The following is a 56,410-nucleotide window of genomic DNA, read 5'->3' as shown; positions in this document are numbered from 1 at the left end:
GGCTGGACAACATCATCGCGGGCACCCGGGCCGGCACCTGGGAATGGAACGTGCAGACAGGCGAAACCCGGTTCAATGAGCGCTGGGCCGGTATCGTGGGCTACAGGCTCAGCGAACTGGAACCCGTGTCCATCGAAACCTGGGGCAGGCTCTCCCACCCCGACGACCTGGCACGTTCGAACGAGGCGCTGCAAGCGCATTTCAACCAACAGGCCGACTTCTACGACTGCGAAGTGCGGATGCGCCACAAGGACGGGCACTGGATCTGGGTGCACGACCGCGGCAGGGTACGGGAATGGACTGCCGACGGCAAACCGCTGTGGATGTTCGGCACCCACATGGACATCACCGGACGCAAGCAGGCCGAAGCCATCCACGCCGAACTGCTGACGCGGCTGCAGGAACTGTCCAGGCACGCGCCTGGCGTTCTGTACCAGTACCGCCTGCGGCCGGACGGCACATCGCATTTCCCCTACTCCAGCGAACGCATGCGGGACATCTACGGCTGCAGCCCCGAGGACGCCGCGCAGGACGCGGCACCGGTCTTCTCGGTCATCCACCCGGAAGACGCGCTGCGTGTCGCAGACGGCATCCGCACATCCGCAGCCACGCTAGAACCCTGGCACGACACCTACCGCATCAACCACCCCACGCGCGGCGAGCGCTGGCTGGAAGGCAACGCCACGCCGCAACGCGGCGAAGATGGCTGCATCACCTGGCACGGCTACATCCGCGATGTGACCGAGAGCCAGAAGGACAGGGAACGCCTGCAACTGGCGGCCAGCGTCTTCGATGCCAGCCAGGAAGCCATCATGATCACCAACGCAGACCGCGTCATCGTGGACGTCAACGCTGCGTTCAGCCAGGTCACGGGGTACGGCAAAAACGAAGCCCTGGGCCAGAAACCCCGTAGGTTCAGCTCGGGTCAGCATCCCCTGGCGTTTTTCGACGCGATCGACGCGCAGCTGGAACAGGAAGGCCGCTGGCAAGGGGAGCTGTGGAACCGCCACAAGAACGGACAGGTCTACGCCACGCTGATGTCCATCGCCGCGGTGCGTGACAGCACTGGCCACATCAGCCATTGCGTTTCCATCTTCACCGACATCAGCGGCATCAAGGCGCACCAGAGCGAGCTCGACCGGCTGGCCAACCACGACGTGCTGACCGGCATTCCGAACCGGCGCCTGCTGGAAGACCGGCTGGAGCAAGCCTTGGCCCACGCCCAGCGCCACCAGAGCACGCTGGCGGTGTGCATGCTGGACCTGGACGGATTCAAGCCCGTGAACGACACGCACGGCCACCAGGCGGGCGACCGCCTGCTGATCGAACTGGCGCGCCGGCTGACTGCGGTCCTGCGGGCAGACGAAACGGTGGCGCGCCTGGGAGGCGACGAATTCGTGCTGCTCTTCCGCGACGCCGACCCCACCGCCGCCATCGAACGCGTCTTGCAGGTGGTGCGTGAGCCCGTGAGTCTGGGCGAAGGCGTGGTCGTCCAGGTGTCTGGCAGCCTGGGCATCAGCCACTTCCGCCCCGGCATCAAAGACGGTGACCAGCTGTTGCGCGAGGCAGACCAGGCGATGTATCAGGCCAAGAGCGGCGGCCGCAACCGCTATGCGGTGTTCACCCCGTCACCCAGCCCCGCCCAAGAACTATTCGCGGGATGACCAGTGGCCAGGCCTGGTGGCGGGGCGTTCCTGCGGTATTCGTCCGGCGTCACGCCTACGCGGCGGCGGAACATGGCAATGAATGACGACGCCGATGCGTAGCCCAGGTCCTGCGCGATGCTTTCCACCGTCTCCCCCGCCTGAAGCCGGGGCATGGCCTTGACGACCCGCAGACGCTGGCGCCACTCGGCCAGCGTCATGCCCAGCCCGCTCTGGCAGCGCCGCAGCAGCGTGCGCTCCGTGGTGTGCGCGTACACAGCCCATTGCGCCACGGACCGTTCGTCACCCGGGTCCGCGTCCAGTGCCTGCAACACCGGCAGAAGCAGCGGATCGTCGGCCGTGGGCAGGTAGCTGCCCGTGCCTTCGGCGGCGGCCAACCGGTCCAGCACCACCTGCAGGAGCCGCTCCTGCGCCGGCGTCCTGGACGGCGGCGGCGGGTGCAAACGCAACTCGTCGAGCAGCGCCCGCAGCAACGGGTCCACCGTCAGGGCACAAACCGTTTCGGGCAGCCCCTGCACGTGCTCAGGTGCAACGTACAGGGAGCAGTGGCAAGCCTCCTGCCGGTTCAGCCCCCGGTGCTCCACGTTGGGTGGCAACCACAGGCCGTACTGGGGCGGCACCAGGTAGTAGCGGTCCTGCACCTCGACTTCCATGACGCCGCTGAACGCGTACACAAACTCCCCCCAGCTGTGGCGGTGCCGGGGGTAGGTGCCGTCGGCCGGCACCTGCGCCACCCGGAAATAGAGCGGGCCGGGCAGCGTGTCGGTGAACGGTGAGGTGTGCAGGTGGCGTGCAACGGAACGGGTGCGGCGCATTTTGGCGGGCGGGCGTCATGGTCTGTCTGTTTTTCATTATGTATTGAACATCCGTCAGCCAGACAATACCCCTCCGACCCACGAACCCTGCTTCCCACCTTGGACACCAGACAACCCCTCGACGGCCGGGCCATCGGCCTCATGACCATCCTCTGCCTCACCTGGAGCATGCAGCAGATCGCCCTCAAGGCCACGGCGCAGGACTTTTCCCCGGTGCTGCAGATTGCGCTGCGTTCCGGCGTGGCCGCTGCGCTGGTGGCGCTGCTGATGTGGTGGCGGGGCGAACGCCTGCAGGTGGCGGGTGTGTGGAAACCCGGCCTGGTGGTGGGCGCGCTGTTCGCGTTTGAATACCTGCTGGTGGGCGAAGGGTTGCGCTTCACCTCGGCCGCGCACATGGTGGTGTTCCTCTACACCGCGCCCATCTTTGCCGCGCTCGGCCTGCACTGGAAGCTGCCCGCCGAGCGGCTCGCGCCGCTGCAATGGCTGGGCATCCTGCTGGCGTTCTCGGGCATTGCCATCGCCTTCCTGCTGCGCCAATCCGGCAATGACGAGGACTGGTCACGCATCCTGTGGGGTGATCTGCTGGGCCTGCTCGGCGGCATGGCCTGGGGCGCCACCACCGTGGTCATACGCACCACGCGGGTGGCCGCGCTGCCCGCGAGCCAGGCGCTGCTTTACCAGCTGGCCTGCGCCTTCGCCTTCCTGCTGCCCGCCGCCTGGCTGATGGGGCAGACCACCTTCCACCCCACGCCTCTGGTGCTGGGCAGTCTGGCCTTCCAGGCCGTGATCGTGTCGTTCGCGAGCTTTCTGGTGTGGTTCTGGCTGCTGCGCCAATACCTGGCATCGCGCCTGGGGGTGTTTTCATTCCTCACGCCGCTGTTTGGGGTGTTGCTGGGCGCCTGGCTGCTGGGCGAGCCGGTGGAGCCCAGCTTCCTGGCGGGCGCGGCCATGGTGCTGGCGGGGGTCGTGCTGGTCAGCGGGCACGGCTGGCTGGTGCAGCTGTGGACACGGCGCCGCGCAGGCACGGCCACCACCGGCCCCGGCGCGCAAGGCTGACGCCCCAGAGCGCGCAGGCGTCAGTTCAAAGCTGGAAACCATAGTCGATCGTCAGCGGCGCGTGGTCGCTGAAGCGCTGTGCCTTGAACACCTGGGCCGACCTTGCGTGCTCTGCCAGGCCCGGCGTGGCCAGGTGGTAGTCGATGCGCCACCCCACGTTCTTGGCCCAGGCCTGGCCCCTGTTGCTCCACCAGGTGTAAGCGGCCTCGGTCTCGTCGGGGTGCAGGCGGCGGTACACGTCCACCAACCCGCCTTCGTTCAGCAGCCTGGTCATCCAGGCGCGCTCCTCGGGCAGAAAGCCGCTGTTCTTCAGGTTGCCCTTCCAGTTCTTCAGGTCCTTCTCGTGGTGAGCGATGTTCACGTCCCCGCACAGAATCACCTCCCGCCCGGCGCGCAAGGCCGTCAGCCAGGGGTAGATCAGGTCCAGGAAACGGTACTTGGCCTCCTGGCGCTCTTCGCTGGACGAACCGCTCGGAAAGTAGCAGCTGACGATGCTGAGCTTGCGCGATGGCGTGTCGAAGCGCAGCTCCACGTAACGGCCCTCGTCGTCGAATTCGGTGTTGCCGATACCGATGACCACGTCGCTGGGCTCGTGTCGGCTGTACACAGCCACGCCCGAATAGCCCTTCTTCTGCGCGTAGTGGAAATGACCGCGCATGCCCGCCAGCGACTCGAAGCGCCCCGCCACGTCGGGCGCCTGGGCCTTGAGCTCCTGTACGCAAATACAATCGGGCGCAGTGGCCGCAACCCACTCTTCCAGCCCCTTGGAGGCTGCGGAGCGGATGCCGTTGAGGTTGAGGCTGGTCAGTTTGAACAAGGAATTCCCCATGGTAGATGAAGCGAACACGCCAGGCGCACAGGACGCGCTGGCACAGGCATTTGTGCAATTCTCCGTGGAATCGGGTGTGTTGCGCTTTGGCGAGTTCAAAACCAAGGCGGGCAGGCTTTCGCCGTATTTCTTCAACGCTGGCCTGTTCGACGACGGCGGCAAGCTTGGCCGCCTGGCAGAGTTCTACGCCAAGCGCATCCTGGCCAGCGGCATCGAGTTCGACATGATCTTCGGCCCCGCGTACAAAGGCATCCCGCTGGCGGCGGCAGTGGCCATCGAACTGGCACGCCTGGGCCGCAACCTGCCCTTCGCCTACAACCGCAAGGAAGCCAAGGACCATGGCGAAGGCGGCACGCTCGTGGGTGCACCGCTCAAGGGCCGCGTGCTCATCATCGACGACGTCATGAGCGCGGGCACCGCAGCCCGTGAATCCATCGCGCTCATCAAGGCGGCGGGTGCCACACCGCACGCCGTGGCCATCGCGCTGGACCGGCAGGAAATGGCCACGGAAGCCGGCCCCGACGGACAAGTCCGCGATGTGCCCTACAGCGCCGTGCAGTACGTGAGCGAACAACTGGGTCTGCAGGTCTGTGCAATTGCCAAGCTGGCGGATTTGCTGCAATACTTGGAACAACAAAGAGGCGGGGGCATGGCGCAACACAGCGACCGGGTGCGCGCCTACCGCGACCGTTATGGTGTGAACTGACTTCCCTCGCATGGACCTCACTGCCCACTCTGCCCTCGCCAACCGTTCTGCCCAGCCGGCCGAGCGTTCCGGTGCCATAGGCCTCTTCAGCCTGCGCTTCGGCCTGGGCACCCTGGGTGCGCTCTGGTCCATCGGAGCCTGGGCGCAGACGGGTATCTACACCTGTGTGGACGCCAAGGGGCGGCGCATCACGTCCGACCGGCCCATTGCCGAGTGCATGGACCGCGAGCAGCGCGAGCTCTACCCCAGCGGCGGCGTCAAACGGGTCATCCCGCCCGTGCCCACGGCGGCAGAGCGCTCGCAGGTAGAGGCGGCCCAACGGGCACAAGCCGACCGTGAGAACCGTGCCGCGGAAGAAAAGCGCAAGGAGCGGTTGCTGGCCTCGCGCTTTCCCAACCAGGCGGCCCACGACAAGGCTCGCGCCGAAGCCCTGAATCAGCTCGATGCCCAGCTGGCGCTGGCCCAGCAGCACATGGCCACGCTGGAGCAGCAGCGCCGGGCCATCGATGACGAGCTGGAGTTCTACAAGCGAGACCCTGCCAAGGCCCCGCCTCAGCTGCGGCGCCGTCTGGATGAGAATGCCCAGCAGCGCAGCAGCCAGACCATGCAGCTGGCGGATCTGGAGCGCGAAAAGTCGCGCATCAATGCGCGCTACGACGACGAGCTGGCACAGCTGCGCCGGCTCTGGGGCGAAGCCGGCCAGTGAACCGCACAGGCGGCACCCAGGCCGCCCGCGCATCTTTCAGCCCAGCTTCTTCTTCAGCAGCTCGTTGACCTGCCCCGGGTTGGCCTTGCCCTTGCTGGCCTTCATCACCTGGCCGACCAGGGCGTTGAACGCCTTGTCCTTGCCTGCGCGGTATTCGGCCACGTTCTTCTCGTTGGCGGCCAACACCTCGTCGATGATGGCTTCCAGCGCGCCGCTGTCGTTCATCTGTTTCAGGCCCTTGGCCTCGATCAAGGCATCCACCTGGGCCTGCGGCTCACCAGCCGACGCCTCACCGCCCCACAGTGCGTCCATCACTTGCTTGCCCGCGTTGTTGCTGATGGTGCCATCGGCAATGCGTGCGATCAGCGCGGCCAGCTGCAACGCGCTCACGGGCGCCTCGGCAATGTCGCGCTCCTCGGCATTCAGACGGCGGGACACCTCGCCCATGATCCAGTTGCTCGCCAGCTTGGGCTGCCCGCAAGCCTTGGCGGCGGCCTCGAAGTAGGCGGCCATGGCCGGGCTCTGCGTCAGCGTGGTGGCGTCGTACTCGGGCAGGCCGTAGCTGGCCACGAAGCGATCGGCCATGGCGCGCGGCAGCTCGGTCATGCTGGCGCGCACGCGCTCCACCCACTCGCGCTCAATCACCAGCGGCGGCAGGTCCGGGTCGGGGAAGTAGCGGTAATCGGCCGCATCCTCCTTGGTGCGCATGGCACGCGTTTCGCCCGTGTCGGGGTCGAACAGCACCGTGGCCTGCTCGATCTCGTAGCCATCCTCAATACGCTCGATCTGCCAGCGCACCTCGAAGTCGATGGCCTGCTGCATGAACTTGAAGCTGTTGAGGTTCTTGATCTCGCGGCGTGTGCCCAGCGGCTGGCCCGGCTTGCGCACCGACACGTTGGCATCACAGCGGAAGGAGCCTTCCTGCATGTTGCCGTCGCAGATGCCGATCCAGGTCACGATCTTGTGCAGCTCCTTGGCGTAGGCCACGGCCTCGGCGCTCGAGCGGATGTCGGGCTCGGTCACGATCTCCAGCAGCGGTGTGCCCGCGCGGTTGAGGTCGATACCGCTCATGCCGTGGTAGTCCTCGTGAAGGGACTTGCCAGCGTCTTCCTCCAGGTGGGCGCGCACCAGGCGCACGGTCTTTTTCTCGTCACCCAGGTAGAAGCTCACCTCGCCGCCCTGCACCACCGGTATCTCGTACTGGCTGATCTGGTAGCCCTTTGGCAGGTCGGGGTAGAAGTAGTTCTTGCGCGCGAAGATGCTGCGCTCGGCCACGTGCGAGCCTACGGCCAGCCCGAACTGGATGGCGCGCTCCACCGCGCCCTTGTTCATCACCGGCAGCGTGCCGGGCAGGGCCAGGTCCACCGCGCAGGCCTGGGTGTTGGGCTCGGCGCCAAAGGCCACCGATGCACGGCTGAAGATCTTGCTGTTCGTGGAGAGCTGGGCATGGGTCTCGAAGCCAATGACGACTTCGTAACCCTGCACCAGCAGGGAAGCTTGTGCTTTGCTCATGTTTTATCTGCCCCTTCAGAACCCGGCCGGAGCGCGGGTGTGCCAGTCGGTGGCGCGCTGGAAATGGTGAGCCACGCCCAGCAGGCGCGCCTCCTGGAAGTAGTTGCCGATGAGCTGCAGGCCCACCGGCATGTTGCCCGCACCAAAGCCCACCGGCACGCTCATGCCGGGCAGACCCGACAGCGACGCGGGCAGCGTGAAGATGTCAGCCAGGTAGGCGGCCACCGGATCGTCGGACTTCTCGCCGATCTTCCAAGCCACCGTGGGCGCCACCGGCCCGGCAATCACGTCGCACTGCTGGAAGGCAGCCTGGAAGTCCTGAGCGATCAGGCGGCGGATCTGCTGCGCCTTGATGTAGTAGGCGTCGTAGTAGCCGTGGCTCAGCACATAGGTGCCGATCATGATGCGGCGCTGCACCTCCGCACCAAAAGCCTCGCTGCGCGACTTCTTGTACATGTCGAGCAGGTCGGCGTATTCCTTGGCGCGGTGGCCGAACTTCACGCCGTCAAAGCGGCTGAGGTTGGAGCTGGCCTCGGCCGGGGCGATGATGTAGTAGGCGGGAATGGACAGCTCGGTACGCGGCAGCGTTATGTCCACAAGCGTGGCGCCCAGCTTCTCGTATTCGGCCAGGGCGGCGCGGATGGGCGCCACCACGTCTGCGGCGCAGCCTTCACCGAAGAATTCACGCGGCAGGCCGATGCGCAAGCCCTTGAGCGGCTGGCTGGCGGTGGCCGCGCTCAGTCCGGCCAGCGGCTGGTCCAGCCCGGCGGTGTAGTCCTCGGCGGGGTGGTCCAGGCTGGTGGAGTCGCGGTCCAGGTCGGGGCCCGCCATGGCGCTGAGCAACACGGCGCAGTCGCGCGCGCTGCGGGCCATGGGGCCGGCCTGGTCCAGGCTGGAGGCGTAGGCCACCAGCCCAAAGCGCGAGCAGCGGCCGTAGGTGGGCTTGATGCCGGTGATGCCGGTGAAGCTGGCGGGCTGGCGGATGGAGCCGCCCGTGTCAGTACCGGTGGCCGCCGGGGCCAGGCGCGCCGCCACGGCCACGGCCGAGCCACCGGACGAACCGCCAGGCACACGCGCCGCGTCCCAGGGATTGTGCGCCGGGCCGTAGGCCGAGTTGTCGTTACCCGAGCCCATGGCGAACTCGTCGCAGTTGAGCTTGCCCAGCGTCACGACGCCAGCTGCAGCCAGGCGCGACACCACCGTCGCGTCGAACGGGCTGCGGTAGCCCTCCAGCATCTTGCTGCCGGCGGTGGTGGGGAAGTCCTTGGTGACGAAGATGTCCTTGTGCGCCAGCGGCACGCCCAGCAGCGGGGTGCGCTCGCCAGCAGCCAGGCGTGCATCGGCCGCCTTCGCCTGTGCCAGGCTGGCCTCCTCGTTGAAGGCCAGGTAGGCACCCAGGCTGGCATGCTGGCGGGCGCGGTCGAGCAGGTGGCGGGTCACCTCCACGCTAGAAACTTCGCGTGCGGCCAGCTTGGCGGCCAGGGTGGTCAGATCCAGTTGGTGCAGTTCACTCATGTCTTGTTCGCTCGCCTCACTCGATGACCTTGGGCACCAGGAACAGCCCGTCTTCCACGGCGGGGGCACTGGCTTGGTTGGCCTCGCGCTGGTTGGGCTCGCTCACCACGTCGTCGCGCAGGCGCAGCGCCACGTGGTCGATCACGGCGGTCGGGTGGGCCAACGGCTCCACGCCGGTGGTGTCCACCGCCTTCATGCGTTCGACGATGTCGAAGAAGCCGTTCAGCTTGGCCTGCATGCCCAGGGCATGGGCTTCGTCCAGCTCCAGCCGCGCCAGGTGGGCAATGCGGCCGATGTCTTGCAAAGTGAGGGACATGGGGTTGAGAGTTTGGTGTCACGCGGCTTTGCAACCGCGTGTAAAAACTGAGAAAAAACCGCCTGCCAGCAGCAAGTTACCGCAAGTTATGCACAGGCCTTGCGGTATTATCCCGTGTTTGACGCGGCAGTATCGTGCGGGCTCGCCGCCGTGCCCCCCGATTTTGCCCTGTCGCCAGGAACACCCCCCGTTTTTTCAGCTGACCCACACATTCCCGGCTCTGCCCGCGCGTCTGGCCAAGCGGGCCACAGGCAGGCCGCACAGGATTTTCAAACATGTTCGAATCGTTTCGTCGGCATTTCTCCACCGACCTGGCCATTGACCTGGGCACTGCCAACACCCTGATCTACGTTCGCGGCAAGGGCATCGTCCTGGACGAACCCTCCGTCGTCTCCATCCGCCACGAAGGCGGCCCTCAGGGCAAGAAGACCATCCAGGCCGTGGGCCACGAGGCCAAGGCCATGCTGGGCAAGGTGCCCGGCAACATTGAGGCCATCCGCCCCATGAAGGACGGCGTGATCGCCGACTTCACGGTCACCGAACAGATGCTCAAGCAGTTCATCAAGATGGTGCACCCGCGCTCCATGCTCAAGCCGAGCCCGCGCATCATCATCTGCGTGCCCTGCGGCTCCACCCAGGTGGAGCGCCGCGCCATCCGCGAATCGGCGCTGGGCGCTGGCGCGTCTGAGGTCTACCTGATCGAGGAACCCATGGCAGCGGCCATCGGCGCCGGGCTGCCGGTGTCGGAAGCCTCCGGCTCCATGGTGGTTGACATTGGCGGCGGCACCACCGAAGTGGGCGTCATCTCCCTGGGCGGCATGGTCTACAAAGGCTCGGTGCGCGTGGGCGGCGACAAGTTCGACGAAGCCATCATCAGCTACATCCGCCGCAACTACGGCATGCTGATCGGCGAACCCACCGCCGAAGCCATCAAGAAGCAGATCGGCTCTGCCTTCCCTGGCTCCGAAGTCAAGGAAATGGAAGTCAAGGGCCGCAACCTGTCAGAGGGCGTGCCGCGCAGCTTCACCATCTCCAGCAACGAGGTGCTGGAAGCCCTGACCGACCCGATCAACAACATCGTTGGCGCCGTCAAGACCGCGCTGGAGCAGACCCCGCCCGAACTGGGCGCGGACATTGCCGAACGCGGCATGATGCTGACCGGCGGCGGCGCGCTGCTGCGCGACCTGGACCGCCTGCTGGCCGAGGAGACCGGTCTGCCTGTGCTGGTGGCCGAGGAACCCCTGACCTGCGTGGTGCGCGGCTGCGGCATGGCGCTGGAACGCATGGACCGCCTGGGCGGCAGCATCTTCACCAACGAGTGACCCCGGGGCGTTGCCGGCCATGCCGCTGGGAACCGTAGACCGCACACCCCCGCCCTTCTTCAAGCAGGGCCCGTCGGCCCTGTCCAAACTGATGGTGCTCAGCGCCGTGGCGGTGCTGCTCATGGTGGTGGACGTGCGCATGCACTGGGCCGCCCCGGTGCGTTCGGCGGTCTCTGTCGCGCTGTACCCATTGCAATGGCTGGCCTTGCAGCCGGTTCGCCTGGCAGGCTTGACCGGCGAGCACTTCAGCAGCCTGGCCGCCGCACAGAAAGACGCCGAGGAAGCCCGCGCTGAACTCACCCGCCAGGCGCAGCGTGCCGCGCTGGTGGAACACCTTGCCCAGGAGAACCGCGAACTGCGAACGCTGCTGAGCATGGGAGAGCGCTTGCCAGTGGGCGCGCGGGGCGCCGAGGTGCTGTACGAGACGGCCGACCCTTATTCACACAAGGTCGTCATCAACCGCGGGAGCGTGCAAGGCGTGCTGCTCGGGTCTGCGGTGATGGACGGCTACGGTGTGCTGGGACAGGTGACCCGCGTGTACCCCATGGCCTCCGAGGTGACGCTGCTGATAGACCGGCAGCAGGTGATCCCCGTGGTGAACACGCGCACTGGTCAGCGCAGCCTGGCGTACGGGCTGTCGCAAGCCGGCGGCGGCCAACTGGAGCTGCGCTTCGTGCGGGCCAGCACCGACACGGAAGCGGGTGACATCCTCACCACCAGCGGTATCGACGGCGTCTACCCGCCGGGCCTGCCCGTGGCCCGGGTCACGGAAGTCTCCAGCCGGGGCCAGGCAGGTTTTGCCCGCATTCTGTGCGAACCCATGGCCAAGATGGACCACTCGCTTCACGTGCTGGTGGTCGACCCCCAGGAGAAAAAACCACTGGACGCCCTGACCGACAAGGAGCAGAAGCGATGATCATGCGTCCGGGCCAGGCCTTGCTGTTGCCAGCCAGCCCGTGGTTCATCTGGAGCACCCTTTTCGGGGCGCTGTTCCTGAACATGCTGGTGCACATCGGCCTGGCGGGCCGCGCGGCCTGGATACCGGATTTCCTGGCCCTGTGCCTGGTGTTCTGGAGCATCCACCAGCCTTTGCGGGTGGGCGTGGGCGCGGGCTTCGCCTTCGGCCTGCTGCTCGATGTGCACCAGGGCTCCCTGCTCGGGCAGCATGCCCTGGCCTACACGGTGCTGACCTACCTGGCCATCGTCATCCACCGCCGCATCCTTTGGTTTGACCTGCGCACCCAGGCCGTGCACACACTGCCACTGTTCATCGTGGCGCACGTCATCCAGCTGATGACGCGGCTGCTGGCCGGACACGGCTGGCCGGGCTGGCCGCTCATGCTGGCCCCGTTGCTGGAGTCGCTGCTGTGGCCGCTGGTGACGATTGTGCTGCTCGCACCGCAGCGGCGCGCCCACGACCTCGACGAAAACCGGCCCATCTGAACCGCGCATGACCGAGCTCAAGGACATCGAGCACCAGTTGGGCCTGTTCCGGACCCGTGTGCTGGTGGCCGCCGCAGCGGTGCTGGTTGCGTTCGGACTGATCACGCTGCGCCTCGTGCACCTGCAGATACAGCGGCACGACGAACTCGCCACCCAGGCCGAGACCAACCGCACGGCGGTCATCCCCATCGTGCCCAGCCGGGGCCAGATCATCGACCGCAACGGCCTGGTTCTGGCCGACAACCTGTCCGTCTACACCCTGGAAATCACCCCTTCCAGGGTGATCGATCTGGAACAGACCATCGAGTCGCTTTCCCAGCTCATAGAGGTTCCCGCACGGGACGTACGCCGGTTCAAGCGTCTGGTGGCGGAATCCAAGCGTTTCGACTCCCTGCCCCTGCGCACGCGCCTCAGCGACGAGGAGGTGGCCAGGGTCGCCGCCCAGCTTCACAGGTTTCCCGGGGTCGAGATACAGGCACGCCTGCTCAGGCACTACCCCCTGGGGGAAACCGGCAGCCACGTCATAGGCTATATCGGGCGGATCAACCAGCGAGAGAAGGAATCGATGCTGGACTGGCCCGACGAGGACCAGGCCAACTACCGCGGCACCGAGCACATCGGCAAACTCGGTGTGGAGCAAAGCTACGAAGGTCTGCTCCACGGCACCACGGGTTTCGAGCGGGTCGAAACGTCTGCTGGCGGGCACGCGGTGCGCACGCTCACGAGCACACCGCCCGTCAACGGCCACCAGGTGCGGCTGTCGCTCGACATCCGGCTGCAGCATCTCGTCGAAACGCTTTACGGCGATCGCCGGGGCGCGCTGGTGGCCATCGACCCGCGCAGTGGAGAGATCCTGGCGCTGGTCAGCATGCCCACCTTCGACCCCAACCTGTTCGTCGAGGGGATCGACACCGAGAACTGGAAGGCGCTCAACGAGTCGATCGACAAACCCTTGCTCAACCGCGCACTGAGAGGCACCTACCCTCCTGGCTCGACCTACAAGCCATTCATGGCGCTGGCAGCCCTGGAAAGCGGCAAGCGCAAGGCCGAAACGGTGATCAACGACCCCGGCTTCTGGATGTTCGGCAACCACCGCTTCCGCAGCCATGGCGACCATGGCCTGGGCGCCGTGGACCTGCGGCGCAGCATCGTCATGTCGAGCAACGTCTACTACTACACCCTCGCCAACGAGATGGGGGTCGACGCCATCCACGATTTCATGCAGCCGCTGGGGTTCGGCCAGATCACGGGCATCGACCTGCGTGGTGAAGTGCGGGGCGTTCTGCCAAGCCAGGCCTGGAAACGCAACACCTACAGCAAGCCGGAACAGAAGCGCTGGCATGCTGGCGAGACCATTTCACTGGGCATCGGCCAAGGCTACAACAGCTTCACCATGCTGCAGCTGGCCAACGCCATGGCCACCCTGGCCAACGGTGGCACCCGTCACACCCCCCACGTGACTATCGCTTCGCAGGACTCCGTGTCACGCACCGTGACCCCCACTGTGCGTGACACGGGCACCCCGCTGGGCTACAACAAGACCCACGTTCAGCAGGTACTGTCAGCAATGGAGGCAGTGACCACGGAGGGCACATCCACCCGCGTGTTCGCGGGCGCCGCCTACCGCAGCGGCGGCAAGACGGGCACGGCCCAGGCGGTGACCATCGGCCAGAAGGACCGCTACGACGCGCGGCGGCTGGAGGAACACCAGCGCGACCACTCGCTCTACGTGGCCTTCGCCCCCGTGGAAGACCCGCAGGTTGCACTCGCAGTGGTTGTCGAAAATGCAGGCTTCGGTGCAGCGCATGCGGCCCCCATCGCACGCCGGGTGTTCGACTACCTCCTGCTCGGCCTCTACCCCAGCGAGGAAGACATCCAGGCCACGCGGCAGGGCAAGACCTCGGCCCCCATCGGGGTGCCAAGGCCGGTCAGCGAAGTCAACTGGCCCCCAGCGCAGCGCTGACTACCCGCGCCCGCCGTGTCAGGGCGTGGCGGCGTAGGCGTCCCAGCCCGTCTTGAGGATCAGCGCGGTGACCACCAGCAGGAACATGCCGCGCACGAAGCCCGCCCCGTGCTTCAAGGCCATGCGGGTACCCAGCACGCTGCCGATCACGTTGGCCACCGCCATACCGATGGCAAGGTGCCACCACACGTGCCCCTTCCATGCAAAGAGAAGCAGCGCGGCAAAGTTCGACGTGACATTCAACAGCTTGGCCGACGCACTTGCGTGCAGGAAGTCGTACCCCAGCCACCTGACAAACAGGAAGACGAAGAAGCTACCCGTTCCCGGGCCGAAGAAACCGTCGTAGAAACCGATCGTCAAGCCAAGGACGCAGGCGGCAAGGGTTTCGGCCCGGCCCGCGAAACGTGGCCGGTGCTCACGCCCCAGATCCTTGCGGGCCAAGGTGTAAAGCAGCACCACCACCAGCACGCCAGGCAGGATGCGGCGCAGGAATTCCGGCGACACCACCGTCACCAGCCAGGCGCCAGCCATCGAACCGCCGAAACACACCGCGGCCGCAGGCAGCAGAGCCTTCCAGCTCAACTCCACCCGCCGCGCGTACTGCACCGTGGCCGCCGCGGTCCCCCAGATCGAAGCGCTTTTGTTCGATCCCAGCAATGTGGCCGGGTGCGCCTGGGGAAACGTGGCGAACAATGCAGGCAGCAGAATCAGCCCGCCCCCGCCCACGATCGAGTCGACAAACCCTGCCAACCCCGAGGCCAGCGTGACAATGAACCATTCCATGGGCCGCGATTGTGCCTGCTCGCGGCAAGCCCGGCCCGCCCCATGAAAAAAAGCCCGCGAGCCGAAGCTTCGCGGGCCGAACCAGGCTGCCAGCCTGGTGTGTGTGACGTTGACGGATCAGCGGTTGTAAGCGGTCTCGCCGTGGGAGCTGATGTCCAGACCTTCGCGCTCGGCTTCTTCGGTGACACGCAGGCCGACCACCATATCCACGATCTTGTAGGCGACAAACGCAACCACTGCAGACCAGACGATGGTGATCACGACACCTTCGGCCTGAACGAACAGCTGGCTGGCGATGGAGAAGTCCTCGGCGCCCGTGCCACCCAGGCCGGGGGCAGCGAACACACCGGTCAGCAGGGCACCCACGATACCGCCGACGCCGTGCACACCGAACACGTCGAGCGAGTCATCGGCGCCCAGCATTTTCTTCAGGCCGGTCACGCCCCACAGACACAGGAAGCCTGCGACCAGACCGATCACGATGGCGCCCATCGGGCCGACGGAACCGCAGGCCGGGGTGATGGCAACCAGACCAGCCACGGCACCGGACGCGGCACCCAGCATGGAGGCCTTGCCCTTGCCCAGGGCTTCGCCCATGGACCAGGCCAGCACGGCAGCGGCGGTGGCCAGCAGCGTGTTGACGAAGGCCAGCGCGGCACCGGCGTTGGATTCGAGGTTGGAGCCGGCGTTGAAGCCGAACCAGCCCACCCACAGCAGGGAAGCACCCACCATGGTCAGCGTCAGGCTGTGAGGCGCCATGGCCTCCTTGCCGTAGCCGATGCGCTTGCCCACCATGTAGGCACCCACCAGGCCAGCCATGGCGGCGTTGATGTGCACCACGGTGCCGCCAGCGAAGTCCAGCGCGCCCTTGTCGAGCAGGTAGCCACCGGCGCCCCACACCATGTGAGCGATGGGCAGGTAGCTGAACGTGAACCAGATCACGCTGAAGAGCAGCACGGCGCTGAACTTGATACGCTCGGCGAAAGAGCCGACGATCAGGGCGCAGGTGATGCCAGCGAACGTTGCCTGGAAGGCCACGAAGATCACCTCGGGAATCTTCACGCCTTCGGTGAAGGTGTCCGCCAGCGACTCCGTGTTGATGCCCGCCAGGAACACTTTGTCCAGGTTGCCGATGATCAGCCCCTCGCCGCCGAACGCCAGGCTGTAGCCGTACACGGCCCACAGCACGGAGATCAGCGAAAAGACCACCATGACCTGCATCAGCACGGACAGCATGTTCTTGCTGCGCACCAGGCCTCCGTAGAACAGCGCCAGGCCAGGCACGACCATCATGATCACGAGCAGGGTGGAAACCATCATCCAGGCCACGTCGCCTTTGTCGACGGTCGGGGCCGGAGCCGCTTCGGCTGCGGCAGGTGCGGCTGCCTCGGGGGCAGCAGGCGCAGCGGCTTCTGCAGCTGCGGGAGCAGCGGCCGCCTGTTCGGTGGCGGGAGCCGCAGCATCGGTCGCCTGCGCCATGGCAGAGAAACCGCCCAGAGTGAGTCCCAGCCCCAGACAGAGGCTCAATAGAAGTTTTTTCATATGCTTGCTCTTTGTTGTGGGTGAGGGTTGATCACAGGGCTTCGGCGCCCGTTTCGCCAGTGCGGATGCGCACCACCTGCTCCAGCGGGAACACGAAAATCTTGCCGTCTCCGATCTTGCCGGTGCGTGCGGCGCCTTCGATGGCTTCGATGACGCGCTCGACCAGTTCGTCGGAAACGGCGGCTTCAATCTTCACTTTGGGCAGAAAGTCCACCACGTACTCCGCGCCGCGGTACAGCTCGGTATGGCCCTTCTGACGCCCGAAGCCCTTGACTTCGGTCACGGTGATGCCTTGCACGCCCATGACGGAGAGCGCCTCGCGCACCTCGTCGAGCTTGAACGGTTTGATGATGGCGGTTACCAGCTTCATGGTGTGTCTCTCTAAAGGATTGAACAACGGCAATGGTCTAACAAGAAACATGCCAGGCTGCCCCCTCTCGCCAAGAGACGCCCCACCTCCGGCCTGGCGGCAGACGCGGCGCGGTAAGATGAAAAGAACAAAACGCGATATTGCACCAATAAGGTGCATTTAGTCGAGGCGCACAGAAAAAGTGCGCCCGCCAGAAGAAAACAGGGAGTAGATGGACATGAGCTTGTCATTGGTGCAAAGCCGCACACTCGTGGGGCTGGATGCGCGACCGGTGTGCGTGGAAGTTCACCTGGCGAACGGGCTGCCCAGCTTCACGCTCGTGGGTTTGGCCGACACCGAAGTCAAGGAGGCGCGGGAACGGGTGAGGTCGGCCATCCAGAATGCCGGCCTTGAATTCCCCAGCAACAAGCGCATCACCGTGAACCTGGCGCCAGCCGACCTGCCCAAGGAATCCGGCCGGTTCGACCTGCCCATTGCACTGGGCATCCTGGCGGCCAGCGGACAGATAGACGGCTCCCGGCTGGCGGGGTACGAATTTGCCGGCGAACTGTCCCTGGGCGGGGAATTGCGTCCCATCCGGGGCGCGCTGGCCATGGGCCTGGCCCTTTGCGCACCCGGCGCCCCCGCAGGCGCACGCCTTGTCCTGCCCCCGGGCAGTGCAGAAGAGGCGGCCCTTGCGCGTGATGCAAGGGTTTACAGGGCCCGCCATCTGCTCGACGTGGCACGGCAGTTCGCCACGGCAGAGACGCCGCCAGGCGGCGACATGGAAGACGGCTGGCAGGCCGTCGAGGCCTGTGCACCCCGATCCCACGCGTTGGAGCCTGACCTGTCGGACGTGAAGGGGCAGGCCGCCGCACGGCGAGCGCTGGAGATCGCTGCCGCGGGCCAGCACAGCCTGTTGCTGGTGGGTCCTCCGGGCTCGGGCAAGTCCATGCTTGCACAGCGCCTGGCGGGGCTGCTGCCGCCCATGAACGACCACGAAGCCCTGGAGAGCGCAGCCGTTGCCTCGCTCGCTGGCCGCTTCCGTCTCGACAGGTGGGGACAGCGCCCCACCAGCGCCCCTCACCACAGCGCGAGTGCCGTGGCACTCGTTGGCGGCGGCTCACCGCCCAAACCCGGCGAAATCTCGCTCGCCCACCACGGCGTGCTGTTCCTTGACGAGCTGCCCGAATTCCCACGCAGCGCACTGGAGGCGCTTCGCGAACCGCTGGAAACGGGCCAGATACGGATATCCCGTGCCGGACGTCAGACGGACTTCCCCGCCCGCTTCCAGCTGGTGGCAGCCATGAACCCATGCCCCTGCGGCTACCTGGGGGCACCCCACAAGAGCTGCCGCTGCACGCCCGACCAGGTCAGCCGCTACCAGGGCAAGCTCAGCGGTCCGCTGCTCGACCGCATCGACCTGCACGTGGAAGTGCCCATCCTTGCCGCCGACACGCTGATGGCAGCCCCCCGGGGCGAACCCAGCCAGCAGGTCCGGGGTCGCGTGGCCGCGGCGCGTGAACGGGCACACCGCCGCCAAGGGCACCCGAACCAGTTGCTGCAAGGCGACGCCCTGGACCGGCACATCTCGCTGGAACCGGCCGCAAACCAGCTGCTGCAAACGGCGGCCACCCGCCTGGGCTGGTCTGGCCGGGCCACCCACCGGGCGATGCGGGTGGCGCGGACCATCGCCGATCTGGCAGGGAGCGAAACGGTGCTCGCCGCCCACATGGCAGAGGCAATGCAGTACCGGCGCTCGCATCTCTGAACAGAATGGCCTGTTTTGCGCGGCATCGTTGGCAGAAGTAGCAAGTTTGTGCACAATCCCCAGGCATCCCACTCCACATTCAACGCCTACCCGCTCATGCTCGCCGCCCCCCTGTCCGCCGCCTCCAACGTTTCCCCCTGGCCGTCCCCCCCTTACGCCAGTTACCAGGATGCCGGCACCGGGGACCTGCCCTGCGAGGTGGAAGGCAGCAACGGGCAGACCAGGGATTGCGTGCTGGTGGGGCTGAACCTGCCGGAACGCACCGCCTACGTGCAGGTGCCGCCCTCCAAGGTGAGCATGCCCCTGCGCTTTTCGATGTTCCGCCGGATTCGCATCAAGACGGCACTGACACCCACCGGCGTGGCGGCCACGCCGTCCATCGACGCCCATGCCTTCCAGCAACTGCTCGATTACCGGACTCGCATCCTCTACCGCCTGACTTTCAGCGACGGGCAGACCGAGGAAGGCGAGACCATCGGACACGTGGAGATGGAGCAGGGACTGTTCCTGTTCCGGCCCCTGAACGAGCACGACAGCGTCGAACGGGTGTTCATCCCCCGGGAAAACTACCGTGACGTGCAGCTGGGTGCGGCGATCGGGCAGGTGCTGGTCGAGCAGCAGGTGGTGACGCACGACCAGGTGGAAATGGCGGCCAGGGAGCAGGAAACACTGCGCAGCCGCAAGCTGGGCGACTACCTGGTGATCAAGGAAATCGTCAAGCCTGAACAGCTTCTCGTGGCACTGGAGCAGCAGTCCAAGATGCCGATGGTCCGTATCGGTGAGGCACTGACCGCGCTGGGTCTGGTCTCGGAACAGCAGCTCAAGGAAGCGCTGGAACGGCAGAAGACCGAGCGCACCGTCCCGCTGGGGGAACTCCTCGTCAAGAGTGGCCAACTCTCGCGGCAGGACCTGCGGACCGCGCTGGCACGCAAGATGGGCTACCCGGTGGTGGACCTGTCCAAGTTCCCGATGGACCAGGAGGCCTTGCGGCGCGTGCCGGTAACGCTGGCGCGCCGCCTCAAGGTGCTCCCGCTGCTCTGGAGCCAGGGCACCCTGATCGTCGCGGCCGAAGACCCTTCGCGCCGGGCGCTGATCGAGGAACTCGAATTCACGCTGCAGTGCAAAGTCGTCGCAGCGCTGGCCAGCGGTTCGCTGGACAACAACCAGATCAACGAGGCCTACGCCCGGCACGGCCTGGAAGGTGCCAGGAGCCCGTCGGCGCAGACGGGCCAGACCGACTACACGGCGTCCAGCTCCGACAAGCTGCTGGAAACGCTGGAACAGAGTGTCGAGCAGGACGACGAAGGCAGCGACGACGGTCCGCAGATCGAGCAGTCGGACAACTCTCTGGTGCGGCTCATCAACCAGCTGATCGTGGAAGCCTTCAACCAGGGGGCGTCCGACATCCACATCGAGACATTCGCCAGCAAACGCAAGGTGCGCATCCGCCTGCGCAAGGACGGCCGGCTCGTGCCCTACATGGAGCTGCCGCACACGTACCGCTCGGCGCTGGTGGCCCGCATCAAGATCATGTGCGACCTCGACATCTCGGAGCGCCGCAAGCCGCAGGACGGCAAGATCGACTTCTCGCGCTACTCGTCACAGCACAAGCTGGAGTTGCGCGTAGCCACCATCCCTACCAACGGGGGGGCCGAGGACGTGGTGCTGCGTCTGCTGTCGTCGGCCAAGCCCGTGCCCATCGACCAGCTCAGCCTGTCGGCCGCGAACCTGGCCGACCTGCGAGGCGTGATCGAGCGCCCCTACGGTATGGTGCTGTGCGTAGGCCCCACCGGTTCGGGCAAGACCACCACCCTGCACGCGCTGTTGCAGCACATCAACACGCCCGACCGCAAGATCTGGACGGCCGAGGACCCGGTGGAAATCACCAACCCCGACCTGCGCCAGGTGCAGGTCAACCCCAAGATCGACTGGACCTTCGCCAAGGCGCTGCGCGCCTTCCTGCGTGCCGACCCCGACGTGATCATGGTTGGCGAGATCCGCGACGAGGAAACGGCCCAGACGGCCATCGAGGCCTCCCTCACGGGGCACCTGGTGCTGTCCACCCTGCACACCAACAGCGCGCCGGAAACCGTGGTGCGCCTGCTGGACATGGGCATGGACCCCTTCAACTTCGCCGATTCGCTGCTGGCCGTGCTGGCACAACGCCTTGTGCGGCGCCTGTGCAAGGAATGCCGCACCAGCGAACCCGCCAGCGAAGAGTTCATCGACGAGCTGATTGCCGACTACAGCCATGCATTCCCTGCCGAGCTTCGCCCGGCGGCAGACCAGGTGCGCGCCGAGTGGCTGGCGCAGCACGGTGTGAACGGCAGGCTGATGCGCTACCACGCGCCAGGCTGCCCGAGCTGCGACCAGACGGGTTACAAGGGCCGCGTGGGTCTGCACGAACTGATGACGGTGGACGCAGCGCTGCGCAAGCTCATCCAACTCAAGGCCCCCGCCGCGGAGTTGCTGCGCACCGCCATGGAAACGCACGACTTCCGCACACTGCGTCAGGACGGCATTCCCAAGGTGCTGGCCGGCCTGACCAGCATTGACGAAGTGCGCGCCAACTGCAACAGCTGAGCATTCGCCTGAGCGTCAGTAGCGCGGCGAATAGCCCTGCTGCATGAAAGGCGGGCGGCGGCCTTTCAACGCCTCCAGCATGATGAGCTCGGCGTCCGTGTGGTTGATGACGGGTGCGGCCTGCATCAGCGGGGCGCCTGCGTAAGAACCGATCAGGTAAGGCCGGTCGTGGTATGTGGTGGCCAAGTCGAATGACCGGGAACGGTCAGCCGTTGGGACCACTTCTGCCCGGCCGTAACACAGGCAAAAGTATGTCTGTTGAGGCGCTGCCTCGATATAGCAGCCTGTGCCACGGATGCCGATGATGGCCGACTGCGTTTCCAGCCGCCTAGCCCCGGGGCCGAACACGGAAAGAATCTTGCCCTGCACGATCTGCAGCAGACCGGGGTTGCCCTGTGGTTCGTGGCGCACCTCGGTGTGGGCACGCAGAAGGTAGGCGTCGTTGCCCAGCACGTACACGGCCTCGCCGTCAGCCCCGGTGGTGATCACGTCACCTGGCAGTACCAGACGCCCCTCCTGAGCGGGTTCGCCGTTGACACGCACGTCGCCACGCACGCGCCGCAGGCCCGGCGGTTGCGGCCGTGTGCCCGCAGCCAAGAGCCATCCGCTGGGCCAGCCTCCCAGCAACAGAAGTTGAAGGAATCCGCGTCTTGGCTTCATGCACAGCATTGTGCGCGCAACCAAAGCGGTTGTGAACCTCCCTCTGGCGACTCAGAGGTTGGGGGCCAGCAGACGCTCCAATTCGGCCTCGCCCATGCCGCGCCGCCGGGCCATGTCGGCCAACTGGTCGTGGCCGATCTTGCCGACGTTGAAGTAGCTGCTCTCGGGGTGGGCGATGTAGAAACCGCTCACGCTGGCCGCCGGGGTCATGGCCAGGCTTTCGGTCAGGCCCATGCCAATCTCGTCGCAGTGCAGCAGGGCGAACATGTCGCGCTTCACCGAATGGTCTGGGCAGGCGGGGTAGCCCGGCGCCGGGCGGATGCCCTGGTACTTCTCGGCAATCAGCTCTTCGTTGCTCAGGCCTTCGTGCGGGGCGTAGCCCCACAAGTCGGTACGCACACGCTGGTGCAGGCATTCGGCAAAGGCCTCGGCCAGGCGGTCGGCCAGGGCTTTGAGCATGATGGCGTTGTAGTCGTCCTGCGCGGCCTCGAAGGCAGCGGCGCGCTTGTCGGCACCAATGCCTGCCGTCACCGCGAACATGCCCACGTGGTCTGCCACGCCCGAGGTCTTGGGCGCCACGAAGTCGGCCAGGCAGCGGCTGGGGCGCATCACGCCGTCAATCTCCTGCTTCTCGGTCTGCTGGCGCATGCCGTGCCAGGTCAGCGCCACCTCCGTGCGGGATTCGTCGGCATACAGCTCGATGTCATCGTCGTTCACCGTGTTGGCCGGGTACAGGCCCACCACGGCGTTGGCCGTGAGCCAGCGCCCTTCCACAATCTTCTTCAGCATGGCCTGGGCGTCGGCAAAAACGCGCTTGGCCTGCTCGCCCACCACCTCGTCATCCAGGATGGCAGGGTAAGGGCCGGCCAGGTCCCAGGTCTGGAAGAAGGGGCCCCAGTCGATGTACTTCTCCAGCTCGGCCAGGTCGAAGTTCTTGAACACGCGCCGCCCGGTGAATTTGGGCGCCACGGGGGCATACGCGCTCCAGTCCAGTGGGGTCTTGTTGGCACGCGCCTTGGCCAGGGGCCACAGGGGCACCTGCTTCTTGTTGGCATGCTGGGTGCGCACCTTGTCGTAGTCGGTGCGCAGCTCGGTCAGGTAGCTGTCCTTGCCGTCGCCCAGCAGGCTCTGCGCCACACCCACGCTGCGTGAGGCGTCGGGCACGTACACCACGGGGCCGCTGTAGTTGGGCGCAATCTTCACCGCCGTGTGCACGCGGCTGCAGGTGGCGCCGCCAATCAGCAAGGGAATGCCGCGCTCGCGGAAGTGCGGGTCCTTCTCCATTTCCCCCGCCACGTACTGCATCTCTTCCAGGCTCGGGGTGATCAGGCCGCTCAGGCCCACGATGTCCGCACCCACCTCCTTGGCCTTGGCCAGGATTTCGTGGCAGGGCACCATCACGCCCATGTTGACCACGTCGAAGTTGTTGCACTGCAAGACCACGGTCACGATGTTCTTGCCGATGTCGTGCACGTCGCCCTTGACGGTGGCAATGACGATCTTGCCCTTGGACTTGACGTCGCCCCCGGCGGCCTGGAGCTGGCGCTTTTCCTCTTCGATGTAGGGCACCAGGTGGGCCACGGCCTGCTTCATCACGCGCGCGCTCTTGACGACCTGCGGCAGGAACATCTTGCCCTGGCCGAACAGGTCGCCCACCACGTTCATGCCGTCCATCAGCGGGCCTTCGATGACGTGCAGCGGCCGTCCGCCGTCGGCACGCAGGGCCTGCCACATTTCCTCGGTGTCTTCGGTGATATGTTCGTTGATGCCGTGCACCAGGGCGTGCGTCAAACGCTCGCGCACCGGCAGGGCGCGCCAAGCGTTGCGCGTGCTGTCGTCCTTGGCCGCACCCTTCACGCTCTCGGCGATCTCCAGCAGGCGCTCGGTCGCGTCCGGGCGGCGGTTGAGCACCACGTCTTCCACACGCTCGCGCAGCTCGGCGTCCAGGTCGTCGTACACGCCAATCATGCCGGCGTTGACGATGCCCATGTCCATGCCCGCCTGGATGGCGTGGTACAGGAACACGGTGTGGATGGCCTCGCGAACGGGTTCGTTGCCGCGGAAGCTGAACGACACGTTGGACACACCGCCCGACACCTTGGCCCCGGGCAGGTTCTGCTTGATCCAGCGCGTGGCGTTGATGAAGTCCACCGCGTAGTTGTTGTGCTCTTCGATGCCCGTGGCAATGGCGAAGATGTTGGGGTCGAAGATGATGTCCTCGGGCGGGAAGCCGACCTCGTCCACCAGGATGCGGTAGGCCCGCTCACAGATCTCGACCTTGCGCTCGTAGGTATCGGCCTGGCCCTTCTCGTCAAAAGCCATGACAACCGTGGCCGCGCCGTAGCGCTTGATCAGCCTGGCCTGGCGCTTGAACTCGTCCACACCCTCCTTCATGCTGATGGAGTTGACGATGCCCTTGCCCTGGATGCACTTGAGGCCCGCCTCGATGACCGCCCACTTGGACGAGTCGATCATCACCGGCACACGGGCAATGTCGGGCTCGCCAGCCATGAGGTTGAGGAAGCGCACCATGGCGGCCTGGCTGTCCAGCATGGCCTCGTCCATGTTCACGTCCACGACCTGGGCGCCGTTTTCCACCTGCTGGCGCGCCACGGCCAGCGCCTCTTCGTACTGGCCGTTGAGGATCATGCGCGCGAACGCCTTGGAGCCGGTGACGTTGGTGCGCTCACCGATGTTCACGAACAGGCTGCTTTCGTCGATGAGCAGCGGCTCCAGGCCGGACAGCAGCATGGGCGGCACGGAAGCACGGGCCGCGCTGGCGGCCTGGGATGCGAAATTCACGTTGGCGGGGGGATGGGGGTTGGACACGGCACTCACCTGCAAGGGCACATTCAGGTGAGCGCGGTTGTGTTCGGGGAAGTCCAAGCCTGACGGACGCCCGTTGCCCTGCAACCGGCGCGCCGCTGCAGCGCTCCTTGGAATTTTGCTATTTTACTTGCGTGCGGCCGCAAGGAAAGCATCCAACAGCGGCGAGCAGTCCAGCATCTCCTCGCCCCCCAGGTGATGGAACTCCGGGTGCCATTGCACGCCGCACACAAAGCCGCGCCCAGTCCAGCGGATCGCCTCCACCACACCGTCGGGCGCCGTGGCCTCCACCACCACGTCCTTGCCCAGCCGGTTGACCGCCTGGTGGTGGATGGACGCCACACGCCGCCCACTGGGCGCGTCGCGGAACCACTCGGCCAGCTTGCCCCCGGGCGTGAACACCACCTCGTGCGCGTTGCGGTCGTAGTCGGGCGACTCGTGCCCGGCAGACTCGGGACACTGGGTGGGAATGTCCTGATACAGGCTGCCGCCCAGCGCCACATTGATCAGCTGCATGCCCCGGCAGATGCCCAGGATGGGCTTGCGCGCCTCCATGAACTCGTGCACCAGCTCCAGCTCGTAGGCGTCACGCACGGCGTCGCCGCTCCACTCTGGCTTGAGCGGCTCCTCACCGTAGGCCTTGGGGCTGACGTCGGCCCCACCTTGCAGGATCAGGCCATCCAGGTACTCGGCATAGTCGCTGACGCGGATGCTGCTTCGCATCAGCGGCCCGTCCTGCAACACCGAAGGCACCATGAGCACCAGCGTGTCGCGCGAGGCAGCCCACTGCGCCACGGACTGCTCCAGCACCTGCAGGGTCTTGCCCTTTAGGCCAACGCCCCCCGCCTCGGGGTGGAAGATGCGGGCCGACAGCCCGATGTGCACTGGACGCTTGCGATACATCTGCCTAACTCCTATGTCCTTTGGCAACCATGCCTCAATCCCTGGCTGGAGAACACTCCCGGACCTGCCTTACCTGCCCAGCCGCATCCACCGTTTCGATACGGACAGGAAAACCCCACAGCAGCGCGATGTGCTGCAAAACCGAATCTGCGCTGTCGGCCAGGGGGTGCCGGTCGCGCTCCTGGTGCCGCAGCGTGAGCGTGCGATCACCCCGCGTATCGACGTTCCACACCTGTATGTCAGGTTCGCGCCCGCCCAGATCGTACTGCTGGGAAAGCAAAGTGCGCAGCCGGCGGTAACCACGCTCGTCGTGGATGGCCTCGATGCGCACGCGCGGCTGGTGGTCGTCGTCCACGGCGGCAAACAAACGGAACTCCCGCATCAGCCTTGGCGACAGGTACTGTGCGATGAAACTCTCGTCCTTGAAGTTCCTCATCGCAAAATCGAAACTCTCCAGCCAGTTGCTGCCCGCCAGGTCGGGAAACCACTCGCGGTCCTCGTCGGTAGGCGTGTCGCAGATGCGCCGGATGTCCCGCCACATCGCGAAACCCAGGGCGTAGGGGTTGAGCCCGTCGTAGTGCGGGTGGTGGAAGGGCCGCTGCGCCACCACGTTGGTGTGCATGTGCAGCACCTCCAGCATGAAGCCGTCGCCCACCAGCCCCTGCTCGTACAGGCCATGCAGCAGGTGGTGGTGCCACCAGGTGGCCCAGCCCTCGTTCATCACCTGCGTCTGGCGCTGCGGGTAGAAGTACTGCGCCACCTTGCGCACGATGCGCACCACCTCGCGTTGCCAGGGCTCCAGCAACGGGGCGTTCTTTTCGATGAAGTAGAGCACGTTTTCCTCGGGCTCTTCAGGAAAGCGGCGGGGTTGCGCCACGGCCTCCTTGCCAGGCGCCTGCGGCAGGGTGCGCCACAGTTCGTTGACCTGCTGCTGCAGGTACACCTCGCGCTCGCGCTGCCGCTGGCGCTCCTTCTCCAGCGAGAGCTTGGCAGGATGCCGGTAACGGTCCACGCCCACGTTCATCAAGGCATGGCAGGCGTCCAGCAGGGGCTCCACCGCCGCCACCCCATGGCGCTCTTCGCACTCGGCAATGAAGTTGCGGGCAAACACCAGGTAATCGATGATGGCGTCAGCCGACGTCCAGGTGCGAAACAGGTGGTTGCCCTTGAAGAAGGCGTTGTGCCCGTAGGCGGCATGCGCGATCACCAGCGCCTGCATGGTCAGGGTGTTTTCCTCCATCAGGTAGGCGATGCAGGGGTTGGAGTTGATGACGATCTCGTACGCCAGCCCCATCTGCCCGCGCTGGTACTGCTTGGCCTGCGCCAGGTAATGCTTGCCGAAGGACCAGTGGTGGTAGAGCACCGGCATGCCGATGGAAGCGTAGGCATCGAGCATCTGCTCGGCGGTGATGATCTCGATCTGGTGTGGGTACAGGTCCAGCTTGTGCTGGTGTGCCAGCCGCTCCAGTGCGGTGTCGTACTGCCGCAGGGCATCGAATGTCCACTCCGACCCCTGCGGCAATGGCGCGAGCTTCTTGCCGCGGCTCATGCCAGCCTCTTCTTGAACAGGCTGCGAAACACCGGGAAGATGTCCGACGGCTCGATGATGCGCTGCATGGCGAAACGCTCCTTGTGCTCCGGCAGCAGCTTGGCGTATTCCTCCCACAGGTTGCGCGGCACGGCGTCATTGATCTCGATGTACGCGTAGTACTGGCACAGCGGCAGGAGCGACTCGTCCAGCAGTTCGCGGCACAGCGGGGAGTCGGCGTTCCAGTTGTCGCCGTCCGACGCCTGGGCCACGTACACGTTCCATGCCTGGCTGCCATAACGCTCGCGCACGATCTTGAGCGTCAGCGCCAGCGCGCTGGAAACCACCGTTCCGCCCGATTCGCGGGAATGAAAGAACTCGTCCTCGTCCACCTCCGCCGCCTGAGTGTGGTGGCGCACAAACACAAGATCGATCCGTTCGTAGGTGCGGCGCAGGAACAGGTAGAGCAGCATGAAAAAGCGCTTGGCCACCTGCTTGCGCTCCTCATCCATCGAGCCCGACACGTCCATCAGGCAGAACATCACCGCCTGCGTGGAGGGTTGCGGCACGCGCACGCGGTGGGTGTAGCGCAAGTCGAACTCGTCAATGAAGGGAATGGCCTCCAGGCGCGCGCGCAGGTGCGCCATTTCCTCCTGCAGTTCGCGTGCACGCGAGTCGCCCTCTCCGCGCTCGGCCACCACCTGCTCCCACTCCTGCTGCAGGGCTTCCAGGCGCTGGCGCAGCGGCGTGCCGTGCGCTATGCGCCGCCCCGCCGCCCCGCGCATGCTGCGGCGGATGCTGATGTTGGCAGGCGTCCCGGTCTGGGTGTAACCCGCGCGGCGGCTCTGGTATTCCTTGATCTGCGCGAGCTGCGTTTTCACCAGGTTGGGCAGCGCCAGGTCGTCAAAAAAAATATCGAGGAACTCCTCACGGGTGAGGGTGAAGACGAAGTCATCCAGGCTCTCGCCTTCGTTGCTTGCCTGGCCGCTGCCTCCACCGGACGAACCGCTGGGACGCTCCACCTCGTCACCCACGACGAAACGGTCGTTGCCCGCGTTGACGCGGCGCCACACCCCGGGCCGCCCCTGGCGGAACTGCGGCTCTGAGATGTCCTTGCCAGTGATGTGCACCTCCTCGCCGGCATCGATGTCGCGCACATTGCGCCGCCCTATCGCCTTGCGCACAGCGTCGCGTATCTGCCCCTTGAAGCGGCGCAGGAAACGCTGGCGGTTCACGGTGCTCTTGTTGCGAGCATCGGTACGCCGATCGACGATGTGCACCAACTGGCTCATCAGCCTGCTCCCCCGAAAGTTGTATGCCACCTGGCCCCGGCACATGCCCGCGGCCAGGCGCCCCGAGCCACGTTCAGGACGACTTGCGCACCCGCAAATACCATTCGGCCAGCAGGCGCACCTGGCTTTCGGTGTAGCCCTTGGCAACCATGCGGTTGACGAAGTCCTGGTGTTTCTTCTGCTCGTCGGCACTGGCCTTGGCGTTGAAGGAAATGACAGGCAGCAAGTCCTCGGTGGTGGAGAACATCTTCTTCTCGATCACCGAACGCAGTTTCTCGTAGCTGGTCCAGGCGGGGTTTCGGCCATCGTGCTTGGCCCTGGCGCGCAACACGAAGTTCACCACTTCGTTGCGGAAGTCCTTCGGGTTGGAAATGCCTGCCGGCTTCTCGATCTTTTCCAGCTCGTCGTTGAGCGCCTGGCGGTCCAGCATCTCGCCGGTGTTGGGATCGCGAAACTCCTGGTCCTGGATCCAGAAGTCGGCGTAGGTGACGTAGCGGTCGAACACGTTCTGGCCGTACTCGGAATAGCTCTCCAGGTAGGCGGTCTGGATCTCCTTGCCAATGAATTCGGCATAGCGCGGCGCCAAGTATTCCTTCAGGAAGCGGCGATAGCTCTCCTCGACCTCGGGAGGGAACTGCGCCTGCTCGATCTGTTGCTCCAGCACGTACATCAGGTGCACGGGGTTGGCCGCCACCTCGCGGTGGTCGAAGTTGAACACTTTGGACAGTATCTTGAACGCGAAGCGGGTGGACAGGCCGGTCATACCCTCGTCCACCCCGGCAAAGTCGCGGTACTCCTGCAGGCTCTTGGCCTTGGGGTCGGTGTCCTTCAGGTTTTCGCCGTCGTACACACGCATCTTCGAGTGGATCGAAGAGTTCTCGGGCTCCTTCAGGCGCGACAGCACTGCGAACTCGGCCATCATGCGCAACGTGTCTGGCGCACACGGCGCGTTGGCCAGCGATGAATTGCGGATGAGCTTGTCGTAGATGCGCACCTCGTCCGACACGCGCAGGCAGTACGGCACCTTGACGATGTAGATGCGGTCGATGAAGGCTTCGTTGTTGCGGTTGTTCTTGAAGGTCTGCCACTCTGCCTCGTTCGAGTGGGCCAGGATGGTGCCGTCGAAGGGAATGGCACCAAAACCCTCGGTACCCTTGTAGTTGCCCTCCTGCGTGGCGGTCAGCAACGGGTGCAGCACCTTGATGGGTGCCTTGAACATTTCCACGAACTCCATCAGCCCGCGGTTGGACAGGCACAGACCGCCGGAATAGCTGTAGGCATCAGGGTCGTTCTGTGAATAGGCCTCCAGCTTGCGGATGTCGATCTTGCCCACCAGGGAGGAAATGTCCTGGTTGTTCTCGTCGCCGGGCTCGGTCTTGGACACCGCGATCTGCCGCAGCACCGATGGGTAGAGCTTCACCACGCGGAACCGCGTGATGTCCCCGTTGAATTCGTGCAGGCGCTTGACCGCCCAGGGGCTCATCACCGCCTGCAGGTAGCGCGGCGCAATACCGTAGTCCTGCTCCAGCAAGCGGGCGTCCTCGTCGGGGTTGAACAGGCCCAACGGCGACTCGTGCACCGGCGAGCCCTTGACCGCGTAGAACGGCACCTTCTCCAGCAGGTACTTGAGCTTCTCGGCAAGCGAAGACTTGCCGCCACCCACCGGCCCCAAAAGGTAGAGGATCTGCTTCTTCTCCTCCAGCCCCTGCGCGGCATGGCGGAAATAGGAAACAATGTTTTCAATCGTTTCCTCCATGCCGTAAAAGTCGCGGAAGGCCGGGTAGATCTTGATGACCTTGTTGGCAAACAGCCGCGACAGACGAGGGTCGGTGCGGGTATCGATCACCTCCGGCTCGCCGATGGCCAGCAACATGCGCTCAGCCACGCTGGCGTAGGCCTTGGGATCGCGTCGGCACAGGTCGAGGTAGTCCTGCAGGGACATCTCCTCTTCCTGCGTGGCCTCGTACCGGCTCTGGTAGTGAGCGAAGATGGACATGGCACACCTTCCTTTCCACGGTTGACGCTGAGCACATGTTCGCACCAACGGCCTCAACAATCAATGCCGCGCAGTGGTGACAAACCCTGTACTGCGAAATCGTTCCCTCCAAACAAAAACCCCGGGATCGCGGGGATTCCGGGGTTCGATGAAAAGCGGGGGAATCCCGCTCATCGGAGTCAGACGTTGAACAAAAAGTTCATCACGTCACCGTCCTTCACCACGTATTCCTTGCCCTCTGCGCGCATCTTTCCGGCGTCCTTGGCGCCCTGCTCACCCTTGTAGGCGATGAAGTCGTCGAACGCGATTGTCTGCGCGCGAATGAAGCCACGCTCGAAGTCACCATGGATGACACCGGCCGCCTGCGGCGCCGTGTCACCGATGTGGATGGTCCAGGCGCGCACTTCCTTCACGCCAGCGGTGAAGTAGGTCTGCAGGCCCAGCAGCTTGAAGCCGGCACGGATCAGACGGTTCAAGCCCGGCTCGTCCTGGCCCAGCTCCTTGAGGAACTCCAGGCGGTCGGCATCGTCCATCTCGGCCAGTTCAGCCTCGATCTTGGCGCAGATGGCCACGACCGGCGCGTTCTGGCTGTCGGCGTATTCCTTCAGGCGGTCGAGCAGCGGGTTGTTCTCGAAACCGTCCTCGGCCACGTTGCCCACGAACATCGCGGGCTTGGCGGTGATCAGGCACAGCGGCTTGAGCAGCACCTTCTCCTGGTCGTTCAGTTCCAGCGTGCGCACGGGCTTGCCTTCGTCCAGCACGGCCTGCACCTTGGTCAAGAGCTGCACCAGCGCAGCCGCTTCCTTGTCGTTGCCGCTCTTGGCGGCCTTCGTGTAGCGCTGCAGACTCTTTTCCACGGTGCCCATGTCGGCCAGGCAAAGCTCGGTCTGGATCACTTCGATGTCAGCGATCGGGTCCACCTTGCCCGCGACGTGGATCACGTTGTCGTCCTGGAAGCAGCGCACCACGTTGACGATGGCGTCCGTCTCGCGAATGTGTGCCAGGAACTGGTTGCCCAGACCCTCGCCCTTGGATGCACCCGCCACCAGACCCGCGATGTCGACGAACTCGACGATGGCCGGAACGATGCGCTCGGGCTTGATGATCTCCGCCAGCTGCTGCAGGCGCGGATCGGGCACCTCCACCACGCCCACATTGGGCTCGATGGTGCAGAAGGGGTAGTTCTCGGCCGCAATGCCCGCCTTGGTCAGGGCGTTGAACAGGGTGGATTTGCCGACGTTGGGCAGGCCGACGATGCCGCACTTCAGAGACATGAAACTTCCTTTGGAATCAACCCCTTACGCACCATCGAGCCCAATGTGGGCGTGGTGGAGGTGCCCGACCCACGCCTGCAGCAGCTGGCGGAGATCACGAAAGCCGGGCGCACAACTGCCGGGAAATCCGGGAGTTTTGTCCTCGTTTTGCCTAGGGGAAACTAGTGCTGATTGTACTGATCACCAAATCTATGGTGCACGGAAGGTCTGCATCTACGAGCCGTGGCGCTACGTCAAGTCGGTGATCCGTCGATTTGTGCTGCAGACTCACGCCTCAGGCCCTCTGCAAATGCCAAAAATGCACCATCGGTTCCCATATGGCGGGTCCCTCCATCCGGCATGGTGATCTGAAACCTGCCGCCCTCACCACGCAATGTGACATAGCCCATTGCGTTCAAAATCGCCACCATGTCATCTACATTGACAACCAATCTCTCAGTTGAACCAAGGTGACTTTTCGCCCATCTCGTCAGCATAGTGTGATGAAGCAAGGCAACATCAGATTTTTTTGCTAACTCTTGCGCGGACTTGGTAAACGTTGCATTTGACACCACTGCAGCAAGATGTGCCGTGTAAAAAAGCCTTGCGCCTACGACCTCCTGAACCGCAGCATTTCCAACTGGTTGGCTGTAGTACTTGCACTGCACAACCAACCGTCGGCCACTGGATTCGCACACAACATCAGCCCCCTGATCACCGCTCCCTGAAGTCGTACGCGCCTGCCAGCCAGCGCTCATAAGCAGCGCCTTGCAATGTTCTTCAAACTCAATCGGTGTCATCCAGCATTGCCCCTTCAGCCTCTGAAGAATTCTTGCCAAACAGAGCTTCAAGAATAGCCGAAAAATGCAAAAGGCCATCGTAGGATGGATCTACTAATGGCAAGTCTGTCAACTCCACTTTGCCCCGAATAACGCCATTTCTTCTGGAGATTATTTCTTGGTTTTGCCTAGGGAAAACTGATGCCGATTGCACTAATCACCGAATCTCTGCTGCTCAAAAGCTCCGCTCGCGACGGACGCATCCTGCGTGACCGTATGTTGTCCGGCTTCTGCGTCCGCATGAATGCCAGAACCCGCACCTTCCGGGTAGCCACCAGCGTATCAGGCAAACAATTTCGATTGACGCTTGGACATTGGCCACTCATGAGCGTTGATGAGGCCCGAAGTCTGGCAATGGAAGTTCTGCGTGAATGTCGGGCTGGCCGTTTTCCCGCCCGGGAGGTCAAGAACGCTCTACCGACCGTCGCTGAAGCGCTGCTGGCGTACTGCGAAGCCAAGGGCATCAAAGCCTCCAGCGGCAAGCGTTACGACTCGCTGATGCGCACACATTTCGGGGACTGGCTAGACAGGTCAGTGGCAGACCTGCAAGGAGGGGCTTTCCCGAACCATTGCCGCGATTTCGTGCAAAGCAAGGGGGCTGCCCTGGTCGAGGTGTCCCGGGGGCTCTGGGGCTCGCTGATCAAGTACATCAACGCGGTACATGGGTTGGAGTTGGTAAGCCCATTCGCCAAGCTGGCGGCTGCGGGCCTGATGCCTGACCGTGCCCAACCACGCGCACGGGTGTTACAGGATTGCGACTTAGCTGCGTGGAGGGCGGCGGTGGACAAGCTGGGTGAGCGCCAGCGCGACTTTCTGCTGCTGACCTTCTACACGGGCTTGCGGCGCAACGAGTGCCGGGAACTGCAGCGCCAGCAGATCGATTTCGACAAGGGCGTGTTGAGCATCCCCATGACCAAAAACGGCAAGCCCCACAGCTTGCCCATTACCCCGTTGATGGCCGAGATTCTGGAGCGGCGCTGTGCTGGGCTGGAAGCCGGGGAGGAGCTTTTTCGGGGTGTCAGTGCTGAGCACGTTCACAGCATGGTGATGCGTCAGGGTGGACCTCGCTTCATGTTGCACGACCTACGCAAGCTGGTGGCCACCACCGGGGAGCGGCTGGGGCTTGGTGATGCGGTGCTAAGGCGCATCCTGAACCACACCCCGCCCAAGTCTGATGTCCTGCACCGGCACTATGTCAGCCTGGGCTTGGCAGACATCCGGGAGCCGCTGGGGTTGATTCAAGCGGAATTGGGTCGGCTGATCGCCTGAACGTACATACGCTGCGAACTGAGCAGTGTTTTTGAAAACACCAAGGACAACTGTCATGCCCTTTTCTTATAGGTAGCCCACCTACTCCATAGCATCTGCGGCTTCGGCCAGCACGCGATTCATGAGTGTTTGGTAGGGCACACCTGTTTCATCTGCCTGCTGACGAAACGCCCGCAGTACACGGTTATGAACCCGGATGGTGGTCGGCGTCGTGCCACTGACTGTCGCCTTCAGGCGTTTGATGGTGGCCGGGTCCAGCTTGTCCTCGAAGACTTCGGGGTGGGTCTCCTTCAAGAGCGACCAGTCCTCGTCGATTTCCATGGGCTCCAGCTTCACATCCGGGACCGTCAAAGACACTGGGGCATCCATGCGCGACAACAGCACCTCCATCAGGCGTCTCGCAAGTTCATCGCGGGTTTTACGGGCGCCCTTGCTCATACCGTCACCTCTTCAGATTGGCTACCCTGATCAGCCTGATGCAAGGCCGGCAACAGCGCAACACGCCGGAGTTCCTCTGTGACGGTGCTGGACCGCCTATTCAGCTCTATACGCCTCTGGGTGGCCTCCAGCCTGGCGATCGCCATGGACAGCTTGTGGTGCTGTTCTTCGTACCAGTTCATGGGCTAACTCCTTCTTCTTGTTCTTCTTTTTTCTTCGGCTTCGGGGAGGAAGGGCGTACTTCTGCTAAGCCCTGTCGAAACAAGGTTCGCAGCCCTCCTGCCGCCTGAAGCCACCTATTGCTTCGGTACAGGTTCCTCGCTTGACGGCCACACTTGTGTTGGAAAACAAGACATCAAGCGTCCGGGCTGTCTTGCATTCCTCATCGGCGAGGCAGTGGCGCGCCGGGCTCTCCCGGGCAACTTCACCTCTTGTCCTGTGCCGACCTCTTCTAGACTAGGGGCCCAGCCCCGTCACCCAACCCCGAACATTCATTACCGCTACAGGTTGGATCGAGCCAGTGTGTGTCATGCACTGGCACATGCGACGTGTCGTGATTGTCTCAAGCATCTGCCAGACTAGGTATAAGAACTGCCCAACTTCAACGAAAAAACAATGAACACATTGTAGAAACTCGACCTGGGTGGTGCCGCCCTATAAGGAACAACTTCAAGCTGGCAGGAAAAACGGCGCCGAGGGCCACCACCGGACTCGGATCGGCATAGGGGGTACAAGGTCCGGGGTACAGCACCTTCGCAACCCGCATCCAAAACATTCACCCCGCCGTCTACGGCGTTGGTGCCCACACATCCTCGCCGATACAACACCCTCCTTCACGCCACCCGGGCCGCCCCGTAGGCTTGGATACACACAGGACGTTCGTCCTTTCATGTATCCACCCGGAGGTCTCCCACATGGCTCAGCAGTTCATCGCTTACTACCGCGTCAGCACCCAACGACAGGGAGCCTCCGGGCTCGGGTTGGAAGCCCAGCGCTCTGCCGTGATGCGGCACCTCACCGGAGGCGACAAAACGGTCGTAGAGGAGTTTTTGGAGGTCGAGACTGGCAAGGGTAGCAACGCCCTCGAAAAACGTCCCCAGCTGCGTCTGGCGCTAGAGCGTTGCCGCAAGACTGGGGCGACCCTGCTGATCGCCAAGCTGGATCGTCTAGCCCGCAATGTGCACTTTGTCTCAGGGTTGATCGAGACTGGGGTGGACTTCGTTGCGGCTGACATGCCGCACGCGAACAAGGTGATGATCCAGATGCACGCCGTAATGAGCGAGTGGGAGCGGGATCAGATCAGCGAGAGAACCCGTGCAGCCTTGGCGGCTGCGAAAGCCCGGGGCGTGGTTTTAGGGGTTACTGGACCGTCTAACCTGCGCAGGCACCTTGAGGAGCGTCAGGAGGCTGCTCGGGTGTTCCGGGAGCGGTTGAAGCCGGTGCTGGAGGGGTTCAAGGCCCAAGGTTTGAGCCGGCGAGCGATGGTTGAAAGGCTGAACGAACTGGGGATCGCTGCGCCGCGTGGTGGGGCGTGGTCGTTGGGTCAGGTGCAGAGAGTACTAACACCACCTTCCGACCACCTAAAGAGAGTGCGGATTACGAAAAGTGCAAGGACTGAATCGACTCCGGAACTGGTCTAGGGATGCGTGATGCTTTGATGCATCACGCATCATCAACATGACGTCCCACATCAGCGGGAAACCACCAAGCCTAGAGAAGCCTGCCCCAAGGATGTACACATTGTGGTTGTTATGCAGATCACGGGAGTGATCCATGGTTGCCCCCTTGAACGGATAAAAAACTAGATGTTTTGCTCGATTCCTATCTCAGCCTTACCTGATTACTCGACAGCCTTTGCTTTGCTGCGGAGATATTCACGGGTCTCTGGATCGGTCGCGTAAACAAAGCAGCCCTTGAGCCCCCTGGTCATCAGAGTTCTATAGGTGTTTTTGATGATCCGATCCGCCAGGGCTCTCGTTTCTTCTGGGTCGCTCTTGAGGCGTGTCTTGTAACCCCGGATTGACTGGTCCATAGACGACCTTGCCTCTGGAACAGTGACCACTTCCCCGTTGCGAACGATTAGGTCAGGGCCGATGATCACCCCGACATACTCAACCTCCAGCCCTTGGCAGGTATGGATACAACCGACTTGATCGATTGATCCCGGGGTCACGATCCAGACACTGCTGTTTTTAGCCAGATTCCACTGACGCTGGTAATCGTCACCGATCACGATGTCGAGCTGGCTGGTGTCGGTCTTGCTATTCCAAGGCCAGCAATATCCTGCGACCACTCTGGCCTTGTTGTTCTCGTTCTTGGCCTCAATAGCCGCGTGCAGTGCAGCTGGCGTGTCGAAAACCTGAAAGTCGTATTGCTTGGTATCGAGCAGGTCGTTGGCCGTTGGGTGTATGCCCAATACATTGTCGAGCCAGCTGATGTACCCGTCAGACCCACTGCACCGGAACTGGGAGACCAGCTCGTACTCCTCGACTTCGGCACCTTTGGCCTCGGCCCAGCGCTTGATCTGCTCTTTCGACCCAATATCCTTGAAAGTAACCCGCTGGTCTTCGTCTATGAAAAAGACCGTGCACTTGGACGCTTCAATGAGCTCCTTGACTTGGTTCTCACCCTGGTTGCCGTAGACCCCACTCTTCTCAGTCAGGCGGTGGGCCTCATCAACCAGCAAGAGGTCAAAGGTATTCGGCTCCATCTTGTGAAAACTGTCCGGCCCAACAAAGAGGCTGTCAAACCGGGTCCGCAGCGTTGAGCGAACCAACTGGTTCTTGTACACATGGCGTGGCGAAGAGTTCTTGGATACGTACTTGATGGCCAACCCAAAGTTGAGCAGTTTGACCAGCAAGTTGATCGCAATGAGGGATTTACCCGTGCCTGGACCTCCTTCGACGATCAGCACCTTGTGCTTGCCCGGGGCAGAAGCCTTTGCTGCGTCCTTGATGGCTTCGTACACCAGCTTCTGGTCATCAATCAGCACAAAGTCTTTGTTGGTCTTTAGGAGCTTGTTGGGCGCCTCGATCAACTCTTTTGATGCCCCGATCTTGCTGGTGATCAGTTCATTCAAGACCACTGCTCCGTCCCCAGTCTTGAGGTGCGACTGAATGAACAACCGGAACTGCGCCAACTCCCCCTTCAAGAAAACCGGAGCCCTGTCCAGATACACCTGATAGCGCTGATCACGGATCTCTGGCTGCGCTGGGTTGTAGTTGTGGACGTATGCCGCAGGCACAACACGAATCTCCCCAGAGGCAACCGCGTCATTGAAGCCCTCAAAGAGGTTGGCATAAGACCATGCCTGATACGAAGGATGGGGAACATCTTGTATGCCACCCCCAAGCACCGTACTGACAATCGCGTCTCGATCAGTGAGTTCCACCGAGCTCCATTGCTTGAGCTCGATAAGGATGACTGTCTTGCGACCTTCGCCGTCATAGCCAGAAAGGCAAAAATCAACGCGAGAGGTGGCTTGCGGAGCAAACAGCTCAATACCCACGCCTACGGACTCATCAACCTCAGAGCGTCGCAGCACCCGGGCCATCTCCCCGAGAGACCCTTGCCATGAGGCCATCTCTGACTTTCCTACTTTCTTGCCGGTGATGGCCTGAAAGCGCTCATGGATCAACTCGGCGATGTCAAAGCTATCGACTGTCCTCAGGAAGTCAGCGACGGCTGCCTTGTAGACCAGGATGTGGGTAGGCTTGTCGGCCAACATCACAGCACGTCGTATTTCTTGCTGGAGCCAAAAGCACGCGACACAGGGTACTTTTCGGCATTCAGTTTGAGCTTCTCGCTTGCTGCCTTGTCGAGATCGACCCTCAGGACATCGGCCAAGCGCACCAGATAGAGGAGTACGTCAGCCAGCTCTTGCTCTACCTTGTGTGCTGTCGCCGGGTCTTTTCCAGCCTTCTTGGACTCCTCCTCCGTCATCCATTGGAAGATTTCGGTCAGCTCTCCTGCCTCCCCGGTGAGGGCCATCACCAGGTTCTTGGGTGAGTGGAATTGAGCCCAGTTGCGCTCGGTGGCGAACTTCTCAAGCTCCCGGGCAAGCCGACGTGTGTCGATCATTGCCGGTGCGCCTCCTTGTGCACTTTGATCTGACATGAACTTTGTCCCCTTTATCTGAAATTCATTATGCCAATCACGCTGATGAATCAGGCTCCCAGGCCATTGCAGGGGAGAGCTGGTTAGCTTGGTAGACACGGTTCAGGAATGCAATTCTTTGGCCGGTCTGCATTCCTGTCTGCTGCATCAGTGTTTCTCGCAGCGGGTGGTGGCTCCCAATCAGGTACTCGTTGCGCTGGTGCAGGCGCTCCAGCAGCCGGATCGATGGGATGCGGTCGAATTTGCCCTTCGGGCCACGGTTACAGACTGGGCATGAAAGCACGAGATTCCAGACCCCATCCAAGTTGATGCCTAGGTTGACCTGCTTCAGTCGATGCGGAAAGAAGTGATCCACATCCACATTCATGCGCTCCCCGGTCAGTTGCAGCTCTGAGTGGCAGTAGAAGCAACGCCCCTTCTGGTAGCCATTGAGGGCATTGCGGCTGCTCGTCACGCTCCGGCGGCGTTGCCCCGCATCCAGGGCAAACATCTCACCCAGCGCATCGTCATGCTGAACCGCCAGCAAGTTGGTTGAGACGCCCAGGTTCCACGCAGTCTCAACCAGCCGCCACCTCGCATCCACTTCTTGGCCCAGATTGTCGGCTTGGAGCCCAGCCATCATGTGGCTGAACTCTTCGGTGATGCGTATTCCCCGGTTGGGCTTGCGCTCGTCTATGAAAAAAGCGTGATGAACAGGACTGGAGCCGACCACATGAAAGGCATCGATCACGTTGACGAACCCATAAGCCACGGTCGCATCGATCAACCTGGTCAGGTTCTTGTCTTGGTTGAATGCCTGACAAGCCTGGATGAATTTCCCATTGGTCGTAGTGATCTGCTTCGGGGCGTCCCGGAGATGCTCGGCAATTGACTGGGCAAAAGCAGGGGCCAAGTCCTCCAGCTTGATCAGCTCCCCCGATTTGGGCTGAAGTGTCAGCAGGGCGGTAGCCAGCGCAAACTTATAGCTGGCAGTGTTTCTTCCGTAGAGCACCACACCACGCCAGCAATCCTCGACGGTCGGACTGGGCGGGATGAACAGCTCTCCGGTCATGACTGATCAGGCTTCAGCTGCCCGCATAAGCACTGATGCCCATTCCACTTCGTCACGGCCCAGGCTGTCGGCATTGGTCCAGTGATCAACCAAGACAAAGCCGACAGCTTCAAACTGCTCCTGGAGACGGCCAGCAGAGTCAGGGATGAACAGACGCCCTGCAGCGTCACGATGTGCTTCCTCGCTCACATCGTGACGCTTGCTGGGGACAGAGTAGAGCAGGCTCCCTCCGGGCTTCAAGCAAGACTTGATGAACGCCACCGCAGCGGCTTGCTGCTCCAGCCCAATATGCATCAGCACCGCTGAGCACAGAACGCCATCGAAACCACCTCCAAACGGCACACCAGCGTCCGGGATAGCCCCACATTCAATCCGTCCCTTGAGCTCGGGGTGCAAAGCCTGCGCCAATTCGACGAGCTCCGGGGTGGCGTCTAACCCGTACACCTCGCAGCCCATTGTGTGGAGGTAGGCCAAATCTCGGCCAGAACCACACCCCAGATCGAGCACCCGGAAGTTGCGAGGGAACGCTTGCTCGAAATGTTGTGCCAGCCCATTCACGATGGATTCATAGCGATTGGCAACCTGCTCTGCGTTCTTGGCGTAGTAATCGAGTGTCAGCGCATCCATGAGTCACTGTTTTTTCATTGTCTCGACAAGCTGCTCAATGCTCAACGCCGGTTTCTTTCGATGCAACATCGCATGGCAGTTCGGACAAACCGGGCGTAGATCGGTCACGGGGTTCAGCTCATATTGCTCCCCGATCTCACCCAGGGGCTTGAGGTGGTGCACATGGATGAATCCCTCACCAAGCTCGCCATACCGTTCGCCGAAGTCGAATGAGCAGACGCTGCACTTCACCCCCCATTTTGCGATGCACTTGCGCCGGGCATTCGGGTCGCGCTCGTACACGTTGACCTGGACAGTACGCCGGGCACCTTCAGGCACTGAACCGACCTCATCCTCGTCAACCTCCTCCGGCGTTTGAGTCGGAAGGCGCGTGTCGTCGCCGGCGTGAAAGCTCCAGATCACCTTAACAGGGGTCTGATCGGCCACCTGAACCGCCTTACCCAGCCCCGCGAACGTGAACGGATCACGATCCTCTTCACGGAAGAAGATGTACACGTTTCCGTCGGGGTTGATCAGCTTCTGGATCGACGCCTGGTGAATGTTTGTGTTGGTCTTGGCGAACCAGACCAGCCGGTCGCCATCGAAGTGGTTGCCGTAGTCATGCCCTGTTCGACCACCCGTGCCGACGCCGCAGAAAATGAACCAGTCATCGCCGTGAGCGGTATAGCCGGTGAACCAATTGCCCCCGGTCGGCTCTGCGGTCAGCCCGACTATCTTGAAAACATCCTTGCGGTGGTACGTATCTCCGATCTTGAACGGATATGCTGCGCGGGCTGATACGGGGGCCAAGCCGTTTTCCCCGGTGACCTTGGCCGCGAAGTCCATGAGCCGCTGTGAGTGGGAATGGGCAAATCTCGTACCCTTCACGGGCTTGCCAGCAGCTGTAACAGCTGCGCGGCGAACGAATGCCTCATGAAATGGGCGGAGGCGCTGTATCGCGTCCTTGAAATCCAGTACGCTGCCATAAAAGCTCGCCTGAGGCGCTGGCATCGACTTGTAGGCTGACTGATTAACTGGCAGGCCAAGCAGCGTCGGATCATCCGCCCTGGCGAGCAGGTTCATCAATACCTGCTCGCCGCTCAGAACGAACACCTCGACCGGACCGACATTGAGCCGGCATCCGTCGCTGAACAAAGTCACCGCCCATGCGGCTGGCGCGATTTCCGCCGCGACCTTGGTGGAATCCAGAAGTTGTTTCAATACGAGCTTGCGAAGCTCGCTATCGGCTCCGGGCAGGATCGCACCGGCAACATCACTGAAATCAGGGTGTCCCCCCATACCTACCTCTTTTCTTGGTTTTGGTACAACGATACCAAGAATCGGGCTGAGCGGTCAAAACACGTCCTGCTCGACTAAGACGCCTCAAATGAAAGAGGCCAACATATGATGGCCTCGTACCGCTGATGCGAGTTTTCTATCGGAGTTTTTGTCCTGGCTATGCCGATGGTCGCCTAGGTAGTCCCGGAAATCCTTGAGGCCAAAGGATGCCTCAGAAGGTCCAGCCTGCGGGGTAGTTCTCGGCCGCGATGCCCGCCTTGGTCAGGGCGTTGAACAGGGTGGATTTGCCGACGTTGGGCAGGCCGACGATGCCGCACTTCAGAGACATGAAACTTCCTTTGGAATCGATACCCCGTCCGGGCCGCCGGGCCCGGTCCGAACATGGGGGAAAGCCCCCGTCAACCCATTCGAAGACCGGGTGACATGCAAGGCGCTCGCGTCGAAACGGCCGGCATGGTCCGGGCGGGAATCGCGCAAAAACCGGGGGAAATGGTTGCAGATTGTACCGGGCAGCAGATGCAGGCAGCGCCGGCGGCTGTTACACAAGGAAACCTCAGATGCAGTCCGTCACCACGGCCGGGCGAGCCTGCACCGAACATGACAATGCCGGTGCCATGCGTACACCGGCGCCCAACACGAAGATCAAGGAGTCTCATATGAAAACGCTGCACCGCATCGCGAAACCGCTTCTCGCATTGCTCGTCGTCCCGTCCCTGATGGCTTGCGCCAACCTGACCCAGCGTCAGCAGAACGCAGCCATCGGCGCAGGCGTCGGAGCGATCGGCGGCGCCGTCCTCACTGGCGGCAGCACACTGGGGACGCTGGGTGGCGCTGCCATCGGCGGTGTCATCGGGCACGGCTCCGACAGCAAACGCTGACGCACTGCCGCGCCGTCACTCGGCATCAAAAGCCAACACAACTATCAAATCAACCGATAAAATGCGAGGCGAAACGATACATCACACCATGTGACATCCAATGGCAACCAGCGACCCCACTGATACCTGTGCTTCGCTCGCCGATGCTGGTGCGGTGGCGCCGCCGTGGCTGGATGATGACCCCACAGAAGCCTGGCCAGCCCTTCACCGGCGGCTCAATGGCCTTCTGCAGCGGCCAGACGTCTCGGAGGCCGATTTCCTGCCGCGCCTGCAGGCGGTGGAACAAGGTATGCAGTACCTCCTGGGCCAACGCGAGGACGACAGCCTTTTCGTGATGGTGCAGATGCTGTTTGACCGCGACCAGGGTTACAGCGCCGGTCATGCCCTGCTGTCAGCGGCGCTGTGCCGAATGATCGGACCGCTGGTAGGCGTGCAAGGGGCCGCGTTGCAAGCCCTCACCCGGGCCGCGCTGACCATGAACATCGCCATGAGCCAGCTGCAGGACCAGCTGGCCAACCAGGTCCGCCCTGTAGACGACGGGCAGCGCGCCGAGATCGACCGTCACCCCCAGGGCGGGGTTGACCGGCTCAAGGAGCTTGGCGTCACCGACGAAGGCTGGCTGTGGCTGGTACAGGAACACCACGCCTCGCTGGAGGACATCGCCGTACCCGACGAAGAACGGCGCGTGAGCCTGCGCCTGTTGCAGATGGCCGACCGCTTCGTGGCCCGGATCAGCCCGCGCCGCAGCCGCAGGGGACTCCCCCCCAAGGTCGCGGCCGGCAACCTTTACCTGGAAGCACAAGAGCAGGCCGGCACGCTGGGCGCGGCCTTCGTCAAGCTCATGGGCATGTACCCGCCGGGCACCTACGTGCGCTTGAAATCATCTGAAACGGCGGTGGTGGTTCGCCGGGGGGAGCGGGTCAACACGCCCCTCACCATGGCCATCGCCGACGGGCAAGGCATGCCCCTGAGCACCCCGGGAAAGCGCGACACGCAGCAAGACCGCTACCAGGTCGACAAACCGCTGTCACCAGAAGACGTGAGGATTCGTCTCGACAAGTCCAAGCTGCTGCGCCGCGTCTGATCAGCCCTCCCACGGGCCCCACTCGCCTTCCCCCTTCATGCCTTCGTGCAGCATCTGCCCCGCGCCGCCACGCACGATCGCGTTCATGCCGAAAGTGACCGCCCCCATCAGGCGGCGGTCCTGCCGGTAGGCGTGCAGGACGGGGCTGACAAGACTTCCTGGCTCGCCCGTGGCGGGATCGATGTCGGGAATGCTGCACCGCGAGCAGGGTTTGACCGGCTGCAGCCAGACCGGCGGCGCATCCGGCACACCCTCGGCACGCAGCCGCAAGGAAGCCAGGCGGTCTTCGTCGTGGGCCTCCAGCCCGCCCAGCACGATGTTGGGGCGGAAACGCTCGACGCCTGCCGCCGCATGCCCAAGAGCCGTGAGGCGCCCGTTGAGTTCGTCAAGGGACGCCCGCGAGAGCACGAGCACAGGGAAACCGTCGCTGAACTGGTTGGGCGCCTCCACGCCCGCCGTCCATTTCAACGACGAAAGCCGCCGCACTTCTGGGTCAAAGCGGACCAGGCGCAAACGCTGCATCCCGGAAGGGGCGCGAGACCCCAGAAAATCGGTGAACCACTGCGCCGCCACGTCTCCCATGTCGTAGGCGTCCACCTCGTCGTCCCACACGCGCACGCGCCTGGGGGCCTCGGCGGCGTCCAGCGCCAGGTGCAGCGACAGCATCCCGGGCGCCCGCAACTCCAGATGTCCCATCCTGAAGCGCGGCTGGATCAGCGCCATTTGCGGCAGCTCTCGCTGCGAGACGAACTCGTTGCGCTCGTCCACGACCATCCAGGAGCGGTCCCACTCCAGCCCGGTGTCGAGCAATTCGACGCTGGACAGTCTCACGCCCGCGCAGGATTTCACCGGATACGTCCAGAGCTCCTCGATGTACAACGGCAGGGTTGCTTCGGAACTGGCAAATTCAGTCATCGGGCGCGGCTCAGGAAGGCATGGATGTGGTTGGGGCAACCATTTTGCCTTGCTTCTACAATTTGGTCATGAGCACCAAGTACGATGTGGCCATTCTCGGTGGTGGCGTGGTGGGGCACACGCTGGCCCTGTTACTGGCCCGGGACCGCCTGCGCGTGGCCCTGGTGACGCGCCCGCCCGCGCCAGCCGCGGCCGGCTCACCGGACATCCGGGCGTATGCGCTCAACGAAACATCCCGGCAACTCCTGCAATCCCTGCGGGTCTGGCCAGACGCCCCCAGCTTCAACCCGCCCGCTGCAACGGCGGTTCGCCACATGTGGGTGGCAGACGCGGGCGATGCCACCGCCAGTGTGCGCTTCGACGCCAGCTCCCTGGGGGTCAACGCCTTGTCCTGGATCGTGGACGTCCCCGCGCTCGAGCAGACGCTGGCCCAGGCGGTGCAGTTCCAGTCAGGCGTCGATACAGTGCACGAATGCCCGAAGGCCGCGCTGACGGTGATCTGCGAAGGCAAGCGCAGCAGCACTCGCGACGCGCTGGGCTTCGAATTCGACACCCGCCCCTATCCGCAAACCGCCGTGGCCGCGCGTTTGCGCTGCGAACGGCCGCACGGCGGCGTGGCCCGCCAATGGTTCATCAACGGCGACATACTGGCCCTGCTCCCGCTGGAAGGTGAACAAGGCAACGCCGTGGCACTGGTGTGGTCGGTCCCTCATGAACGCGCGGCGCATTTGCTGACGCTTCCGGCGGCCGCCATGGCCGAGGCGGTGATGCATGCATGCGATCACGCACTGGGCGGCATGACGCTGCTGGGCCAGCCCGCGGGCTGGCCCCTGGAGCTTTCACGGGCGCGGCACTGGGTCAAGCCCGGCGTGGCCCTTGCTGGTGACGCTGCGCACGCCATGCACCCACTCGCGGGCCAGGGGCTCAACGTCGGGTTGGGCGACGTGGGCGAGCTGGCGCGCGTCCTGCACGAACGCGAGTACTGGCGCGACCTTGGCGACCTGAAACTGCTGAGGCGCTACGAACGCGCCCGTCAGGCCGACTTCAACAGCATGGCCTGGGCAACCGACAGCCTCTTTGGGCTGTTCAACCAGCAAGACAGCAGACTCCAGGCGCTGCGCCGCTGGGGGTTGCGCGGATTTGACCAGCTGCCCCTTGTCAAATCCTGGGCGGCACGCCGCGCCATGGGCACCAACGCCCTCTGATGGTCCGCTGCACCCGCTTGCGGAACCCTACCCCCTATTCCCGACACCAAGCATCCATGACATCCCTGCACCCCACACTCCGCCTGGCATTCGCCCTGGCCGTCGCCGCGGCCTTCACCGGGGCTCAGGCCCAGGAAGCCGCCATCCGAAAGAACCTGGCGGAACGCCTGCCGACCCTCCCCAAGATCGAGGAAGTCAGCAAGACACCCATGAACGGGCTGTATGAAGTTCGCATCAACCAGAGTGACATCTTCTACTCTGACGCCAAGGGCGACTTCATCCTGCTGCAAGGTGAGCTGATCGACACCCGTACACGCGCCAACCTGACGGAAGAACGCGTCAACAAGCTCACGGCCATCGCCTTCGACCAGCTGCCGCTGAAAGACGCCTTCACCACCGTTCGGGGCAACGGCAAGAACAAGATCGCCGTGTTCAGCGACCCTAACTGTGGCTTCTGCAAGCGGCTGGAACGTGACCTGATCAAGCTCAACGACGTCACGGTCTACACCTTCCTCATCCCCATCCTGGGGGCGGACTCCCAGACCAAGGCCCGCAACATCTGGTGCGCGAAGGACAAGGCCGCTTCCTACAACGAATGGATGCTCAACGGCGCCACGCCAGCCAATGCCAGCTGTGACACGGCCGCGCTCACGCGCAACCTGGAGTTCGCGGGCCGCATGCGCATCACCGGCACGCCCACGAGCTTCCTGGCAGATGGCACACGCATCCAGGGTGCCGACTTCAAGAAGATCGAGCAGATGCTGGCTGCGGCGAAATGAGCGCCGCCCGCTCCACGCGCACTGGCGAACACGCCGGACCGCTTTACCAGGTCAGCGTCCGGGATCCGCACGCCCACCTGCTCGACGTCTGCCTGCAGGTTTCCCAGCCATCGCGCCGGCAACGCTTCAGTCTGCCGGTGTGGATTCCGGGCAGCTACCTGGTGCGGGAGTTCTCGCAGCACCTGCAGGAACTCCGCGCCGAGGTGGACGGCCAGCCCCTTCCGCTGCGGCAGACCAGCAAGAACACCTGGGAAGCTGCCACACCCGCCGGTGCGCGCACGCTGACGCTGCGGTACTCGGTCTATGCCTTCGACGCGTCCGTGCGCACCGCCTTCCTTGACCAGACACGCGGCTTCTTCAACCCCACCAGCGTTTGCCTGCGGGTACACGGGCGCGAGCAGGCGCTTCACACCCTGGAGCTGCAAGCCAACCGGCACACCGAAGGCTGGCAGGCCGCCACTGCGCTCCTTCCGCAAAAGGTCAAGCGCGGCGGGTTTGGCCGCTATGTGGCGGAAAACTACGACGAGCTGGCCGACTCCCCCGTGGAAATGGGCCGGTTCTGGAGCGGCTCCTTCAAGGTTCGCGGCGTACCACACCGGTTCGTCGTCAGTGGCGCTGGCGCGGGCTTCGACGGCGAGAGGCTGTTGCGCGACACACAGCGCATCTGCGAAGCCGAAATGGCCCTCTGGCACGGCCCGCATGGCAAGCGCGGCCAGGGGAAGCCACCCTTCGACCGCTATCTTTTCATGCTGCACGCCAGCCAGGATGGTTACGGCGGGCTGGAGCATCGCCACTCGACGGCCCTGATCTGCCAGCGCGCCGATCTGCCGCGTCTGCCGGACAGCGGCAGCCAGCCTGCGGCGCTCAAGGCCTCCGACGGCTACACCACCCTGCTGGGGCTGATCAGCCACGAATATTTCCACACATGGAACGTCAAGCGCCTGCGCCCGCACGAGTTCTCCCGCTACGACTACGAGCAGGAAAACTACACCGAGCTGTTGTGGTTCTTCGAAGGCTTCACCAGCTATTACGACGACCTGCTCGTCCTGCGCGCTGGGCTCATTGACGAAACGGCCTACCTGCAGCTCCTGAGCAAGACCATCAACCAGGTTCTGCAAACGCCGGGGCGGCTGGTACAGAGCGTGGCACAGGCCAGTTTCGACGCCTGGATCAAGTATTACCGCGTACAGGAAAACACGCCAAACGCCACCGTCAGCTACTACACCAAGGGCGCACTGGTGGCCTTGTGCCTGGACCTCACCCTGCGCGCCGAAGGCCACACCACCTTGGACGAAGTGATGCGCTCGCTGTACGAACGGTGCAGCGGCGGCCCCATGCGGCAGGGCGATCTGCTGGCAGTGCTTCGCCAGCTGGGCAGGCGCAGTTTTCAGGAAGAGCTGCAAGCCTGGGTGCACGGCACCGCCGACCTGCCCCTGCGAGAACTGTTGCAACGCCATGGCGTGCAATGGAACGAGGAACCAGCCCCGCTGGCACAGCAACTGGGGCTGCGCGTCAGTGAATCGAACGGCCTGGTGCTGAAGAACGTGCTGCGAGGCTCAGCCGCGGAAGTCGCCGGCATGGCGGCCGGGGACGAATGGCTGGCCGTGGAAACGGTAACTGCCGATGGCACGCCCGCCAACTGGCGGGTACGCAAACTGGAGGACGTTGCACTGCATGCCCGGGGGCAGGATTCCGTCACCGCCTGGGTGGCACGCGATGGCCGCGTGCTGCGTTGCCCCTTGCGCTGGCCTGCGGCGTCCTGCGCCGTGCGCCTGTCCCGGGCGGCCGCACGCCAGGCAGACACGCCGCGGCGCTGGCTCCAGGAGTGAAGCCAGCCCCCGCGGCCGAAAGACCTTACTCGCCCTTGAAACGGGGCGCGCGCTTTTCGAGAAAGGCATTGACCCCCTCGAAATAGTCGTGCGTGCGCCCCAGGGCGGATTGCAGGTCGCGCTCCACATCGAGATGCTGGTCCAGCGACCGCGTCGCCGCCTCGCGCAGCAAGGTGCGCGTGGCCACCAGCGCCCGCGTCGGCATTCCCGCCAGACGCTCTGCCAGGCCCATGGCCACTGCCAACGGGTCTTCGGCCACGTCCCAGATAAGACCCCACTCCTTGGCCTGGCTGGCGGGCAGCTTGTCGCCGGTCATGGCCAGGCCCATGGCGCGTGCCAGCCCCAGCCGCTCCACCAGCAACCAGCTGCCCCCAGCGTCGGGGATGAGGCCAATCTTGCTGAATGCCTGGACAAAGCTGGCAGCCGGAGCGGCCACCGTCATGTCGCAGGCCATGGCAAGAGACGCGCCCGCGCCAGCGGCTACCCCGTTGACGGCGGCAATGGTCGGCACCGGCAGACTCATGAGCTTGCGCACCATCGGGTTGAAGTACCCGTCGAGCACCGGCCCAGGATTGGCTCGCTCCTCCAGACCTTCGCCAGGGGTGAAGTCGAGCTCTGACAGGTCCAGCCCGGCACAGAAGCCACGCCCCGAGCCCGTGAGCACCAGCGCACGCACCGCCGGGCTGGCCGCCGCCCGGTCGAACGCCCCCTGCAGCTCCAGAAGCATGGCCCGCGTGAAGCTGTTGAGCGCCTGCGGTCTGTTCAACGTCACCACGGCCACTGCCCCAAGCTCTTCGTAGCGCACAGGCGTGTCGTTTGATGCATCCGTCATGTTTGGTCTCCTCGTTGTTGCTTTCCCCCGCAATCTACCCGATGGCGGCGTTCTTGTCGGGAACCCAGGCGCAGCGCAGGCAGCTTTTGTACCCGGCGCGTCACATCCTGCACCTGTGCTGCCGCTATAGTTGAATTTCCCAACATTCCAACCACGCCGAGACAAGCATGAGCACATCCCCAGAATTGATCCAGGTCCGCACCGAAGGGCGCGTCGGCATCGTCACGCTGAACCGCCCCAAACAGCTCAACGCGCTGAACGACCAGCTCATGAACGAGCTGGGGGCAGCGCTCAAGGCCTTCGATGCCGACGACGACATCGGCTGCATGATCATCACCGGCAGTGAAAAAGCCTTCGCAGCCGGGGCCGACATCGGGGCCATGGCCAACTACAGCTTTGCCGACGCGTACAAGGGCGACTACATCACCCGCAACTGGGAAACCATTCGCAGCATCCGCAAGCCGGTCATCGCAGCCGTGAGCGGCTTTGCGCTGGGCGGCGGCTGCGAACTGGCCATGATGTGCGACTTCATCATTGCCGCCGACAACGCCAAGTTCGGCCAGCCCGAGATCAAGCTTGGCATCATCCCCGGCGCGGGCGGCACGCAGCGCCTGCCCCGCGCCGTGGGCAAGTCCAAGGCCATGGACATGGCCCTGACCGGCCGCATGATGGACGCCACCGAAGCCGAGCGCGCCGGGCTGGTCAGCCGCGTGGTACCGCTGGACAAGCTGATGGATGAGGCGCTGGGTGCCGCGCTCGTGATCGCCGGGTTCTCGCAGCTGGCGGTGATGGCGGCCAAGGAGTCGGTCAACCGCGCGTTTGAGGGCTCACTCGCCGACGGCGTCATGTTCGAGCGCCGCATGTTCCATGCGCTGTTCGCCACTGCCGACCAGAAGGAAGGCATGGCGGCTTTTGTGGAAAAACGCGCACCGAACTTCAAACACGCTTGATCCAGGCCGAAATTTCCCGCTATAATGCGAGGCTCTGGCTCCTTAGCTCAGCCGGTTAGAGCGACGGAATCATAATCCGCAGGTCCCCTGTTCGAATCAGGGAGGAGCCACCAGTAAAATCAAGCACTTAGCCCGCTTTCTCAGCGGGCTTTTTGCTTTCTGGGGTGTTTTTGCTGCACTACCGCGCAATTTCTGCTGCGGCATCGCGATACCGTTCTTTACGGAGAATGCGATGGCCAACATCAACAAGCGCGGGCCTTACCAGTACCAGGCAATCGTGCGCCGCAAGGGCTGCCCTTGCCAAATCAAGACGTTTGAAAGTCGCCAGGACGTGGAGACCTGGGTCTGGACTGCTGCCGGTTTCGATGACACCTTGGACCGAATGCCCCGAAACGGGAAGTGAACCTTGGCCGCGCCCCTTCATGGGCAGAGGGCAATCCGCAGGTCGTGTCCCGACAGCTGGTGCAAGCCCAAAGCCCTGACAGGCTGAGATACACCACACTCAGCGGACCACTGCGGACAGCCGGTGAAGCGGTCACAAAGAATTTTGACCGCTTCGATCCGGGCCGGTGTACCGGTACGACAGTTCGGGCGGCATCGGTCCCTTGATGCGGCGCCCCTGCTGAGACTCCTCCCAGGCATGAGCCAAAATGCCCACTGACCGCGACAAAATGAAGAGCCCCCTGGCCAATGGAGGAGCAAAGCCCAGCTCCCCGTAGACAACCGCCGTAGCACCATCGATGTTCATCGGCACTGACCGCCCCGTTCGTCGCGCAATCTCCAGTTCAACCGCCGCGCCAATCTGGGCGTACTCGCCACCGACCTCGCCTCTCGCTGCGGCCTCGTTCACCAAAACCATCAACCGAACAGCGCGGGGGTCCACCGGATGAAAGCGGTGACCAAAGCCCGGAATCATCTTGCCGGCGCGTTCGGTCTGTTCGTTCAACGCCTTGGCCACGGCCGCTTCCAGCGGCTGGTCTGCCATCAGTGCATGCACGCGCTGGTAGAGCGCCAGACACTGCTCACCTGCACCCCCATGAACATCGTCGAGCGAATTGATGGCCGAGGCCATCGCTCCATTCAGGGGGAGCCCGCAAGTGACCGCCATCCGCGAGATGGCAATCGACGGCGCATGCGGACCGTGGTCCACCGCAGACACCAGGGCGGCCTCCAACAACTTTGCCTGTGCAACACTGGGCAACTCCCCCCTCAACATCAGCCAGATCATTTGAGGAAAACTGATGCTGCCGATCAGATCTTGAATTGGATAGCCGCGAGGCTGAATCACGCCAGGGCGGATATCGATGATCGCCGTGGACCACCAGGCGGCAGCGCGCTCCAACTTGGCTTCGGGCGACTGGTCAGGAGAGACTGCCATGACTTCACCCCCCCTTTTCGACGGTAAAAATGCCCAGTTCGCTCAGTACCTGTGCCGTGTGCTCGCCCAGCCTTGGCGGCGGCAGGTGCGGCACAGGCCGCTTCCCATCAATAAGAACTGCACTCGCCGTCAGGCTGATGGCTGCCCGCCCGCCCCCTTCGACGGGCAGCTCCGTCACCAAACCCCGCTGGGCGACCTGGGGCTGCGCCAGCGCCTCTTTGACGCTCAGCACCTGACCGGCGGGAACGCCTGCCTGGTTCAAGCGGGCCTCCCAGGTAGCGGCATCTGCGTGGCGCAGGCAAGACTCCAACGCCTCACGCAGTGCCTGGCGGTGTTGCTTACGCGCTTCACGCTTGGCGAAGCGTTCGTCCACCTTCAAATGCGACGCGCCCAGTATGTCGCAAAGGGTTTCAAACTGCTCCTGCTTGTTCGCGGCGATATTGAGCAAGCCATTGCCAGTAGCAAAGGTACCCGACGGGCTTGCTGTGAAGTTCTCGTTGCCCATAGGCACGGGCTCCTGCCCCGCGATCAGCAGGTTGGAAACTATCCACCCCATGGCGGCAAGTGTGGTGTCGAGCATCGACACATCAATGAAGGCCCCTTCACCGGTCTGGCCTCGCCGGACCAGCGCCGAACTGATCGCGAATGCGGCCATCAGGCCCCCCAGGGTGTCGCATACCGGATAACCCACGCGCAGCGGCGCCACATCCGCATCACCCGTGATGCTCATCACGCCAGAGCGGCCCTGGATGATCTGGTCATAAGCAGGCGCTTTGGCCAGCGGGCCATCCTGACCGAAACCAGAGATGGCGCAATACACCAGACTGGGCTTGACCTTTCGCAAATGCTTATGCCCCAGTTCAAGACGCTCCATCACCCCAGGGCGAAAGTTCTCCAGCACCACGTCGGACGCCTGCACCAGCGCCATAAACGTCTGGCGCCCCTGATCCGATTTCAGGTCAATCACCACTGACCGCTTGTTAGCATTCTGCGCCAGGAACGATGTACCCATCTGCTGCCCGTTCAACTCGGCGTCCGCGCCCAGCTGACGGGCAAGATCTCCTCCGTCGGGTGATTCGACTTTGATGACGTCGGCCCCCATAAGTGCCAACTGGTAACCACAGAATGGACCGGCGAGCACGTTACTCAAGTCCAGGACGCGTATGCCATCGAGCAGTTTATTCAAGATGTGACTCCCGCTCACATATCAAATCGGCGCAATGTTCGCGTCGTAGCTGTAGAGCCAGTCGTACCGCTCGAAGATGGGCTCGGCGCTCCATTCACGCTGCAGGTATTTTTCAGCCGACGCCTCGGTGGCAAGTTCCTGACTGTGGAAGCGGTCCGTGTTCGCCGTGGCACCACGCACCATCTTGCTGGTTCTGCCAATGCGGGCCGCCTCGTATTGCGCCAATGCCTCAGGCACTTGCTCCACAGACGAACCTTCCAGGCAACGCGAAAGCACCATCCCGTCCTCAATCGAGTGCACGGCACCTTGGGCCAGGAAGGGCAGCGTTGCGTGGGCGGCGTCCCCCAGCAGCGTAATGCGGCCCTGGGTCCAGCGCTCGATCGGCTCGCGCTGCATCAGGGCCCATTTGATAAGGCGCGGACTGCGCTTGATCAGAGTCTGCACGTCCTCGTGCCAGCCAGCAAAGTCGGCCAGACACTCTTCGGTGGTGCCGATCACGGACCCCTCTGGCACATCCCAGTGCTTGCCTTCTATGGTGGCTACGAAGTTCATGATCTTGGAGCGGTGCAAGGGATAGGACACCGCATGGCCGCCAGGACCAATCCAGGTGGAGCCGACAGACACCTGCATGTGCTCTGGAAGTTCCTCCATCGGGATCAGCCCACGCCAGGCAACCATGCCAGAAAAGCCTGGATCACAAGGGCCCCAAAGCGTGTTGCGAATCACCGAGCGCACACCATCTGCACCAATCAATGCGTCTGCCTGGACGCGTCGCCCATCGCGCAGAACCAAGGTTGCGCAATCATCGTCCTGCTCACAGCCCGCAACCCCACAACCGAGGTGAATTGCATCGGGCTTGAGCTCACGTACACGGTCTGCCAGGGACTGGTGCAGGTCTGGCCGGTAGACAGTGAGGTAAGGATAACCATACCGCTCCACCACCGTCTTGCCCAGACTGAGCATGGGCCAGGGCTTGCCGGTATTCCACAGGCGGAACTCCTTGCGGTCGGGATCACAAGACAGTTCCTTGAGTCGTTGAAACACGCCAAGGGCGTCCAGGACCTTGTTGCCGTTGGGACTGATCTGTATACCCGCGCCAACCTCCTTGAGTTCGGGCGCCTGCTCGTAGACCTCGACGTCGATACCCCTCTGCAGCAACGCGATCGCCGCAGACAGCCCACCTATACCACCACCCGCAATCAGTACTTTCATAGTTCACCTCTCAGAAGCGCTGCGCTGTTCGAAACGCTCATTGTTTGATCTGGGCCTGGCGAATCACCTCGACCCACGTGTCGATCTCGCCATGGAAAAAACCACGAAACTCGTCCAGGCTCATGGCTGAAGCCGTGGCGCCTCGGGCGTGCAGATAGTCCTTTGCTGCACCGGACTGCATCACCTCACGTACAGCCTCATTGAGTTGTTTGAGGATGTTCGGAGGGACGCCTGTGCGGGCAAAGATGCCGAACCAGGTCGTCGGCTTGAACTTCCCCAGCCCCGCTTCTTCAGCGGTGGGAACGTCCGGCAAGGCTGCAGACCGCGCGTCGCTGGTTATGAGCAGGCCCTTGAGCTTGCCCGCCTGGATGTGCGGGACCAGATTGGCCGCGTCCAGCAATATCAGAGGCGCTTCGTCTTTGAGCGCAGCGAGAATCGCTGGCGCAGCACCTTTGTATGGGACTTGGTGCAACTTCACACCAGTCTGGATGCCGAACAGATCGGTCACGAGTCCTGTGGAAGTGCCAGCCACCGCCGCGCTGATTTGCGTGTTGGGCTTGCCGAGCTGCTGCACGAGCGCCTTGACATTGGCCGCGTCAACCCTGGGATGCACCGCCAGCACGAAAGGCAGCTTCATGAACTGCGCAATGGGCGCAATGTCGGTCTTGGGGTTGTAGCGTGCTTGGTCTTTGTAGAGTGTCGGATTGATCGCCGAAGCTGGTGTGTCAGTCAGCAATGTATAACCGTCCGGAGGCGCGGCCAGGAGCGCATTCATCGCGATCATGCCCATGCCCCCCGTCCGGTTCTCAACGATCACCGGCTGCCCCAGCTTCTTTTGCAACCCCTCGGCAACCAGCCGGGTGGTGGAATCGACCATGCTGCCGGGGGCGTAAGGCGTGACGATGCGTATCGTGCGCTCTGGGTAGCTCGTTTGCGCCATCGCAGTAGACAGCGGCCACGCCCCCACAAGAGCAAGACTCGCCGCCAGCAACCATGAGCGCCTGGATTTTTTATCGGAATGCATAGGGTGTCTCCTGGTTTAGTTTGGTCTTCAGGCGTGGTCAACCTTGTCTTTGTGCAAAAGTCCGAACGCCTTCATCACCGGCTCGTCGCTCACGCGCACCAGGTGTGCATCGGCGGTAACCGTGTGCTGGTGGGAACGCCAGGCGGGCACGACAAACACATCGCCCCGGCGCCACTCCAGCGGCGTGCCATCCACATCAGTGACGCCCTGCCCCTCAATCACCGTATAGATGGCGTTGGCGGTGGTCCGGTGTTGGCGTGACGCAAAGCCCTTAGACATTCGCAACACATGGACTGCCATCGTCTTCAGGGCAGGCGACCCCAACTCGACCTGCCGCTGCGTGACGCCGTCCTGCGAGGGTTCGGCTGCAGCAAGCCGGCGCAACGACTCTTCCCAGCGCAGCGCCAGATCACATTCCGCGACGTTCTGTATCTCAGACTCCAGCTTGTCAGGGTGGCGCTCAAAGAACATGGGTTCAAGCAGATGGACCAGAGGCACGTCCAGCACGTCCACCCAGAAGCACTCATCCGGGCCCACGCTTTCGTGCGCGTGCCAGTTCATGCTGGGTGTCAGCAACACATCACCGGGCCGCATCTCGACGCGCGTGCCGTTCACCGTGGTGTAGCTGCCGCGCCCCTCAAGGATGATGCGCAGAGCATTCGGTGTGTGGCGGTGAGAATCTGCGCACTCACCGGGTTTGATCGACTGGTAGGCCGCCACCATGGTTCGCGCGGTGGCGTACAGGTTGCCCTCGATGGGGTTGGTCATCGTCAGGTTGCGCCTGTCTGCCATGCGGTGGTCCACGAGGTACCCCGCAGCCTCCAGAATGGGCTTGACTTCGGCATAGCGCCAGATGTAAGGCACAAAGTTCTTGCGAGGTTCCGGCCACAAAGACGGCGTCTTGCGATGCCATCCACCCTCAAGGCTGAGCGCATCTATGGCCGCATACAGTGTGTCAAGGTCTTTCATGGCACGTCACTTCTGTTTGATGATGTCGGGGGTGTAGGGCTTGTCGAACACTGGCGTGGCACCCTGGCTGCCTTGAATCACCTTCACTGTCATTTCGCCCAGACCGTCGATGGTGATGCGCACTTCGTCCCCAGCGCGAATCTGGCCCACGCCTGCGGGCGTACCCGTGGCAATGATGTCGCCGGGATAGAGCGTCATCACGGCCGATGCCATCTCCACCATGCCGGGGATGTCGAGCACCAGGTCGCGGGTGTTGGCGTGTTGACGCAACTCGCCGTTGACCCACAGTTTCATCTCCAGCTGCGTCGGGTCAGCCACCTCATCGGCGGTAACGATCCAGGGGCCAACGGGGCAGAAGGTGTCGTAGGCCTTGCGGAACACACGCTCTTCGCGACCACGCACCACCATGTCCATCAGGCAGGCGTAGCCGAACACGTGTTCGCGCCAGTCTTCACGCCGGATGCCACGGCCACCCTTGCCGATGACGATGCCCAGCTCGGCTTCGTGGTGCACTTCGCGGTTGGGCACGTTGGGCAACACCACCGGTTCGCCCGCCCCCGACAGAGACGAGTTGGGTTTGAGGAAGAAGCCCTGGTGATCGGCGCGGTAGCCAGCCTGCATCTCTCGCCCATGGTCGTGGTAGTTGACCGGGTAGGCAATCACCTTGTTGGGCCATGGAATAGGCGTCAGCAATTTGACGTCGCTCAGTGCAATGCGGGGCAAGGCGGGCAAAGCCGCTTCGATCCGGGGACGCCATTCGTCGAAACCAGCCACAAGCCGGGTCGGCGCCACTGGTGGCCATTCGGCCGGGTCGGCGCCCAAAAGTTCGGTGACATCCACCAGATGGCGGTCATCGACCACGACGCCGATACGGCCGTCGTTGAAACGAGTGATCTTCATGAGAGATTTCCGGGTTCAGGGATGGGAAAGCATTGATCAGGCAGACTTCTCTGCCGCGAGGCCGAACACATGGCGTGCGTTCTCGGAGAAGATCTGGCGTTTCTCTTCTGCGCTCAGCCAATCGAAGCTCTCGATCACGGGCCGGATGTCATCGCGCAGGCGGCCGGTGCTCGGGTCGATCGTCGAACCGACGCCGGGGCATTCGGAGCCAAACAGGCAGCGATCGGCCCCAACGGTCTTGATCAACAAGCGCAGGGCTTCTTCGGAATAAAGCACGGTGTCGTAGTAGATGTTGCGCATGCCGTCCAGGAAGTTCAG

The 56,410-nt window shown here is 63.4% G+C and carries 51 protein-coding genes, 1 tRNA gene, 1 pseudogene and 1 riboswitch (2 of these 54 only partly in view); of the genes and pseudogenes, 20 read left to right on the top strand and 33 right to left on the bottom strand.

Features of this window, described 5'->3' with window-relative positions; translation table 11 throughout:
- Nucleotides 1–1,664 carry the 3' portion of an MASE3 domain-containing protein gene (locus ACYVHH_RS11810; protein WP_460565371.1) on the top strand. Its footprint begins 868 nt before the window's first position, so only the last 1,664 of its 2,532 coding nucleotides appear in the window; its start codon lies off the left edge, out of view; its stop codon occupies nt 1,662–1,664.
- On the opposite strand, the gene ACYVHH_RS11805 is transcribed toward ACYVHH_RS11810, so the two are convergent.
- Complete coding sequence (locus ACYVHH_RS11805) at nt 1,610–2,479, bottom strand: AraC family transcriptional regulator (protein WP_460565370.1); 870 nt, start codon at nt 2,477–2,479, stop codon at nt 1,610–1,612. The genes ACYVHH_RS11810 and ACYVHH_RS11805 overlap by 55 nt on opposite strands.
- Before the next feature lie 99 nt (nt 2,480–2,578).
- On the opposite strand from ACYVHH_RS11805, the gene ACYVHH_RS11800 reads away from it, so the two are divergent.
- Nucleotides 2,579–3,535: a DMT family transporter gene (locus ACYVHH_RS11800; RefSeq protein ID WP_460565369.1), complete on the top strand. Its 957-nt coding sequence runs from the start codon at nt 2,579–2,581 to the stop codon at nt 3,533–3,535.
- A 25-nt stretch (nt 3,536–3,560) separates the two neighbouring features.
- On the opposite strand, the gene ACYVHH_RS11795 is transcribed toward ACYVHH_RS11800, so the two are convergent.
- Nucleotides 3,561–4,364 carry an exodeoxyribonuclease III gene (locus tag ACYVHH_RS11795; RefSeq protein ID WP_460565367.1) on the bottom strand — a complete coding sequence of 268 codons (804 nt, stop codon included), beginning with the start codon at nt 4,362–4,364 and terminating at the stop codon, nt 3,561–3,563.
- On the opposite strand from ACYVHH_RS11795, the gene pyrE reads away from it, so the two are divergent.
- Together pyrE and ACYVHH_RS11785 are read left to right on the top strand one after the other, a co-directional pair.
- Nucleotides 4,363–5,070 carry an orotate phosphoribosyltransferase gene (pyrE, locus tag ACYVHH_RS11790; protein ID WP_460565366.1) on the top strand — a complete coding sequence of 236 codons (708 nt, stop codon included), beginning with the start codon at nt 4,363–4,365 and terminating at the stop codon, nt 5,068–5,070. The genes ACYVHH_RS11795 and pyrE overlap by 2 nt on opposite strands.
- Before the next feature lie 10 nt (nt 5,071–5,080).
- Nucleotides 5,081–5,776 (top strand): DUF4124 domain-containing protein, encoded by a 696-nt coding sequence (locus tag ACYVHH_RS11785; protein WP_460565365.1) that lies wholly within the window; start codon nt 5,081–5,083, stop codon nt 5,774–5,776.
- A 36-nt stretch (nt 5,777–5,812) separates the two neighbouring features.
- On the opposite strand, the gene gatB is transcribed toward ACYVHH_RS11785, so the two are convergent.
- Genes gatB through gatC form a run of 3 tightly spaced genes read right to left on the bottom strand, consistent with a single transcriptional unit; the run spans nt 5,813 to nt 9,119 of the window.
- On the bottom strand, nt 5,813–7,288 hold the full coding sequence (gene gatB, locus ACYVHH_RS11780; protein ID WP_460565364.1) for an Asp-tRNA(Asn)/Glu-tRNA(Gln) amidotransferase subunit GatB: 1,476 nt from the start codon (nt 7,286–7,288) through the stop codon (nt 5,813–5,815).
- A 15-nt stretch (nt 7,289–7,303) separates the two neighbouring features.
- Nucleotides 7,304–8,803: an Asp-tRNA(Asn)/Glu-tRNA(Gln) amidotransferase subunit GatA gene (gene gatA, locus ACYVHH_RS11775; protein WP_460565363.1), complete on the bottom strand. Its 1,500-nt coding sequence runs from the start codon at nt 8,801–8,803 to the stop codon at nt 7,304–7,306.
- A 16-nt stretch (nt 8,804–8,819) separates the two neighbouring features.
- The gene (gene gatC, locus ACYVHH_RS11770) at nt 8,820–9,119 is read right to left on the bottom strand and encodes an Asp-tRNA(Asn)/Glu-tRNA(Gln) amidotransferase subunit GatC (protein WP_460565362.1); all 300 of its coding nucleotides are present in this window, start codon (nt 9,117–9,119) and stop codon (nt 8,820–8,822) included.
- 275 nt (nt 9,120–9,394) lie between these two features.
- Between gatC and ACYVHH_RS11765 the strand changes: the two genes are divergently transcribed.
- From ACYVHH_RS11765 to mrdA, 4 genes are read left to right on the top strand one after another with little or no spacing between them, the layout of a single operon-like run.
- Complete coding sequence (locus tag ACYVHH_RS11765; protein WP_460565361.1) at nt 9,395–10,441, top strand: rod shape-determining protein; 1,047 nt, start codon at nt 9,395–9,397, stop codon at nt 10,439–10,441.
- A 19-nt stretch (nt 10,442–10,460) separates the two neighbouring features.
- Entirely contained in the window at nt 10,461–11,357 is an 897-nt protein-coding gene (gene mreC / locus ACYVHH_RS11760; RefSeq protein WP_460565360.1) for a rod shape-determining protein MreC, read from the top strand.
- Nucleotides 11,354–11,884: a rod shape-determining protein MreD gene (gene mreD, locus ACYVHH_RS11755; RefSeq protein ID WP_460565358.1), complete on the top strand. Its 531-nt coding sequence runs from the start codon at nt 11,354–11,356 to the stop codon at nt 11,882–11,884. Before mreC ends, mreD begins: the two co-directional genes overlap by 4 nt.
- Nucleotides 11,885–11,891: 7 nt before the next feature.
- Nucleotides 11,892–13,847 (top strand): penicillin-binding protein 2, encoded by a 1,956-nt coding sequence (gene mrdA / locus ACYVHH_RS11750; protein ID WP_460565357.1) that lies wholly within the window; start codon nt 11,892–11,894, stop codon nt 13,845–13,847.
- Nucleotides 13,848–13,865: 18 nt separating this feature from the next.
- Here the strand turns inward: mrdA and ACYVHH_RS11745 are convergent, their stop codons facing one another.
- The 3 genes from ACYVHH_RS11745 to glnK form a co-directional block, all read right to left on the bottom strand.
- Entirely contained in the window at nt 13,866–14,630 is a 765-nt protein-coding gene (locus ACYVHH_RS11745; protein WP_460565356.1) for a TSUP family transporter, read from the bottom strand.
- A 117-nt stretch (nt 14,631–14,747) separates the two neighbouring features.
- The gene (locus tag ACYVHH_RS11740) at nt 14,748–16,172 is read right to left on the bottom strand and encodes an ammonium transporter (RefSeq protein ID WP_460565355.1); all 1,425 of its coding nucleotides are present in this window, start codon (nt 16,170–16,172) and stop codon (nt 14,748–14,750) included.
- Between the two features lie 31 nt (nt 16,173–16,203).
- Nucleotides 16,204–16,542 carry a P-II family nitrogen regulator gene (glnK, locus tag ACYVHH_RS11735; protein ID WP_460565354.1) on the bottom strand — a complete coding sequence of 113 codons (339 nt, stop codon included), beginning with the start codon at nt 16,540–16,542 and terminating at the stop codon, nt 16,204–16,206.
- A gap of 217 nt (nt 16,543–16,759) precedes the next feature.
- Here glnK and ACYVHH_RS11730 point away from each other — a divergent pair, with 217 nt between their 5' ends.
- Both ACYVHH_RS11730 and ACYVHH_RS11725 read left to right on the top strand, forming a co-directional pair.
- Nucleotides 16,760–18,292 carry a YifB family Mg chelatase-like AAA ATPase gene (locus tag ACYVHH_RS11730; RefSeq protein WP_460565353.1) on the top strand — a complete coding sequence of 511 codons (1,533 nt, stop codon included), beginning with the start codon at nt 16,760–16,762 and terminating at the stop codon, nt 18,290–18,292.
- 96 nt (nt 18,293–18,388) lie between these two features.
- A complete protein-coding gene (locus ACYVHH_RS11725) occupies nt 18,389–20,875 on the top strand; it encodes a GspE/PulE family protein (RefSeq protein WP_460565352.1) in 2,487 nt (828 codons plus the stop codon).
- A 15-nt stretch (nt 20,876–20,890) separates the two neighbouring features.
- Here ACYVHH_RS11725 and ACYVHH_RS11720 read toward each other — a convergent pair whose 3' ends face one another.
- The 8 genes from ACYVHH_RS11720 to ACYVHH_RS11685 form a co-directional block, all read right to left on the bottom strand.
- Complete coding sequence (locus ACYVHH_RS11720; protein WP_460565351.1) at nt 20,891–21,472, bottom strand: FecR family protein; 582 nt, start codon at nt 21,470–21,472, stop codon at nt 20,891–20,893.
- A gap of 114 nt (nt 21,473–21,586) precedes the next feature.
- Nucleotides 21,587–24,337 carry a methionine synthase gene (gene metH / locus ACYVHH_RS11715; RefSeq protein ID WP_460565391.1) on the bottom strand — a complete coding sequence of 917 codons (2,751 nt, stop codon included), beginning with the start codon at nt 24,335–24,337 and terminating at the stop codon, nt 21,587–21,589.
- Nucleotides 24,338–24,386: 49 nt separating this feature from the next.
- A riboswitch (S-adenosyl-L-homocysteine riboswitch) is annotated at nt 24,387–24,479 on the bottom strand.
- An 8-nt stretch (nt 24,480–24,487) separates the two neighbouring features.
- Nucleotides 24,488–25,264 carry a gamma-glutamyl-gamma-aminobutyrate hydrolase family protein gene (locus tag ACYVHH_RS11710; protein WP_460565350.1) on the bottom strand — a complete coding sequence of 259 codons (777 nt, stop codon included), beginning with the start codon at nt 25,262–25,264 and terminating at the stop codon, nt 24,488–24,490.
- A gap of 34 nt (nt 25,265–25,298) precedes the next feature.
- Nucleotides 25,299–26,813, bottom strand: a complete 1,515-nt coding sequence (locus ACYVHH_RS11705; protein ID WP_460565349.1) for a SpoVR family protein — start codon at nt 26,811–26,813, stop codon at nt 25,299–25,301.
- The gene (locus ACYVHH_RS11700) at nt 26,810–28,075 is read right to left on the bottom strand and encodes a YeaH/YhbH family protein (protein ID WP_460565390.1); all 1,266 of its coding nucleotides are present in this window, start codon (nt 28,073–28,075) and stop codon (nt 26,810–26,812) included. Before ACYVHH_RS11700 ends, ACYVHH_RS11705 begins: the two co-directional genes overlap by 4 nt.
- Before the next feature lie 82 nt (nt 28,076–28,157).
- Entirely contained in the window at nt 28,158–30,080 is a 1,923-nt protein-coding gene (locus ACYVHH_RS11695; RefSeq protein WP_460565348.1) for a PrkA family serine protein kinase, read from the bottom strand.
- Nucleotides 30,081–30,259: 179 nt separating this feature from the next.
- Complete coding sequence (gene ychF / locus ACYVHH_RS11690; RefSeq protein ID WP_460565347.1) at nt 30,260–31,354, bottom strand: redox-regulated ATPase YchF; 1,095 nt, start codon at nt 31,352–31,354, stop codon at nt 30,260–30,262.
- A 233-nt stretch (nt 31,355–31,587) separates the two neighbouring features.
- On the bottom strand, nt 31,588–32,133 hold the full coding sequence (locus ACYVHH_RS11685) for a restriction endonuclease (protein ID WP_460565346.1): 546 nt from the start codon (nt 32,131–32,133) through the stop codon (nt 31,588–31,590).
- Nucleotides 32,134–32,313: 180 nt separating this feature from the next.
- Between ACYVHH_RS11685 and ACYVHH_RS11680 the strand changes: the two genes are divergently transcribed.
- Nucleotides 32,314–33,441 carry a site-specific integrase gene (locus tag ACYVHH_RS11680; protein ID WP_460565345.1) on the top strand — a complete coding sequence of 376 codons (1,128 nt, stop codon included), beginning with the start codon at nt 32,314–32,316 and terminating at the stop codon, nt 33,439–33,441.
- Between the two features lie 81 nt (nt 33,442–33,522).
- Here ACYVHH_RS11680 and ACYVHH_RS11675 read toward each other — a convergent pair whose 3' ends face one another.
- Complete coding sequence (locus tag ACYVHH_RS11675; protein ID WP_460565344.1) at nt 33,523–33,879, bottom strand: BrnA antitoxin family protein; 357 nt, start codon at nt 33,877–33,879, stop codon at nt 33,523–33,525.
- Nucleotides 33,876–34,061 carry a hypothetical protein gene (locus ACYVHH_RS11670; RefSeq protein WP_460565343.1) on the bottom strand — a complete coding sequence of 62 codons (186 nt, stop codon included), beginning with the start codon at nt 34,059–34,061 and terminating at the stop codon, nt 33,876–33,878. The genes ACYVHH_RS11675 and ACYVHH_RS11670 overlap by 4 nt, the downstream gene beginning before the upstream one ends.
- 732 nt (nt 34,062–34,793) lie before the next feature.
- On the opposite strand from ACYVHH_RS11670, the gene ACYVHH_RS11665 reads away from it, so the two are divergent.
- The gene (locus ACYVHH_RS11665) at nt 34,794–35,519 is read left to right on the top strand and encodes a recombinase family protein (RefSeq protein ID WP_460565342.1); all 726 of its coding nucleotides are present in this window, start codon (nt 34,794–34,796) and stop codon (nt 35,517–35,519) included.
- Nucleotides 35,520–35,719: 200 nt separating this feature from the next.
- On the opposite strand, the gene ACYVHH_RS11660 is transcribed toward ACYVHH_RS11665, so the two are convergent.
- The 6 genes and pseudogenes from ACYVHH_RS11660 to ACYVHH_RS11635 form a co-directional block, all read right to left on the bottom strand.
- Nucleotides 35,720–37,606, bottom strand: coding sequence for a DNA/RNA helicase domain-containing protein (locus ACYVHH_RS11660; RefSeq protein WP_460565341.1), 1,887 nt, complete (start codon nt 37,604–37,606; stop codon nt 35,720–35,722).
- Entirely contained in the window at nt 37,606–37,959 is a 354-nt protein-coding gene (locus tag ACYVHH_RS11655) for a nucleotide pyrophosphohydrolase (RefSeq protein WP_460565340.1), read from the bottom strand. The genes ACYVHH_RS11660 and ACYVHH_RS11655 overlap by 1 nt, the downstream gene beginning before the upstream one ends.
- Before the next feature lie 73 nt (nt 37,960–38,032).
- A complete protein-coding gene (locus ACYVHH_RS11650; protein WP_460565339.1) occupies nt 38,033–39,046 on the bottom strand; it encodes an HNH endonuclease in 1,014 nt (337 codons plus the stop codon).
- Nucleotides 39,047–39,052: 6 nt separating this feature from the next.
- On the bottom strand, nt 39,053–39,673 hold the full coding sequence (locus ACYVHH_RS11645) for a class I SAM-dependent methyltransferase (protein WP_460565338.1): 621 nt from the start codon (nt 39,671–39,673) through the stop codon (nt 39,053–39,055).
- A gap of 3 nt (nt 39,674–39,676) precedes the next feature.
- Nucleotides 39,677–40,951: an HNH endonuclease gene (locus ACYVHH_RS11640; RefSeq protein ID WP_460565337.1), complete on the bottom strand. Its 1,275-nt coding sequence runs from the start codon at nt 40,949–40,951 to the stop codon at nt 39,677–39,679.
- Nucleotides 40,952–41,180: 229 nt separating this feature from the next.
- A pseudogene (locus tag ACYVHH_RS11635) lies at nt 41,181–41,279 on the bottom strand (GTPase); the annotation flags it as partial.
- A 328-nt stretch (nt 41,280–41,607) separates the two neighbouring features.
- On the opposite strand from ACYVHH_RS11635, the gene ACYVHH_RS11630 reads away from it, so the two are divergent.
- A complete protein-coding gene (locus tag ACYVHH_RS11630; RefSeq protein WP_460565389.1) occupies nt 41,608–41,829 on the top strand; it encodes a glycine zipper 2TM domain-containing protein in 222 nt (73 codons plus the stop codon).
- 100 nt (nt 41,830–41,929) lie between these two features.
- Nucleotides 41,930–42,913, top strand: a complete 984-nt coding sequence (locus ACYVHH_RS11625; protein WP_460565336.1) for an HD-GYP domain-containing protein — start codon at nt 41,930–41,932, stop codon at nt 42,911–42,913.
- On the opposite strand, the gene ACYVHH_RS11620 is transcribed toward ACYVHH_RS11625, so the two are convergent.
- Complete coding sequence (locus ACYVHH_RS11620) at nt 42,914–43,828, bottom strand: MOSC domain-containing protein (RefSeq protein WP_460565335.1); 915 nt, start codon at nt 43,826–43,828, stop codon at nt 42,914–42,916.
- Between the two features lie 68 nt (nt 43,829–43,896).
- On the opposite strand from ACYVHH_RS11620, the gene ACYVHH_RS11615 reads away from it, so the two are divergent.
- From ACYVHH_RS11615 to ACYVHH_RS11605, 3 genes are read left to right on the top strand one after another with little or no spacing between them, the layout of a single operon-like run.
- A complete protein-coding gene (locus ACYVHH_RS11615) occupies nt 43,897–45,033 on the top strand; it encodes an FAD-dependent monooxygenase (protein WP_460565334.1) in 1,137 nt (378 codons plus the stop codon).
- A gap of 56 nt (nt 45,034–45,089) precedes the next feature.
- Complete coding sequence (locus ACYVHH_RS11610; RefSeq protein ID WP_460565333.1) at nt 45,090–45,812, top strand: DsbC family protein; 723 nt, start codon at nt 45,090–45,092, stop codon at nt 45,810–45,812.
- Entirely contained in the window at nt 45,809–47,641 is a 1,833-nt protein-coding gene (locus tag ACYVHH_RS11605; protein WP_460565332.1) for a M61 family metallopeptidase, read from the top strand. The genes ACYVHH_RS11610 and ACYVHH_RS11605 overlap by 4 nt, the downstream gene beginning before the upstream one ends.
- Nucleotides 47,642–47,666: 25 nt before the next feature.
- On the opposite strand, the gene ACYVHH_RS11600 is transcribed toward ACYVHH_RS11605, so the two are convergent.
- Entirely contained in the window at nt 47,667–48,473 is an 807-nt protein-coding gene (locus tag ACYVHH_RS11600) for an enoyl-CoA hydratase-related protein (protein ID WP_460565331.1), read from the bottom strand.
- 167 nt (nt 48,474–48,640) lie between these two features.
- Between ACYVHH_RS11600 and ACYVHH_RS11595 the strand changes: the two genes are divergently transcribed.
- The 3 genes from ACYVHH_RS11595 (at nt 48,641) to ACYVHH_RS11585 (ending at nt 49,826) form a co-directional block, all read left to right on the top strand.
- Entirely contained in the window at nt 48,641–49,423 is a 783-nt protein-coding gene (locus tag ACYVHH_RS11595) for an enoyl-CoA hydratase (protein WP_460565330.1), read from the top strand.
- 36 nt (nt 49,424–49,459) lie between these two features.
- A tRNA-Met gene (locus ACYVHH_RS11590) sits at nt 49,460–49,536 on the top strand.
- A gap of 119 nt (nt 49,537–49,655) precedes the next feature.
- Nucleotides 49,656–49,826 carry a hypothetical protein gene (locus ACYVHH_RS11585; RefSeq protein WP_460565329.1) on the top strand — a complete coding sequence of 57 codons (171 nt, stop codon included), beginning with the start codon at nt 49,656–49,658 and terminating at the stop codon, nt 49,824–49,826.
- Nucleotides 49,827–49,958: 132 nt separating this feature from the next.
- Here the strand turns inward: ACYVHH_RS11585 and ACYVHH_RS11580 are convergent, their stop codons facing one another.
- The 7 genes in view from ACYVHH_RS11580 to ACYVHH_RS11550 are tightly spaced (at most 37 nt apart) and all read right to left on the bottom strand, a layout consistent with a single transcriptional unit that may run on beyond the window.
- The gene (locus ACYVHH_RS11580; protein WP_460565328.1) at nt 49,959–50,801 is read right to left on the bottom strand and encodes a citryl-CoA lyase; all 843 of its coding nucleotides are present in this window, start codon (nt 50,799–50,801) and stop codon (nt 49,959–49,961) included.
- Between the two features lie 4 nt (nt 50,802–50,805).
- Nucleotides 50,806–51,987 (bottom strand): CaiB/BaiF CoA transferase family protein, encoded by a 1,182-nt coding sequence (locus ACYVHH_RS11575; protein ID WP_460565327.1) that lies wholly within the window; start codon nt 51,985–51,987, stop codon nt 50,806–50,808.
- Between the two features lie 21 nt (nt 51,988–52,008).
- Complete coding sequence (locus ACYVHH_RS11570; RefSeq protein WP_460565326.1) at nt 52,009–53,199, bottom strand: FAD-dependent monooxygenase; 1,191 nt, start codon at nt 53,197–53,199, stop codon at nt 52,009–52,011.
- Between the two features lie 37 nt (nt 53,200–53,236).
- A complete protein-coding gene (locus tag ACYVHH_RS11565) occupies nt 53,237–54,223 on the bottom strand; it encodes a Bug family tripartite tricarboxylate transporter substrate binding protein (protein ID WP_460565325.1) in 987 nt (328 codons plus the stop codon).
- Nucleotides 54,224–54,250: 27 nt separating this feature from the next.
- Nucleotides 54,251–55,192 carry a cupin domain-containing protein gene (locus ACYVHH_RS11560; protein ID WP_460565324.1) on the bottom strand — a complete coding sequence of 314 codons (942 nt, stop codon included), beginning with the start codon at nt 55,190–55,192 and terminating at the stop codon, nt 54,251–54,253.
- 6 nt (nt 55,193–55,198) lie between these two features.
- Nucleotides 55,199–56,092: a fumarylacetoacetate hydrolase family protein gene (locus ACYVHH_RS11555; RefSeq protein ID WP_460565323.1), complete on the bottom strand. Its 894-nt coding sequence runs from the start codon at nt 56,090–56,092 to the stop codon at nt 55,199–55,201.
- 36 nt (nt 56,093–56,128) lie between these two features.
- Nucleotides 56,129–56,410: the 3' portion of an amidohydrolase family protein gene (locus tag ACYVHH_RS11550; protein WP_460565322.1), read on the bottom strand. It continues 729 nt past the right edge of the window; only the last 282 of its 1,011 coding nucleotides appear in the window; its start codon lies off the right edge, out of view; its stop codon occupies nt 56,129–56,131.

This window comes from Hydrogenophaga aquatica (genome assembly GCF_054780915.1).
This window is presented reverse-complemented; position numbering and strand designations above follow the sequence as displayed.

Excerpts from the sequence above, each read along its gene's own strand:
- ACYVHH_RS11560 (WP_460565324.1), bottom strand. The coding sequence starts at position 55,192 with ATGAAAGACCTTGACACACTGTATGCGGCCATAGATGCGCTCAGCCTT.
- ACYVHH_RS11765 (WP_460565361.1), top strand. The coding sequence starts at position 9,395 with ATGTTCGAATCGTTTCGTCGGCATTTCTCCACCGACCTGGCCATTGAC.
- ACYVHH_RS11655 (WP_460565340.1), bottom strand. The coding sequence starts at position 37,959 with ATGATCGACACACGTCGGCTTGCCCGGGAGCTTGAGAAGTTCGCCACC.
- gatA (WP_460565363.1), bottom strand. The coding sequence starts at position 8,803 with ATGAGTGAACTGCACCAACTGGATCTGACCACCCTGGCCGCCAAGCTG.
- ACYVHH_RS11660 (WP_460565341.1), bottom strand. The coding sequence starts at position 37,606 with ATGTTGGCCGACAAGCCTACCCACATCCTGGTCTACAAGGCAGCCGTC.
- ACYVHH_RS11805 (WP_460565370.1), bottom strand. The coding sequence starts at position 2,479 with ATGCGCCGCACCCGTTCCGTTGCACGCCACCTGCACACCTCACCGTTC.
- ACYVHH_RS11640 (WP_460565337.1), bottom strand. The coding sequence starts at position 40,951 with ATGGGGGGACACCCTGATTTCAGTGATGTTGCCGGTGCGATCCTGCCC.
- ACYVHH_RS11670 (WP_460565343.1), bottom strand. The coding sequence starts at position 34,061 with ATGAACTGGTACGAAGAACAGCACCACAAGCTGTCCATGGCGATCGCC.
- ACYVHH_RS11650 (WP_460565339.1), bottom strand. The coding sequence starts at position 39,046 with ATGACCGGAGAGCTGTTCATCCCGCCCAGTCCGACCGTCGAGGATTGC.
- ACYVHH_RS11600 (WP_460565331.1), bottom strand. The coding sequence starts at position 48,473 with ATGACGGATGCATCAAACGACACGCCTGTGCGCTACGAAGAGCTTGGG.
- ACYVHH_RS11725 (WP_460565352.1), top strand. The coding sequence starts at position 18,389 with ATGCTCGCCGCCCCCCTGTCCGCCGCCTCCAACGTTTCCCCCTGGCCG.
- ACYVHH_RS11580 (WP_460565328.1), bottom strand. The coding sequence starts at position 50,801 with ATGGCAGTCTCTCCTGACCAGTCGCCCGAAGCCAAGTTGGAGCGCGCT.
- mreD (WP_460565358.1), top strand. The coding sequence starts at position 11,354 with ATGATCATGCGTCCGGGCCAGGCCTTGCTGTTGCCAGCCAGCCCGTGG.
- ACYVHH_RS11710 (WP_460565350.1), bottom strand. The coding sequence starts at position 25,264 with ATGTATCGCAAGCGTCCAGTGCACATCGGGCTGTCGGCCCGCATCTTC.
- pyrE (WP_460565366.1), top strand. The coding sequence starts at position 4,363 with ATGGTAGATGAAGCGAACACGCCAGGCGCACAGGACGCGCTGGCACAG.
- ACYVHH_RS11695 (WP_460565348.1), bottom strand. The coding sequence starts at position 30,080 with ATGTCCATCTTCGCTCACTACCAGAGCCGGTACGAGGCCACGCAGGAA.
- ACYVHH_RS11620 (WP_460565335.1), bottom strand. The coding sequence starts at position 43,828 with ATGACTGAATTTGCCAGTTCCGAAGCAACCCTGCCGTTGTACATCGAG.
- ACYVHH_RS11645 (WP_460565338.1), bottom strand. The coding sequence starts at position 39,673 with ATGGATGCGCTGACACTCGATTACTACGCCAAGAACGCAGAGCAGGTT.
- gatC (WP_460565362.1), bottom strand. The coding sequence starts at position 9,119 with ATGTCCCTCACTTTGCAAGACATCGGCCGCATTGCCCACCTGGCGCGG.
- ACYVHH_RS11795 (WP_460565367.1), bottom strand. The coding sequence starts at position 4,364 with ATGGGGAATTCCTTGTTCAAACTGACCAGCCTCAACCTCAACGGCATC.
- ACYVHH_RS11585 (WP_460565329.1), top strand. The coding sequence starts at position 49,656 with ATGGCCAACATCAACAAGCGCGGGCCTTACCAGTACCAGGCAATCGTG.
- gatB (WP_460565364.1), bottom strand. The coding sequence starts at position 7,288 with ATGAGCAAAGCACAAGCTTCCCTGCTGGTGCAGGGTTACGAAGTCGTC.
- ACYVHH_RS11595 (WP_460565330.1), top strand. The coding sequence starts at position 48,641 with ATGAGCACATCCCCAGAATTGATCCAGGTCCGCACCGAAGGGCGCGTC.
- ACYVHH_RS11665 (WP_460565342.1), top strand. The coding sequence starts at position 34,794 with ATGGCTCAGCAGTTCATCGCTTACTACCGCGTCAGCACCCAACGACAG.
- ACYVHH_RS11615 (WP_460565334.1), top strand. The coding sequence starts at position 43,897 with ATGAGCACCAAGTACGATGTGGCCATTCTCGGTGGTGGCGTGGTGGGG.
- glnK (WP_460565354.1), bottom strand. The coding sequence starts at position 16,542 with ATGAAGCTGGTAACCGCCATCATCAAACCGTTCAAGCTCGACGAGGTG.
- mrdA (WP_460565357.1), top strand. The coding sequence starts at position 11,892 with ATGACCGAGCTCAAGGACATCGAGCACCAGTTGGGCCTGTTCCGGACC.
- mreC (WP_460565360.1), top strand. The coding sequence starts at position 10,461 with ATGCCGCTGGGAACCGTAGACCGCACACCCCCGCCCTTCTTCAAGCAG.
- ACYVHH_RS11675 (WP_460565344.1), bottom strand. The coding sequence starts at position 33,879 with ATGAGCAAGGGCGCCCGTAAAACCCGCGATGAACTTGCGAGACGCCTG.
- ACYVHH_RS11705 (WP_460565349.1), bottom strand. The coding sequence starts at position 26,813 with ATGAGCCGCGGCAAGAAGCTCGCGCCATTGCCGCAGGGGTCGGAGTGG.
- ACYVHH_RS11610 (WP_460565333.1), top strand. The coding sequence starts at position 45,090 with ATGACATCCCTGCACCCCACACTCCGCCTGGCATTCGCCCTGGCCGTC.
- ACYVHH_RS11680 (WP_460565345.1), top strand. The coding sequence starts at position 32,314 with ATGCCGATTGCACTAATCACCGAATCTCTGCTGCTCAAAAGCTCCGCT.
- ACYVHH_RS11605 (WP_460565332.1), top strand. The coding sequence starts at position 45,809 with ATGAGCGCCGCCCGCTCCACGCGCACTGGCGAACACGCCGGACCGCTT.
- ACYVHH_RS11685 (WP_460565346.1), bottom strand. The coding sequence starts at position 32,133 with ATGACACCGATTGAGTTTGAAGAACATTGCAAGGCGCTGCTTATGAGC.
- ACYVHH_RS11570 (WP_460565326.1), bottom strand. The coding sequence starts at position 53,199 with ATGAAAGTACTGATTGCGGGTGGTGGTATAGGTGGGCTGTCTGCGGCG.
- ACYVHH_RS11630 (WP_460565389.1), top strand. The coding sequence starts at position 41,608 with ATGAAAACGCTGCACCGCATCGCGAAACCGCTTCTCGCATTGCTCGTC.
- ACYVHH_RS11740 (WP_460565355.1), bottom strand. The coding sequence starts at position 16,172 with ATGAAAAAACTTCTATTGAGCCTCTGTCTGGGGCTGGGACTCACTCTG.
- ACYVHH_RS11730 (WP_460565353.1), top strand. The coding sequence starts at position 16,760 with ATGAGCTTGTCATTGGTGCAAAGCCGCACACTCGTGGGGCTGGATGCG.
- ACYVHH_RS11555 (WP_460565323.1), bottom strand. The coding sequence starts at position 56,092 with ATGAAGATCACTCGTTTCAACGACGGCCGTATCGGCGTCGTGGTCGAT.
- ACYVHH_RS11565 (WP_460565325.1), bottom strand. The coding sequence starts at position 54,223 with ATGCATTCCGATAAAAAATCCAGGCGCTCATGGTTGCTGGCGGCGAGT.
- ACYVHH_RS11745 (WP_460565356.1), bottom strand. The coding sequence starts at position 14,630 with ATGGAATGGTTCATTGTCACGCTGGCCTCGGGGTTGGCAGGGTTTGTC.
- ACYVHH_RS11625 (WP_460565336.1), top strand. The coding sequence starts at position 41,930 with ATGGCAACCAGCGACCCCACTGATACCTGTGCTTCGCTCGCCGATGCT.
- ACYVHH_RS11785 (WP_460565365.1), top strand. The coding sequence starts at position 5,081 with ATGGACCTCACTGCCCACTCTGCCCTCGCCAACCGTTCTGCCCAGCCG.
- ychF (WP_460565347.1), bottom strand. The coding sequence starts at position 31,354 with ATGTCTCTGAAGTGCGGCATCGTCGGCCTGCCCAACGTCGGCAAATCC.